Source organism: Flammeovirgaceae bacterium SG7u.111 (genome assembly GCA_034044135.1).
Lineage (GTDB): Bacteria > Bacteroidota > Bacteroidia > Cytophagales > Flammeovirgaceae.
Window position 1 is genome coordinate 2920040 of sequence record CP139021.1, and the last position, 57671, is coordinate 2977710.

Below are 57671 nucleotides of genomic sequence, written 5' to 3' on the forward strand. Positions count from 1 at the left end.
AGGTGATGGTGGGAAGCCTGTTTGCCAGCGGTGTCTTGTTCGTTGCCTTGCAGTTTGCCAATTCCTTTGCCACGGTTTGTCTAGGTATTTTTGTGGTGATGCTCGCAGCCGACGCTTTCAGACCTGCCATTTTCGTAGCACTGAATGCGTATAGCAAGCCCGGAAACAGCATTCGTTCGCTGACACTGATCAGGCTTGCCATCAACTTAGGTTTTTCGGCTGGTCCGGCTATTGGCGGACTTATAGTCACGGGTTTGAGCTATGCTGGTTTGTTTTGGGTAGATGGTGTCACCTGTATCCTCGCCGCTTTTTTGATGGTTCAGGTATTGAATCCGAAGAAGGTAAAAGTGATGGAAACTGTGGTGAACAGCAATCCGGTTTCGCCCTATAAGGACAAGGCTTACTTGATCTTTTTGGTGGCGATGACGCTGTTTGGATTTGTATTTTTGCAGTATTTTTCCACCATCACTATTTACTATAAAGACATACATGCGCTGAGTGAATTCCAGATTGGGCTTATCCTTGGCTTGAACGGGTTTCTTATTTTTGTATTCGAAATGCCGCTGATAAAATGGTTGGAAACAACAAGCTTTAGCAAGCTAGGAGTTGTTTTTTTCGGGGCAGTACTTACCGGCCTGAGCTTGTTTGTATTGAACCTAACCGGTTGGTCTGGCGTGCTGGTAATAGGTATGCTATTGATGACCTTTGGAGAGATGGTGGCTTTCCCCTATTCCAACGCCTTTGCCACAGACAGGGCTAAGAAAGGAAACCAAGGCGAGTACATGGCGCTGTACACCATTTCGTTTTCCATCGCTCATGTTTTCAGCCATAATGTTGGTTTGCAAATGACCAGCAGGCTTGGTTTTGACAATACGTGGTATATTATTACAGGCATTGCTGCAGTTTGTGCGCTGCTATTATTTAGTTTGAAAAGGAATTTGCTTAGGTTCAAACATTCATAGACTTGAAAATGGCGCAGAAATAGATGAGGTTTCTGTGCCATTTCTAGCTTTTGGATAGTTGAAGTTTTAATTACCGCTAGCAGTCCATTCAATAGCTTGTTCCAATATTTTCTTGTAGTTGGGATTATTGAATACAGAGGTGTCTTTGCCTGGTTGGAGGTATACGATTTTCGATTTCCCAAACTCGTGGGTCCAGCCTAGGTAGTGCATGCTTTCGGGGTGCATGGTGAGCAAGAGCGGGGTTACATTGGGTAAGATCTCGCAACCGCCATACATTTCGCCTTCCATTTCGAAGGCTTCCATGCCGCTGGTGATAGGGTGGCTTGGGTTTACTATCTGAACCTTATATTTCATATTGGGCTTGGTAATGGACTTTACCTCTTTGCCAAATTGGAAAAATGGCTCTTTGTGGTATTTTCCGCCTATCAAAAACTTATAATCTCCCCAGTTTTGGTAAGATTGGAGCGACTGGTGCAAAAAGACCACACCCTTACCCTTTTTGAGCATTTTGATAAAGTCTTTTTTGTACTGGTTTTCTATTTTGGGTGAAAGGTCATAGAACACTATGGCATCGTAGTCTTTTATTTTTTTTGAGCCCCAGAGACTGTTGGCCTTAGGCTGGACGACCGTTTCGTATTTGATGCTCTGAAAACCGTCAAACATGGCAAAGAAAGGTTCTTTTTCAAATTCCTGCCCACCTGTTACCACCAATATACTTATGGAACTGTTGGTGGAATAGGGTGTATGGAAAGCAAATAACAAGAGAATGAAAGAGAATATGAGTAGCTTTTTCATGCTGAGAGGTAAATCAAAGTAAAACATTGTTAGTTTTTGGCTGTCTGACCAAATGAATTTATATGCATTATATCAAAAATTAGGGGGAACTCAAAAACACATCTACCTGAACTTTCCCAACAATTTTGGGTGAGAAATGTTAACCCTACAAATTAGGAATTTAGCGATATAAACAGAAAAAACACCGCTCTTCAAATTGCATTGAAGGATGGCTGGCAAGTAGTTAAGTTAGTACATTGTAAACTGATTTTTAGTGCTTTGCTGGCTATTCGTATCTAATTTACTATGATTGGGGAGGTTAATGCGTTCTAGTTGCCGGTTACTAGCTTAAAGGGAAAAATTTTCTTTTAAATATAGAAACAAGGTACGCCGTGTTATTTTAGCAAGTTAGTTGTAAGATCAAAACTACATTAGTTAAAACCAGAAACTAGCAACCGCAGCGGCGGACCGTCAGTAACCAGGAATTGTAAGCAATTCTTGAAAAAAGGGAGAATAAGTACAATTAAAAAAACTCGGTTATTTAGAATTCTGTACTCACGTTTCTAACAGAACAAAATGAATAGTTAATTTGGTAATAATGCTATACATTGTGTACGGATTTGTACTTTGGCTTGCATATTTGATCGAAAACGGACAATTTTGCCATACTTTATTTTTGAATAAAGACTTGATCCATAATTCTTTGTGAAGGATGGCATTTTTATTGAAAACCAAGCTCTTAGAGTGTGAGAGGTGTGTAGAATGAGATCTCGATTACTAGCTATGGCACGTAGGATTTAGCAAGGATATTTTAACAGATAGGAATGATCATCCAAACATTAAATGTAGATAAGGTATATTCAAATTTCGACATAGAGACGCTGGCATTAGAAAACATCAACCTCAATATCAACGAAGGCGAATTTATCAGTATAATGGGACCCTCGGGCTGTGGTAAGTCGTCCTTGCTCAATATCTTGGGCTTGTTGGATGTGCCGAGTAGTGGTCAGATTTTTTTTATGGGTGAGGAAGTTTCTAAAGCTTCGAGCACGAAGCGGGCATATTTGCGTAGGCACAACATTGGCTTCGTGTTCCAAAATTTTAATTTGATAGAAGAATTAACTATTTACGAAAATATAGAACTTCCTCTTATTTACCTCAAAGTTCCTCAGCAGGAAAGAAGAGAGAAGGTAATGGAGCTGATGGAAAAGCTTCAAATAGCTCATAAACGCAATTATTTCCCTACTCAAATCTCTGGCGGACAGCAGCAGCGCGTAGCGGTGGCTCGGGCTGTTGTAGCCCAACCAAAGCTGATCCTTGCCGATGAGCCCACGGGTAATTTGGATTCGGCCAGGGGGCAAGAAGTGATGGAAATGTTGGTGAAATTGAATGAAATGGGGACGACAGTGATTATGGTGACCCATTCGCAAAATGCTTCGGAATATAGCCAACGGGTCGTTCATTTGTTTGATGGAAAATTGGTTTCCGAAAACCTTAATAAAATTACCAATAAACAATTTTCAGAATAGCATTTTTTAGACAACTAACAGACCCTCCATTGCTTAAGAATTACCTGAAAATAGCGTTCCGAAATATTTATAAATACAAGGTATATTCCATTGTGAATATCTTGGGGTTATCTGTGGGCATTGCTTTTTTTACCTTGTTGTTACTAATTATCAGGCACGAAATAAGTTACGATGTTATTCACTCAAAGTCGAGCAGGATTTTTAGGGCTACCAAGTACATAGAAAAAGAAGGGGTGGGGGAGCGCTCTGCCACATTGCCTTTTCCATTTGGAACTACGCTTGCCCGTGAGTATCCTTTCTATGTGGAAGAAGTCGTTCGGGTTTTTAATTTCCAGATTCCCTACCACTCGGTGCAGCATGGGAAAAAGCAATTTAACGAGGACAAGTTTTACTTTGTAGATGAATCGTTTTTCGATGTATTTGACTACCCACTGGCCGAAGGTAGCCCAGATTCGGTACTGATTCAGCCCCTAAGCGTGATTTTGAGCGATGAGGCAGCCAAGCGCTACTTTGGAGAAGAAAACCCAGTTGGGAAAAGGATTCGCTACGAAGAACGCATATACCTAACCGTAACAGGCGTGTTTGCCCCTCGAGATTATGCTTCTCATTTTGAGTTTGATTTTATTTCCCCCCTTTCTAGCCTTTCTGAGCTAGTAGACGAAGACATTGTAGAAGACAACTGGAACTGGGATCCTTGTTGGACGTACATGGTCTTGGCCGAAGACAAATCGCCAGAGGACTTAGAATATATGATGAACGAGATGGTTGATAAGTTTTTCCCTCCCTCGTTCAAGGAATACGTCGATATTTACCTCCAGCCTCTAAAGGAAATCCATTTGTATTCGGACTTGGATAATGAGCTGAACGTAAATGGAGATGTGAGTTATGTCTATATTTTTGCCATCATTGCGTTGCTTATCTTGATCATTGCGACTATTAATTTCACGAACCTTTCTTCGGCTAAATCGGCACTGAGGGCGAGAGAAATTGGGATAAGGCAAGCCATTGGCGCAACTCGATTAGAAATTTTACAGCAGTTTTTTGTTGAATTTCTGTTCATCAGTATCATTGCTGTGGTGCTGGCTTTTGTGATAGTGGAAACTTCCCTTCCGCAGCTTGGTAGGTTAACGGGCACGCCCTTAGATTTTACCCGTATTAATAAGACCTTGATGATCTCAACGGTGCTGGGTTCTGGTTTTATAATTGGGGCACTTTCTAGCCTTGTGCCAGCTTACTATCTTTCTCGCTATCATCCTGCCGAAGTGCTCATGGGTTCTATTTTGCCAGGAATCAAGAGCAAGAGGTTTAGAGGGATTTTGGTCGTTATTCAGTTTGTGATTACTGTATTTTTATTAGTAACTACTTTGGTGAGTTTCAAGCAGTTTCTATTCTTACGGAGCGCTTCGTTGGGCTTCAATAAGGAAAATATCGTTATCCTTCCAGCTAATAATAATATAAAATTTCAGTACGACAGCTTAAAAGAAATGTTGTTGGAATCTCCGCATATCATCTCGGTGACGGCAATGGAAGAGGTGCTGGGAAGTGGGCACAGAACGAATGAATACCTTCCAGAAGAATGTGATTGCGAAGATGATTGGATGTTTTTCTCTTCACTCATAGTGCGGCAAGATTTTCTCGAAACCTTTGAAATAAAGCTGCTTGCAGGTAGGTCTTTTTCTGTAGATACGAGAAATGACGATTATTATGCGGTGATAGTGAATAGGAAGTTAGTGGAGTTTATGGGCTGGGAATCTCCCGAAGATGCCATAGGGAAAGTGCTGCATTCTCGATCTGGTAATGAACGGGTTATTGGAGTAGTTGAGGATTTTAACTTTGAATCTTTGCACAATGAAGTTGCTCCCCTAGTGTTGGATTTGGCCAGTAGCAAATTCAAGATTTTCTTTACCAAATACATTGCTGTAAAAGTAGAAGAAAGCAGCCAAAAGGAGGCTCTGGCACATATCAATTACGTATGGCGGCAGCATTTGCCCAAACGCTCGTTCGAGTATTTTTTCCTAGATAATAAGCTTGGGAAAATGTACACGAAAGAGCTGACTATGGGACGGATAACGGCATATTTTGCCATCGTGGCCATCATTATCGCTTGTTTGGGGCTGTTTGGCTTGTCTTCATTTGTGGTGAATATGCGGAGGAAGGAAATTGCCATCCGCAAAGCTATTGGCACTACCAACTGGGATATCATTATACTTCTTTCCAAAGAGTTCTTCTTGTTAGTTACCTTGGCATTGTTTATTTCTTGGCCTATTTCCTATTTTGTATTGCAGAGCTGGCTCGAAAGTTTCCCTTTCCACACCTCTCTCGATTTTGAAGTCTATCTTGTAACAGGGCTTATCGCTTTTCTCACCACCGCAACTACTATTAGCTTCCATACCATAAAAGCTGCTCGCAAAGAGCCTACAAAAGCCTTACAGTTGTAAAGCGGCTTGTGCGGTTAGTTAGGAAAATCCTCAAGACCAATAGTTTTTTTTGAAAATTATGGCATATTTAGGTCGCTAAGTAGCCTTTGTTAGAACATGTTTAAACTTCAGAGTTTCTTGCTAATAAGGTTATGCTTAGATTTGGCTGAAATCCAATTTAACTGAAACGAACATTTAAAGACTTAACACATGAAAAAGCTTTTTGTAGGTGTGGCAATTGAACATGACACTGAAAATATTTTGAGCACATTTAAGCTTAGGCACAGACAGCTCAACGATGTGAGATGGGTTCCTCAAGAAAACTTTCACATGACTTTGTGCTACATTGGGCATACTACCGAAGAGGAAGAAGTGAAAGAAAAGCTGGAGAAGATAGCGAGCCAGCACAAGATGTTTACCTTAGAATATGAAGGACTAGAAGTAGTAGAAAAAGAGGGTGTTACTGAGTTGGTTTGGGCAAGATATGGTATCCTTTCCAACTTTATTGAGCTGACCAACAGCTTGCACGAAGAGTTGCTTGGCGAGCCTCCCTCTCGTGAGATTGTTCCCCACATCACCTTGGGCAGAATCAATGCAGAGCTCAATCCTTCTGATTTTAACCTAACCTACATCGCCAACCTTCCACTTTTCCCTGTAGGCAGGTTGACCCTATGGGAGTCGGAGCAGATACATGGTGGAGTGAAATACACCCCACTTGCGGAGTTTGAACTTGATAATGATTTAAGATAAAAAGCGACTAGGATATGCAATGAGCTACTTGAGTTTGTTGCTATCCAAATAGCTACACGGAATTTTAACAATGTGACATGAAAAAATTATTGCTTCTTTTGATGTTTGTAAACCTGATACCTAATGCTTCTGTGGCGCAAACTTCTGTTTGGAAGGTAGAAAAGGAGGGGAAAGTGATGTATATAGGCGGAACAGTTCACATCCTAAGGGCAGAAGATTTCCCTTTGCCTACCGAGTTCGATGTAGCGTATGCTAAAGCAGAAACGCTGATTTTTGAGACAGATATGGATAAGTTGAATGATCCGAGGGTAGGGCAAGCGATGATGGCAAAGGCGATGTATACCGATAAGCGAACACTGAAATCGGTGTTGAGCGAAAAGGTGTATAATGATTTGGAAGTTGCTTGTACCAAGTTGCAATTGCCTTTTGCCAACTTGCAAAAACTCAAGCCTTCTATGGTGGTGCTCACCATGTCGGTTATGCAAATGAAGAGCCTTGGGCTTACGAGCGAAGGTGTGGACATGCATTATTTTAAGAAAGCCAAAGAAGAAGGAAAGTCTTTGGACTACCTCGAAACGGTAGACCAACAGTTGGATATGCTGCTCAGCATGGGAGAAGGCTACGAAGACGGTTATGTTAAATACTCGCTCAAAGAGCTAGACAAGATGGAGAAAGAACTCCTAAAAATGATAGATAGCTGGAAAACTGGGAAAGAAAAATCAATGATAGCTCAGATAAACGATATGGAGAAAATGTATCCTCAACTTTATAAAACACTGTTGCTGGACAGGAACAGTGCTTGGATTCCTAAGTTGGAATCGTACTTAGAAAGCGATGAGGTTGAATATGTATTGGTAGGTACGCTGCACTTGCATGGAAAGGTAGGCATCTTGTCTATGCTAGAAGGAAAAGGATATAATGTGACTCAGCTAGGACAATAAGCCCCACTCTCTGGGTTACATTATATATTCGTTATCTATACTAGCTACTGGTTGTGGTATTTCTTTTTCCCCAATTGTTTCCAATAAGTTAATTTCAATAGTACGAGTTATCTGGTCTAGAGCTATGCCAGAAGGGGTAGGGTCAAACGGGTTTAGCAATGCTCTGCCTATAGCCGAGATAGTAACAAAGACATATCCTATAGTCTGCCCAAACAAAATGCCCCAAGGTCCTATTGTATTTGAAGTCACTATAGTTACGCTTATTATAAATAGCCAAGTAAATAGAGAACTGTAATACTGATATGTAGTGGGGAATACTGTTCCTTTGATTCGCTCGGATTTGCCCATTCCATCACAGAAGGCAATGAGTATTTTATTGAGCTCCAAAAACTGAAATCCATCTATTAGCTTTTTGCTGTAGATCTCATCTAGTTTTTCAGATTGAAGCGTAAGAATTGCATTATGTTTATTTGATTCTTTTTCAATTCTTTCAATTTCTGTCTCTTTCAAAAATTTTCGGTAATAGTTGTCTTGAGAGCTTCTCAATTTTTCCTTGAGCGCATAAAGAAATGCTAAATGCCTAAGCACAGCACCTTTTCTTAGTTCATCTAATTCATTTTTGGATACCACATCGTTTTCGGTAGTGAACTGGATAATTTGTCTGGCCCAAGTCCTCGAATCGTTAACTAGGCCTCCCCATATTTTACGTGATTCCCACCAGCGATCGTAAGCCTGATTGTTATTGAAACCTATGAAAAATGCCAGGGCAGTACCCAAAATAGTGGGGATTATTCCTGGAAAAACAATATGGAGCTTTAGTACATATTCATTGAAAAAGTAGGATAAGACACAGGTGGCGAATATGAAGAGGAAGTTTTTCCAAGTTCCAGCAATTATGCGCGTAATTCGTACTTTTTTAGTGATGATCATTTAGTATACGTGTAGGTTCGGTCAAATCATTTCTGTACTAAAAGTAGCATTTACTTTTTAATGTTTTCCACTTACTTCCTCATTTCGCTCGGAGCAATTCCTCGCTTCTTTTTGAACAAACGGGAGAAGTAGTAAACGGATTGGAAGCCAGAGCGATCAGAAATTTCCTCAATGGTCATTTTGGTGGAGTTGAGCAACCTTTCGGCAAGTCTGAGTCGCTCATCTATCAGAAATTGCTGAGGAGCTACTCCCGTTTCCTCTTTGAACATTTTCCTAAAATAACTGTAACTCACCCCAAACTTGGACGAAAGCTCCTTGAAGTCAATCTCTGCCTTCACATTAAGCCGGATGAAATTGATGGTTTCTTCTGCAATGTATTCACTTTTATTCCCAGCAACCGCATGTTCAATGGGTTCTGTGAGGTAGGCAATGAGTTGGAAAACAATTCCCGTGAGGATTTTGGCAAAGGATGACTTTTTTTTGGCAAGGGCGAGGGTTTGGTTGAGAAGGTAAATGACTTCGTCGTGGTAACCTATGTTTTTTACAATAGATTTTTTTTGCGTAAACAGCTCGGGTAAAATGAATTCGTCTACCATTCTCCCTTCAAAGCCTATCCAGTATTCTTCCCAGCCTGTTTCAGGATCGGGGTGGTAGCGGTGCCATTCTCCCGGGAATAGCATGATTACATCTCCTGGCAATATTTTCTTTTTCGAGTCTTCACTTTCAAACACCCCTTTTCCAGTGACAACATAGATAAGCTGAATACTGGTAAGTGTTCTTCCTTTTTCCCAGGTGAACATATACCTATCAGGGTGCTTTGTGGGTGGATAGGATTGGTGGGGCAATGTTTTAAAATAGCCACAGGTATTGACCTTTAATCCTCGTTTATCAAGATCGGAGAAGTATTGAAAGAAATTGTTCAATGAATTTAAATTGGATTGTCAAAATATGCAAAATATAAGCCAAAATAGTCATTTTATCTGAATTGGTAGAGTGCTATCTTACATTAATGTTTTTACCCAGTTAATAGAAAAAAGGTACTCACCCAGTAAAGTACCTGACCTAGATTTACCAAACAAAAAAATATTTTCATCTTCATTGAAAAATGACTAATCAAAGTGTAGTTACAAGGCGAGCTAATTTAGCTCACCTTGTTTTTTTATATCCTCTTGTAAAATTTATCTAAGTATATAACTAAAGTTCAAGCACCCTTGGTTTTGTGGCAGACAGGTTGAAAAAAAAACACCTTGTCCATATTTCGGAAATGTATTCTGATGCGTCCTTACTTTATCTTTCTATCCTCTATTTTACATTCACCAAAATCCTCTAGTTTTTCTGAGCCAATGGAAATTATCCGATCCATTCGGAGGGCTTTTGGTTCTTCCTTCACCAACATAAACTCGCCTTCTGAAGTAGTTTTTGTATCTAAAATTAGTGTTTCAATAGTTTCTTCAGCACCTTTTTCGCTTCGGAAGCGAATGGCCACCTTTTGCCTCAAAGTGGCATAATGTTCAATTACATCGTAAAAACTGCAACTGATCGGTTTGTATGGTTTCATAACGCGTTGTATTTTGTAATACACGTACTGTTCAATAAAAACAGAAAACATCTTTCCACCATAAAAATTCACTTTTTCTCAAGAAAGTGAGATTTGACAATCGAACTAATTTACGCTTTGATTTTTGCTCCGAAAATAGGATAACCAACTGATTCATTGCCTGTTATTTAATAGTTTGAAAATAAAAAATCCCACTATCCAAAAATAAAAGGACAGTGGGATTAGCATTTTGGTTCAATGTACGTGGTCTCGCCAGGAGTCGAACCTGGATCTTGGGTTCCGGAGACCCACATAATATCCATTATACGACGGGACCAATTGCTATTAGCATGCAAAGTTATAAAAGTTCGGGAATATTCATTCTTAAATATAAGCCGAACTTGAAACGTGTCAACTTTCAGCCTTTTCTATGTCTTGGACAATAGCCAAGTGGTGGCGGGTATGGATTCTCAAGAACTTCTTGGTTTGCCTTAGGTTGAGCAAGCCGAATATATGGTGCTTGAAATTTGCATTGGGCTGGAGAGTTTCCACTTTCTCCACTAGTTCATAGGCTTTTGCCAACCTTGTTTCAAGTTCATTTTGAGTGATTACATCTTTGGGTGTCACTTGTTTTGGAGCTCTTGCTTTTCCTCTTGGAAACTTGTTTTGGATAAAAACCAGGGTTCTGATGAAAGAAAAATTTATTCTGTAGGCCGAAAGATCTGAGTCGGTCAGGGCGGTACACACACGTACGATCACTCGCAGGTCATGATCTAGATGCCAAGCAATACTTTTTTGGGAAACGGTTTCATTCCGCAACTCCATTTTTGTAATATATTTGGCAATTTCTTCAAGTTCAGTTTGTAAAAACGTAGCCATACTGAGTTGCTATTTATGGTTAAGTGGGCAAAATAACAAAGGCTATTTGTATTTCCAGTTTTGTGGCTATAATTTGTCCAACAAGAAAGAAATCAGGAAATAACATGAAACTGAAAAGCTATTTTTTTTCAATACTCGCTATCATAATTATGCAGGTCTCCAACGCACAACTATTGAAAGTAAATGAAAGCGGTAGGTATTTGGAAGATGAAAACGGTAAAGCCTTTCTTTGGATAGGCGATACGGCTTGGGAGCTGTTCCATAAGCTCAACAGGGAGGAGGCGGTTGAATACTTGGAAAACAGGGCGGCAAAAGGAGTTTCTGTTATTCAAGCCGTGGTATTGGCTGAGAACAACGGATTGCGAAGTCCAAATGCTTACGGCGATTTATCACTTCAGAAGTTAGATCCTACAAAGCCCAATGAGAAATACTTTGAACATGTTGATTTTATCATAAACAAAGCCGAAGAATTAGGACTTGTGGTTGGGCTGTTGCCTACTTGGGGCGATAAGGTGTATTCTGAAAATCTGGGGGAAGGACCTATCATTTTTAATAAAAAGAATGCTGAAGTTTTTGGACGGTTTTTAGGAGAAAGGTATAAGCAAAAGCCGATAGTTTGGATATTGGGAGGGGATAGGAACATTGCTAACATGGAAGTACTGGAAATTTGGAGAGCGATGGCAAAGGGCTTAAAAGAAGGGGACGATGGAAAGCATTTGATCAGTTTTCATCCTAGGGGGATGTCTCATTCCGCTTATTGGCTGCACAATGAACCTTGGCTCGATTTCAATATGTACCAAAGTGGGCATGTTCAGCATTTCCACCATGTGTATACATTTGCCGAACATTTGAGCTTGCTCCAGCCGAGAAAGCCTTTTGTAGAAGGTGAGCCTGCTTATGAAGACATCGCGCTGGTATTTTGGGAATTTATGGATTTTGGAAAGCAATCTGCGGATCGTGTACCCAAAGGGGTGTTGGATGATGATGGTTTGATCGTTGATAAATCTCATTTTTCCAAAGGCTTTTTCGACGATAGCGATGTTAGGGTGCATGCCTATTGGAATTTCCTTTCGGGAGCTTGCGGCTATACTTACGGCAATAATGCCATTTGGCAGATGTATAAAAAAGGAGGGGGAATAGCCATCCCTTGCTTGTACGATTGGCGGGAATCGATGGATAGACCGGGCGCTACGCAGTTGGTTTTCCTCAGGAAAATACTAGAAGCTCGCCCTTTTGATAAAATCGTTCCAGATCAGTCGCTGATTTATGGACTCAACCCTGAAGGAAGGAGCCACATAAGGGCGGCGGGTAGTTCCGATGGAAGTTTTAATTTGGTTTATTTAGGAATGGGTCAAAAAGCAATGGTAAATTTGCATAAATTGCCGAATTCAGTGATGGGCTGGTGGTACAACCCAAAAAATGGGAAAGTCAAAAAAATAGGGAAGTTTCCAAACAAAGGAATCAAGGAGTTTGTTCCTCCATCTTCAGGTGTTGGAAATGATTGGTTGTTGGTATTGGACGATGAAAAATCAGCTTTACCTAAGTTAGATTAATTTGTTGTAAACCAGTAGATTACAATATTGAGGTTTAATTGGATTTATGGACGAATATATAAGAAGCGTAACGAGTGAATTTATAGGTTTTTTGGTTAATGTGGGGATGGATAAAGCTTTAGCAAATTGGGTAGGGGAGTTTGCCATGCTTTCTATCCTCTTGTTCATTTCTTTTTTAGCTTATGGAATAGTTTGGCGGATTATGCGCTATGTATTGTTACCAGTTATAAAGCGCTCAAATACAAAATTTGATGACCTATTGCTCAAGCATAGGTTTTTTAGAAAGGTTTCATACCTCCTTCCTATTTATCTGCTGTACTATTTTACAGACGATACCATTACCATAAAGCTACTTATCAAAGGTATTACCGCATTTTTGGAGCTCTTATTTGTGGTAATTATAGTGATGGTTGTTAATAGTGTTATTTCCACTATAAGCGATTATTATAAGCGTTACGAAATTTCCAAGGATCATCCTATGGAGGCGATTTTCCAAGTAATGAAAATCATCGTATACGCTATAGGTTTTATGGTAGCAATAGGCGTGTTGTTCGACAGGGATATCGGTTCATTGTTCCTAAGCTTGGGTGCGCTTTCTGCAGTGCTGTTATTGATTTTTAAAGATACCATTCTTGGATTGGTAGGCGGCTTGCAGTTGATCTTCAACAAGATGGTAGCCATTGGAGATTGGATTACCGTTCCCAAGTACGGTGCGGATGGCGATGTAGAAGAAATCAATTTGATTTCGGTAAAAGTAAGAAATTGGGACAAAACTATCGTGACCGTTCCTACCTATGGGTTGATTTCCGACTCGTTCCAAAACTGGCGGGGCATGCAAGATTCGGGAGGGAGAAGGATTAAAAGAGCGATCTATATCGACATGGAAAGTATCCGATTTTGTGACGATGAAATGCTAGAGAAGTTTAGTAAGATAGTGGTGCTCAGGCCTTATTTGATGGGGAAGGAGAATGAGCTGAACGAGTACAACAAGAAATTTGAAGTTGATTTGTCATCGAAAGTGAATGGTAGAAGACAAACAAATGTGGGGGTGTTCCGAGCTTACTTAAAAGCTTATTTGAACAATAGGCAAGATATCCGGAAAGACATGACCTTTTTGGTGAGGCAATTGGAGCCTAAAGAAAAAGGTCTGCCCATCGAGATTTATGTCTTTACCAACACCACTGCTTGGGCTGAATACGAAGAAATACAAGCAGATATTTTTGATCATATCTTTTCGGTTATCCCAGAATTTGGCTTGCGGGTGTACCAATCGCCAAGCAATGCAGGTTTTGATAAACTTGGAGCTGCATTTGCTAAGGGTAACGCTTAAAAAAGCTACTGTACCAAATAATTTCCAGAAAGCGTATAGATTAATTCTCCTGTCGCATTTACATCGGTGCTGATAACTCCTTCTTTTTGGAGCATGGCTAATATTTTCTTGGCTTTGTTAACCGAGCATTTCAACTCTATCATCAAGTCGGCGATGGTTACTTGCCCGTCATTTTCCTTTATAAGCTGGAGTATTTTCACCTCATCTCTTATGTTTATCAATTTCCTTACATTATAATGCATGCCTCCGCCTAGGGCATAACAGCCCATAAAAAAAGGGATTATCCCTTCAGCTCCTTCACTTGCGGAAATAGCAAATAAAAGTGTGCCGAATGAGTAGCCTAGAAAGCTTAAGAATGACCTGAATCCAATTTTTGATATTTCTATTTTCATGATTGTATGTTTTGTCTTAAAATGATGTACAAATTCCCCAATCTCCGGTACATTTCAAAGAAGAAGGTGACCAAGACTGATTTTTTGATGTTGAGTGGTGTTTTAATATCAAGTTACTACTTAATATTAAACCATCAATTTTCAGTGCAGGAAAATTCACTAAGCTTTTAGTGTTTTTTTTCTCAGGTTAAAATAGTTGAGAGAGCATGAATCAAGTCCAGAATTTATTTGGTGAAATTGATTAACTATTATAAATTAATGCACTCAACTTAATTGATGTGACCAATTTAAACAATTACATAAGGTGAATAAACTAGCAAAAAGTGATAAATGATCATTTACTCCCATACTGTCTATGAACACCTTATATGAAAACAAGTTTGTGAAGATAGGGCTATGTCCTTCTTCAAAAACTATTGAATTTGTTTTTTTGCCAGCTACAGAAATGCTATCAGACCAGCTTTTTAGGGAAACAATGAATAGGTTTGCTGAGTTGGCTAACCAGCACAGGCCAAATAAAGAGTTGGTCGATTTGAGGCACATGGTCTATACCATTCGTCCCGAGATGCAGCAATGGCTCGACGAGTATATTTTTCCTCGTTATACCGACATTATCCGGAAAATAGCCTTTGTGGTGAGCCCCGATATTTTTGTGATGGCATCGATAGAACAAACAATGGAAGAAGATCGTGCTAGTGAGTTTGTGATCAAATATTTTCGTGAGCACGAGCAGGCAAAAGATTGGCTGATGGCAAGCTGATTATTAAGAAATAGTTAGATAAGTGGCAAAAGGAGATGCTTTTAAGCATGTGTGAGCTATGATATTTTTTAACCTTAATTTTTTTGTAAGATGAAAAACATCCTGTTTTTAGTCCCCCTTTTATTATTCTTTGTTTCATGTGAAAACTCCAAAAAAGGTGGAGAAGAAAATAGTAAACATGCCGAGCCAGAAGTTCTATCAATGTCGGTAGATGAGTTTTTTGCAAAGCCAGAAGGGCTGGCAGGGAAAGAGATAGCCCTGAAAGGAACGGTTGTCCATGTTTGTAAGCATGGTGGAAAACGCCTGCACATGATTAGCAGTGAAAATGGCAAGCAATTGAAAGTAGAAGCTGGTGAAAACCGCAAATTTGAACGCGAAATGGAGGGCGATGATGTGCTGGTTACTGGCAAGGTAGTAGAAGAGCGTATAGATTTGGCATATGTAGATAAGCACGAAGCCGAGGCGATTCAAGAACATGCTGGTGATGAAGAGCAATTGGAGAAAGTGAAAAAAAGTATGGACAAGATGAGAAAGCAGATTGCAGAAAGCAAAACGGGCTATATTTCAAAGCTGTCGCTTGAGTGCACAGGTGTGGTGGTCAAAGAACTGTAGTAACATTTAGAAGCCATAGCGGCTATTTTTTTATACTAGTAAACATGAACTGGCGAAAACTAAATCGAATTCTCCACAGAGATATCGGGTACTTTTTCTTTGGGGTAACTGTTATCTATGCCCTCTCTGGAATTGCCCTCAACCACCTCAATGGCTGGGATCCTAATTATATCATCACCCACAAAGAAGTAAAGGTAAGTCCTATGGATAACAAGTTGGATAAGGAGGAAGTACTTGATCTACTTGTGAAACTAGATGTAAAGGGAGCGTATAAAAAGCATTATTACCCTAACCCTCATGTACTCAAAATCTTTTTGAAAGGTGGGACTGTGTCTATAAATAAACGATCGGGAAGTGGGGTGGTTGAGCTTGTAAAAAGGCGACCTGTTTTCTATCAGGTTAATTTTCTCCATTATAACCCAAATGGATGGTGGACGGCTTTTTCCGATATCTATGCTGGTGCGCTTATCCTCATTTCTATCACAGGCTTGTTCATAGTACGAGGTAAAAAAGGTATTACAGGAAGAGGGGCGTGGCTAGCTATCTCAGGGCTGCTAGTCCCCATTTTATTTCTTATTTGGAACTAGAATTAGGGTCGATTTAGGTTTATACCTAAATCGACCCTGAATTTTTATAATGTTATTCCTGAATCTTGATTTCTTCTATGCCAACACCAAAAACAGCCTTGGCAATCGGATCTAGCTCTACAGGGCTACCTACTATATGAATGGTCTCTTGGGTGTGTTTGAGCTTTTCCCCCACAGCAAGCTCTTTTGCTGGAGACGAGCTTTCTATTTCATAAAAAGGACCTAAAATATTCCCCTCTCCATTTGCACCATCGTTATACGAATTAACGGCATCGCCCATATAAGGCTCGTCTTGTAGCTCCCACAGCGAATTTACATAATCAGTATCTTCTCCTAAGGAAAAATGGATAATGGTGAGGACGTTATTTGCAGCGTCGTAACTACCCAAGAAAGGAGTAGCTATTTCCGGTCGGATACCAATTTTCCCCCTCATTTCCCCATCGCCTTTAAAGAAGATTGCTTTATCGGTAACGCTCAACCTATCGGAAGGGACTTTTCCAAAATAGTCATCCTTTAAGAAGTTTTGAATTGAGTCCGTCGGCTTAATAGGGATTACCACAGTCGTTTCTTCTCCTGGGTTGAACATGCCCAGCAGCCAAATGGAGAGCAAGCCTGTTTCTTTTTTCCAAGCTTCTTTCCCTGTGTTTTCTATCTCGTTTTCAGTTCTATAACCTATGCTTTCCAAACCGTTCCCAAGCGAAATGCCTATCAGTTTTTCTACTTCCTCTTCAGTTAAAACAGAGACTGCCCTTTCTGCTTTTATGTTGAAGGTATAGCCTGAGTAATTTTCGAGTTTCATTTCCTTGGAGAAAAATGCTGTACTGTCGGTTGAGCTTACTAAGTCAAATGATTCGGTGTCTAAGGCGGCAGGGGTAACCCAGTCTTTCATTTCAAAACCTTTTTTGTTTTTAAAGAAAATGGCAAATTGTCCTCCTTCAGGCCCTAGCCAAAACCTTTCTTCTCCTCCAACGGGGTTGATTTGCGGAAGTGTTTTTCCCGAGGCTATCAGTTCGTAATTGATCCAGCCAAAGCTCATGCCTTCCATTCCTTGTGCCGAACTGGTCATCACCCGCCCTTGGTAATCTGGGACTACAGCAAGCATGGCATTTCCTCTTTTGAGTAACAGTGTTTTTTTGTGGGTGGATAAGAATTCTAAATCTCTCTCAAAATTGTTTGAGGCTGAAGCAGTCTTAGGTTCTTGTTCATTCTCTTTTTCATTTTTCATGTTTTTCTGGCAACTAGTGGTGATAACTAAAGTAAAAAGTATAGCAATTAATGGTTTCATAATGACTTGCATCTATGTATAATTTTTTTTAGAATGGTTGTTGTTTTTCTTGGATAGCGGGAACGTTTTTTGTAAAATTGAAAATAGAAATTAAATCTTGTTTTTTGTACTTTCCCTCCTGGTTATTCAGTACTTAAAGTCTCCAACATTTTTTTGTTTCTACTTTCTAAATACTTTACAACTGCTACTACCACTATCACAAAATGGAACAACAACTCGACCGAAGAGAGTTTATCACAAAGGCAGGCAAATTTGGACTTGGCTTAGGTCTTATTAGCGCATTGCCTGTTTACCTAGGTGCACAAGAATTAAGCAAAGAACTATTTTTTGATATTTCCTTGGCTCAATATTCCTATCATAGAGCATTACAAGATAGAGAAATGACCAACTTGGAGTTCCCATCTAAGGCAAAAGAACTAGGTATCAACGCCGTAGAATATGTTTCCTTTTTCTTCAAAGACAATAAAGTAAACAAAACTGAAATAGCCGAGCTAAAACTCCGAACCGATGATATTGGTGTGCAAAACGTACTTATCATGTGTGCTCGCTCAGGGAACTTGGCAAGCTCGGATGAAAAGGAAAGGAAGGCTGCTGTAGCGAACCATTATCAGTGGGTAGAAACTTCTAGCGAGCTGAGAGGGCATGCTATTAGGGTTGACTTGCGAGGCAAAGGTTCGAAAGAGCAAATGGCTGGGGCAAGTGTGAAAAGTTTGGCTGAGCTTTGCGATTATGCCAAAGGTAGTGGGGTCAATATTTTGGTAGAGAACCACGGTGGTGCTAGTTCGGATGGGAAATGGCTCTCCCAAGTAATGACAGATGTGGGCCTGGAAAACTGCGGCACTCTTCCCGACTTTGGTAACTTTACTATCGACAGGAAAAAGAACATAGTTTACGATAAATACAAGGGTATAAAGGAGCTTATGCCATTTGCCAAGGCGGTCAGTGCAAAGTCGTATGATTTTGATGAGTTTGGAGAAGAAACTGTTATTGACTACCATAAAATGCTCAAGATGGTAAAACATGCGGGTTACAAGGGGTATGTAGGCATAGAATACGAAGGGAAAAGACTTGAGGAAACTGAAGGTATATTGGCTACAAAGCAATTGCTTGAGATTGTTGGACGAAAACTTTCATAAAGCAAACCAGCTCCATTCATTTAGGGTAGTGAACAAAGAAATTTTCATTATTTAGTACACAAATTCGTATTTGTAGGGTTATATTAAAAGCCGATCAAATATATTATCGTATCTTTGAGGAACAATAATGGTAAAAATACCCTTCTAGTATTATCCTGTATATAGTAAAACAGTTTGGCATTAGTCGGTTTTAGCTAGCCTAGCTTCCGCTAAATTATGTATTGCCCCCCGCTTATTGTAGGCAGAAAATTTTATTTTATAAAACCAATGTATTGAATGGCGAAATCACAAGAAACCTTTAGCAAAAAAGAAAAAGAGAAAAAAAGACAAAAGAAGAAGCAAGAGAAGCAACAGAAAAGAGACGAGAGAAGGGCGAATGCCAAAGAAGGAGGAGGACTGGATGATATGATTGCTTATGTGGATGAGTATGGTAACATAGTAGATACTCCTCCAGACCCTACAAAGAAGAAGAAAATAAAAGCCGAGAATATCGAGGTAGGCGTTCCTAAAATGGTAAAAGAAGAGGAAGAGGCGGTTAAGAAAGGAAGGGTAGAGTTTTTCAATACTGCAAAAGGTTTCGGATTTATAAAAGAACTAGATTCGAGAGAAAAGTTCTTCGTTCATGTAAATGGGCTTATTGACGAGATTAGGGAAGGTGATGTGGTTTCGTTCGAGCTTGAACAAGGCCTGAAAGGCTTAAATGCTGTGAGAGTGCAGCGAACTAAATAGTTTGTAAATTATATCCTTACATAAGTAAACTCTTTCAGGAGTTCTATCGGTCAGATGGAATCCTGAAAGAGTTTTTTTATGCCGAAAAATTACATTCTTATTGCAATGGGTAGCAGTTTTTCTGATTTTTGTGACGACCATATAATACAACAAGTCATAAACATTAAAAAATTATGCCCGGAGCACTTGACTCAGATTTTATAGTAATTGGAAATGTATCCGATACGTATTTCACCATTGACGTAGCCGATTTTTTAGGACAGCGCAGAGATATAAGCGATATAGTATCACTGAAAACTTTTGCCAACTCCGAATTTTGCCCCCGTTTCACTACTCACGACGAAGAAGATATTTCATCTATTGGGGTGACCCTTGAGGGAAAAACAGTGATTATGGTTTCGGTGCACAGAGGAAATACAGCCACACGGAATGAGCTAGCCATGAGAAATATGGTATTGGCCCGTGCAGCAAAAGACAATGGCGCCAAAGAAGTGATTTTGGTAGAACCAGACTTGTTTTATTCGGCTCAAGATCGAGGTCCTAGAAAAGACCATGGCAACACAGGTTTTGAGAGAGAAATGGGCGATATGCATAAGTTCAACGGGCAGCCGTTTACGGCTAGGCTTTATGCTACGTTACTTAAAGCTTCAGGCGTAGATGTGGTAGTGACTATTCATAACCATAGCAATTCTACTCAATATGAGTTTAAAGAGGCTTTTGGCGAGAACAACTTCGTGAACCTCTACCCAGATGAAATTTTTAATTATTACATAAAAAATTCAGGTGTAGTTGATCCTGACAAAACCATTTTGGTTGCCCCGGACAAAGGAGCTTCTAAATTCGTTACCAAACTAGCCCAATATGGCGAGTCGGATTTTCCTGTACTGATAATGGATAAGATAAGGACTGGGGAAAGAAAAGTGCATCTTACAGTCTCGCCCGAGTCTCCGGTGCCTATTCAGTTGGTGAAAGGTAAAGATTTAGTAGTGCTTGACGATATGGTGAGAACTGGCGGAACTATTGCCGCTTGTTGCAAAGCATTAAAAGAGTACGAACCTCGTAAGATTATCTTCATGACCACGCACTTCCACGGTACGGACGAGACCCGTTTCAACTTGGCAACTCCTGTTATCTCGGAAATCATTACCACCAGTACTCTTCCTTCTATTTTGAACAGGGACAGGCAAGGGCGTTTGAGAAAGAAAATGGCTGTTTTGAAAATCAGTAAGTGGATAGCCAGCTACCTCAACCAAAGGTTGAATATTGGGAGAAATATCAATGAGCCATTTTACATTGAGGATATGTCGGATAAAAACCCTCGTTCTAAGGAGTTTATTGATAGGCAATGGCATATTAATGGCAAATAGACAATATTTTTTCTAAACTTTATAATCAGCTTGGTTGTTAATGTTCTTTGATTTAAAAAGCATTATTTAACCAAGCTGATTTTAGTTATGAAAAAGCATTTGTTATTCCTTTCTGTGTTTTTTGTTACCCTTTTTGCGCAAGCCCAACCCAAGTCTGCCAAGCTGGACAAAAGCCCTTTAGATGTAGCCTACTATCCCGTGAATTTTGCTCACGACCGCAAAGCTGGAGATGAAGCCATTGTAAAAGTTTATTATAGCCGTCCTTTCAAAAAGGATAGAGAGGTTTTTGGAAATTTGATTTCTTACGGCAAAGTATGGAGAGTTGGAGCAAACGAAGCTGCAGAAATCAAGTTCTTTAAAGACGTGAAAATAGGAGGCAAAACCTTAAAAGCTGGAACGTATTCTCTTTTTGCCATTCCTGAAAAAGACAAGTGGACAATTATTTTCAGTACCGACCTAGATTATTGGGGCGCATATCGCTACAAAGAAGAAAACGATGTGCTCAGGGCTGAAGCGGAGACCATGGAAAATTCATCATCATTAGAAAACTTTACCATCGCTTTCGAGAAAGAAGGAGAGGGTGCGGTGATGTATTTTGGTTGGGATAAAACCTTGGCAAAATTACCGATCGAGTTTTAGATTGTTTTTCATTTCTACTGAAGGCTGCTTGATGTTCATCAAGCAGCCTTTTTTATTTTCTCAAGCTCACACCAGTTCCATTTTTATCTGCATAAATAATCTCTCCATTATTGAAGCGAACCCCATCGGCAATGTCTGCTTTGAGAAGGAGCGGGCCGTCGGCATCGATGAAATCGAGTAGGGGAGCTAGCTGGGCAACGGCTGAAACCCCCACGGTCGATTCGGTCATGCAGCCCGCCATTACTTTCATGCCAAGGCCGCGGGCTTCTTTTATCATGCCGAGGGCGGTGGTAAGCCCGCCGCACTTCGTAAGCTTGATATTTACCCCGTGGAAACTACCTGCGCAATTGGCTACATCTTCGGGCAAGATGCAGCTCTCGTCGGCTAGGCAGGGCAATGCGCTGTGCTTAAAAACTTCTTTCATGCCTTCCGTGTTAGCCGCTTTGAGCGGCTGCTCCAAAAATTCCACGCCCAGCTGTTTCATTTCTTCCGAAAAACGGATGGCCTGTTCAGCTTCCCAAGCGCAGTTGGCATCTATGCGGAAAATGGCATCGGTATGCTTTCGTAGGGCTTTCACTATCTCCAAATCATGTTCCGTGCCCAGTTTTATTTTGTAGAGAGGCCAGGGCATGGCTTTCATTTTTTCAATCATTCTTTCCACCTCGTCTATGCCCAGTGTATAATTGGTCATGGGCTTTTTAGTCGCATCTAATTCCCATATTTCATAAAGAGGCTTTCCGAGCTTTTTCCCATACCAGTCCCATGCGGCAATATCGAGTGCGCACTGGGCAAAAGAGTGTCCTTTCAGTACTTCGTTCATTTGCTCCCATAAGGCTTGCGGAGTTTCTGGGAATTCGGAGGGCAACTGCTTTGCAGCCTCTTCCAGAGCATTCCAGTTTTCTTGGCGGGGCACATTGTAGTACGTACTAGCCGTGGCTTCGCCATAGCCGATAACTCCGTCATGTTCAAGTTCCACCACCAACGTTTCCTGCACATCGCGGGCGCTATGTGCTATACGGAAGGTATTTTTAAGCCTAAGGTCGAATTTGTGAAGAGTGAGTTTCATTGCGTGGTTGGTTTTAAGCAGTTATTCAGAGTGCTTTGTGATCAAGGTTTTATGTTGGAGACAAGATTATCTAATTGTACCCATTTTTGATAAATACCTTATATGGATGAAATTGAAAATTATCATGAGACTGATAATAAGTTTAAACATACTTCTATGTAATCAAAATTCAAGTGTTATCTTTGTTAAATAAAACATAATTATTAATAAGTGTAAGAAATGACAAATTTGAAAACCTTAATATTTACAACAATTATAATCTTTTTTGGTTTGTGCTCTGTAACAGCTCAAGATAATCCTCCAACAGTGGGATGGAGTTTTAGAACAAACTCTGGTAATACAGATTACCATCATTTCACAAGAAATAAAGCTGGAAGTGCCGCTGTCTATATCAATCAAGTATCTACAGGTCCAATTTTAAGATTATCTAGTGGGACTGCGACTGCAAACCAAGGAGTGAAATTTACATTTGAAAGTAATGGCTATTTAGGTATTGGGGCAGATATAGTAACTGAAAAACTGGTACTATATAAAGCAGATGGAACTCCTGTGAAAACCCAATATGGAAACTTAAGTACTGGTATTAGTGCAACCGATGGGTTTGTGGTTGGAATTGAATCTCTAGGTAATGGTATTATTTGGAATCGAGAGAATACCTTTATTAAGTTTGGTACTAATTCAGCTGAAAGAATGAGAATTCACGAAGATGGGTTAATAGATATATATGGAAACATACAGTCAAATGGATATAAGACTATTGAAAATAATACGGATTATCATCATTTTACGAGAAATAACTCAGGAGGTGCTGCTGTTTATATCAATCAAGTATCATCGGGTCCTATTTTAAGGTTATCTAGTGGAACTGAAACAGCTAATCAGGGAGTAAGGTTTACTGTTGCCAATAATGGAGCTGTTGGTATTGGAACTTTAACACTTGAGGATTATATGCTTTCAGTAAATGGGAAGATAAGGGCGAAACAGATAAAGGTTGAAACAGGTTGGTCTGATTTTGTATTTGAAGAAGATTATAATTTGAGAAGTATAAAAGATGTAGAGTCGTTTATAAAGAAAAACCAGCATTTACCCGATATTCCTTCAGCAAAAGAGGTCGAAGAAAACGGTGTTAACCTTGGAGAGATGGATTCTAAGCTTTTGCAAAAAATTGAAGAATTAACACTATATATTATTGAGCAAAACAAGAGAATTGAAAAACTGGAGAGGAAATTAGAAGGAAACGATATAAAGTAGTTAAGTCCTATTTGTGGTGATACCATTATTTAGATTTTAATCAAAAATAAGAACCTCAAATAAAATATTTTACTTGAGGTTCTTAAAAAAACTCCATATTATTTATTTCTCTTCCGCTTTTCTCTTTGTTTTATCCGCCATGGTGCGTTTTTATGCCAGTCGCCAGCCATAATCGATCCGTAAGGCAACACTTCGTCCACCACTTTTCCCAAGCCAAATTCTTCCATTTGCTTTCTTACGCTTTCGGCGCTTTTGTAAGCCGAGGGAAGTTCGCTGATGTCCACCTCGTTGGAGAAAAATCGGATATCCAACCCCTTGGTTTCCTCGGCGAAAATCTCGGAAATAGGTCGGCCGCCTTTCGTCTTTTTGTGAGAAGTTCGGCTCATGTTCCTTCCAGCTCCGTGGGGAGCAAAGCCCAAGTTGCTTTCCGTCGTTTCCCCTTCCACTATCAGCACGGGTTCAGCCATGTTGAGGGGAATTAGCCTTGGTCCAGTGATATCGGGCATAAACTTCTTATCCAAAGGGGTAGCGCCTTTTGCGTGGTAAAACAAATCCCCATCCTTAAAAACGAAATTATGTTCGTTCCAGAAGCGGTTTTCCACCGTTGCCCCAACCTTTTCTGCCGTAGCGTTATGGATGCAAATATGGTTTTGTTTCGTCCATTCTCTTATTACTTGCAAGGCATCCCAATAAGCTTGTCCTTCCTCTGTTTCGAAAGGAATCCAAGCGTTTTGCTTCAACGTATCTTTGGAAATTTCTCCCCTAAACTTATTTGCCATTTTCATTCCTATATCGAAAAGCTTTGCACCAACTCCTCTAGAGCCGTGGTGTGTTACCATCATGGTGTTCCCCGTTTTCTTCGAAGTGCCAACAAACAAGAAATGGTTACCGTCGCCTTGCGTCCCCAAGTATTTTCTTGCTACCTGAATCAGCTTTCTATCGTTTAAGATTTTGTTCTTTTCAAAAGCGTCCAACAGCTCTTTTGGGAAACGGTATTGCTCGTTTCTATCTCGTCCGCCGCCTCCAAAGTGCGTAGAAGCATGTGCTGCATCCATTACTTTTTTGGGGTCAACCTTCCCAAGGTCTGTAAGCATCACCGAGCAGCAAATATCTGCGCTGTGCATCCCAGGGTGAATGGCATTTTTGGCAACTACCACCCCTCCAACTGGGATTGTCCCTACTGAGCCAGAAGGACAGGCATCGGGCATGATTGAGCCACCTACCACTGTGGGCGTTTTCATCACCTTATTCATTGTCTGCATTACCGCACGGAGGTTTTCCTCTTCCAGCTCGTTTTCTGCCTTTATATTTATGGCAAAAGGAACGGTTTCTTTGTGAAGTTCAAGCATGGGCGCAGTTTTGAATTGTTCGAGGTAGTCCGTCAGTGCTTTTTCCTCCAACTGCTTTTCATTGATGTGATCAATGGCTTCTCCAAACCATTTGGCAGGGGCGTAGCCCAGTTCAATAAGTGTGTTTCCGTTAATGATTTTTCTTTCTTTCATCGTCCTTGTTTTTTCTGACAATACAAAGGTTTGAGTTTACTGCGCAATCTTTTTGCGTAGTAAAAAATACTTTTTAACTTTCTTGCATGGCTCAAAACAAAAACGCACTCATTCGCTATAAAACAATTGACAAATGCTTGCAAAACCGCTACCGTGAATGGACACTGGACGACCTGATAGAAGCTTGTTCCGAAGCGTTGTATGAATACGAAGGCAGAGAAGTGAATGTGAGCAGGCGAAGCATACAGCTAGATATTCAACTGATGCGAAGCGATAAGCTGGGATACAATGCACCTATTGTGGTGTACAATAAAAAGTATTATCGTTACGAGGACGAAAACTACTCCATCACCAATATTCCCCTTACCGAAAATGACATGAACGTCCTTTCCGAAACGGTGGAGATGCTTAAGCAATTCAAGGATTTTTCCCTGTTTTCGGAGCTGGGTGGTATTATCCAACGGCTAGAGGACAAAGTGCATACGGAAAAAACAAAGCAGTCTTCCATTATCCACTTAGATAAAAACGAGAACCTCAAAGGGTTGGAATACCTCGATGTGTTGTACCAAGCCATTTTGAAAGAACTGTGCCTAACGATTACCTACCAATCGTTCAAAGCTCGAAATCCTTCTGATCTCACCTTTCATCCTTATATTCTAAAAGAATTCAATAACCGTTGGTTTGTGGTGGGAAGGAAAGAGACAGAGTCGCCCATATTAACCTTGGCGCTCGACCGAATTTCTAAGATCGCTTACAACCTGAATGTTCCCTACCTAAAAGAAGATTTTCATGGGGACGAGTATTATAAAAATACGGTAGGGGTCACCGTGCTGAACGATGAACAGTTGAAAGAAGTCGAGCTCAAACTAGATAAACAAAATGCGCCCTATGTACTCACCAAGCCCTTGCACCATTCTCAGGAAACGGTGGAAGAACTACCTGATGGGAGTGTGGTCATAAAAGTAAAAGTACACTTGAACTTTGAGTTTGAAAGACTTGTGCTTGGATTTGGGCAGTCCATAGAAGTGTTGAAGCCAAATCAACTAAGGAGGAAAATGAAGTATATTCTTTCTCGAGCTTTGGAAAAGTATGTAAACAATAAAAAAGAACACCCTTCCTCAAATAGGCAGGGAAGGGTGGGGAATTGACACTAAAAAAAATACATGGGATTCCTACCTCAAATCCACCGAAACCGAAACAAAGAAACTTCTCCCCGGGGCATAAATCGCATTTGGCGTTCCTCTCACCGAGCGGTTAAGGTGTTCGTAATATGTCTTGTCGAAGAGGTTTTGGACACCCGCCGTGGCTTGGATTGATTTGCTGAACTGGTAGTTGATCTTTGCGTCCAGCAAATTGAAAGCAGGGGTGACGGTTTCCCCGTACTCTTCCGAGATGCGGTTTTGCGCCATCACGTAGCGGTACGAAAGTTCTGGAACAAGTTTGCCTTCCAAGAAATTGGCAAAAAGTACATACCTGATGTCCATCGGGGCGATTTCTGGCAAAGGTTCGTCTCTTGACAAATCTTGGGCATAAGTATAAGCAAAACTCAGCTGCTGCTGAAAAGCTCCAATAAGATGTTGCGACCAAGAAATTTCAAAGCCAGTTTTAAATGCTTCCGAAAGGTTGATAAACCTTCTCACGCCTGGGCTAGTAGGGAGCAGGGGGCTGAGTGTAGTATCAATACTGGAGGAAATGAAATCTTGTAGGTACGAGGCAAACAGGTCTAGTTTGATTTGGGTATCGGTATTTTTATACCCAAAACTGATATCCAATTGGTTATTTACCTCTGGCAGAATATCGGGGTTGCCGAGCATCTCATATGGGTCATTGCCAACAGGGAAGAAATTGATATATCGCTCAGCAATGCTGCCGCTCCTTTGTGCGCGAGCCAACCAAGTGCCTACAGAAAACCCTTTGCCAAGATCGTAGATTGCTCCAAGGCTCAGACTAGGGTTGACTTGGTTAGTGGCATTTATCTCATTTGCCCCTTCAAATTTGGACTGGATATCAGTAGCTTTCGCATTGTTGTATTCGAGCCTTCCTGAGAACACAAATTGGGTGTTGCCTTTTCCAAAGTGATATTCGGCAAACCCACTCATTCTTTTGATCTGGCTATTTTGCCAGGCGTTATCTTGTACGGTTTTCCCTTTGTTTGGTCCCATCAAAAAGCTTCTTTCTCTTTTACCATCCGCACTTTCTATTCTTGCATCGGCTCCAGCATAGAGCGAGCCGTTATCAAAATGCCATGTCCCTTCGGTTCTTCCACCATAGTTTTTCGTTTTGGCAGAGGTGGATGCATCTACCATTCTAGGATCTAGGTTTTTGTCAAAGTTGTCCATCAAATGATCTACAATTGTTTCATATACCGAAGTTTTCCATGTGCTTAATTTCCTATCGGAAAAATTGATTTGATGGGAAGTATTGAACAGCCAAGTATCGTCACTGCGAAGGTCCATGGGGAGGGCAGGGAATTCAACATCTTTAGCCTTGTTTTTTGTTGCAGAGAAAGTCAGCGTTTGGTTGGGGGTGAGCTTGACGCCTAGGTTTGCCCCAAAACTATTCCGCATGAAGTTAGCAGGAACAGCTTCCCCGTTTCCATCTTGGTAATCGTTTCCCTTGGCAAATGCACCAAATAGGCTCAGGTCAATTACCTTGTTTCTTGCGCCAGCCATTGCTTCTGTTCGGAAAATATCCCCATTGCTTTCATAGCTTCCGCTTACCCTGCCATAGCCTCTGGGTTGGGTACTGAAGCTTGGTAAATTTGTCTTGAAATTGATAGTGCCGCCAAGTGCATTTCCAAACCGAAGGGAATGTGGCCCTTTATAAATATCGATGCCCTCCATCATGTTGGGGGAAACTTGGCTTATGGGCGGATCCATGCGGTTGGGGCAAGCAGCCGAAGCTGTTTGGCATCCGTCAATTACAATGTTCAATTGATCGTATTTGAATCCCCTAAACACAGGGTCAAAACCATAGTTTCCACTTTTGCGGATACTGTTGAACGCAGGGAGTTGGTTCAAGAGAGCCGCTGCATCGTGGGCGGCTTTATCTTGGTAGTCGATGGCGAGCGATTGTTTTTGATCTGCACTAGCGTGGAGGGCTATCACCGTGACGGGCAAAGTCTGGAATATGCGTGGTTCTTTTTTGTAAACCCCAGTGTTAATTGCCTCTTTAATTGTTACAGCCTCCAATGTCCATTTGCCATAGGAAATATGTGAAAGACTCATGCTTGTTTCTTCTTGGTAGTGAAAGGAAATGATTCCGTCTTCACTAGAAATCCCCTTTTGCGTACCATAGCTAAATGTTGCCCCATTGATCGGTTTTCCCGATTGGGCATCCAATAACTTGATGTTTGTGTTTTCTCCTTGAAAGGCAAATGAATAGAACGGCAGCGCCAGTGCCATTAAAAATGTGGCTAAATATATTTTCATGGTTCTTAAAAATCTTGTTGAAAAAAAGTAGCCACAGCCAATGCTTTCAACTGAAAACTTGGTAGTAGCTTAGATAAAAATAATATGTCTGTTAACAGAATTGAGGAGGATGGAAAATTGAATAAAGGTGAGATGAAAGCCCATTTTCCGCGAAAGAAAAATACCTTAGACTGCTTTCTTTACAAGAAGTTTTTTCTAGCTCGATAAAATGCACAAAACCGATGGGGTATTTTTCAAAATCGACAAAAAAGCTCAGCTTTCCCGGTTTGGAAGCTTCTTCCTTGATTTCTTTTTTGAGCTGGCAAGTACCTTGGCATGTGTTGATTACCCTGTCCCGTTGTTGGCAAAGTACTTTCATGTAGTAGCTTTTCATCAGTTGGTACTTCACCAAAGGCGCAACGGGACGAAGCATGCCAAGGAAGTAGCATATAAGCAGAAAAACTACCGAAAAAAGTTTGAGTTGATACCACATTTTGTTGTGCAAATCCCTTTAGCGCAAAGCTATTGAGCTTAGGGTGCACAACAAAAAGATAAATCTAGTTTGAATAGGACGTTTTACTTGTTCTTTGTGGTAAAACAGTGTTTCTAATACCCAATCAACACCGTTTCATCCAGCCCATGGATTTCAGGTTCTTGCTCCCTGCTGTTCAGTCGCCGTGCCATGTAGGTTACGTTTTCGTTCAAGTAGTTTTTCATTTCCCCCAAGCTGATTTCCTTGTTTTTGTTTGCATCCGCAGCTCCTTGCAAGCCTTTGAGGTAAAAGTAGGTGAGGAGGGAGTGCCCTTGCTCTGGGTACCACGAAGCCACTTGATCACCAGCCGCCGCTGTGATAATGGTTGCCCTTTCGTCGGCAAAGATCTTGTCTTTCGGTTTGATGAAGACAGGTGAGATATTATTGAGCAGCATCCCTTTTTCCGAAGCTCCGCTGAAGCAGGCGTCAATTACTACAGTGAGGTTTCGGTAAGGAACTTTGCCCAAGTTGGCATAAAAAGTATTCATGGAATAGCCGTTGAGGGAAACCAAAGAAGGTTCGCAATCCACGGGGATAAAATAAGGTTCTTTCGTTTCAGGGTCGGGTCCGCCATGACCGCTGTAGAACACAAATACATCCGATTTTCCTTCTTTCACATAGTTGAAGAGCATGCCCTTGTGGTTGCTCACATTGCCAAAAACACTATTGAAGTTCGCTTGTGTGGCATTCTCTACATAGATGATGTTCCCTTCCCTAAAGCCTAAGGCATCTACCAAATAGGTTTTTACCGATTCGGCATCTCGGAGGGCAAAGTCCACGGAGGGGACATCTTCGTCCGTATAATCCTTGTTGCCAATCACCACGGCAATGGCATCTGTGTTTACCGATTCCGCCTTGGGAATGTTGCTGTCAATATCTGAACTGATGGCAACAGGTGAAGGAAGTATGTCTTCTTTTTTGATCTCTGGTTTTGCAGGTGTCTCGGGTGAAATAGCCTGACCTGTAATAGTAACAGGTTCAGCTGGGGCATCGGCTATTAGCTTTTCCTCTTCTTGAGATAAGTTCCTATCTATGATTATCGACTTATTGTTAGTAATTTGAAACCTGTGTTTTTTGGCAAACCGTTTGGCTTGGTCGTACGTTACTTTTTTTACAATCAATCTTTGCCCAACTCGCAGTTTTTGAAAGCGAAGTTTGTTCAACTTCAATAGTTCAGCTCTAGAAGTATTGTATCGTTTGGAAATGCTATAAATAGTTTCCCCACGCTTCACAGTATGTACCACATTGATCATCCGCTGCTGGGCTGTAGCGGTTATGAAACTTAGCAAAAAGATTGTTACAATTAAATAGCTTTTCATCTAATGGGTGTAGTTGTTTGTCTTTGAGGTTTAGACGAAAATTTTCAGGAAAGGTTTAAGAAAGGGTGTAGGTTGTATGTTTCAGGTTGCAAGTTATCCTAAATTTATCTCTACACTACAAAAATGCCCTTTCCTGTGATTCACAGGTAACAATGCAGGGTGTTTTGATGTTTACATTTGGTCTGTGTGTCACCCAGAGTATATGCAAAAAGCAGGATTTTAGCAAATTGTAGGTTTCTGCAACCCCTGACGGGGTTGGTTTTGGTGGCATGCTATTTTACTACAATAGTGAAACCCCTACGGGGTTTTGTTCTAAATATATCTAAAAGAAGATGTGTGTATACTTTATGTGTGTCACAGACCGAGGCTACATAGAGTACCTGAATTTTTGGTGAGTGCGTACCACCCTGTTTCTTAGGAAAAAACAAAGCCAACCCGAAGTGTTGGCTTAATCAATTCAAAGTTTCTTTATTGGTCTACTGACCTTCTCCAGAGCTTCCACTGCTATTACCATTAGTTTCAGATTGCCCTTCTCTACTTTGTCCTGTATCAGAGCTATCCGTTTTGTCACTACCATCTCCATCTGCTTTAACTACAGAAATGTCATCTGGAGTGAATGAGGGCTCAATAACTTCTTCTGCACAAGAAGTCATGGATAGTAAAACAGCTACAGTTAATGTAGAAATGAATAATTTAATGTTGGTTTTAATATCAACTTAGAAATCCACGCTCTATGAGCGTGGTTAATAACCGCTCTGCGTGGCTAAGCCAGAAAACGGCCCAATGATTATATTCAAGAGTTGTCCCCACAACCGAAGAATATATTATGAGCCGTTTTCACAAATTGTCACATTCGATCTGGTATTGCAAGTACCATATAGTTTGGACACCTAAATATAGGTATAGAATCCTCGAAGGAGCAATAAAAAGGGCAGCAATAGAGCATATAATGCAGTACGCCTCCCAAAAGAAATGTATTATCGATACGCTGAACGTCCAAAAGGGCCATGTTCACTTGATTATCGATATCCCTCCCAAATATTCGGTTTCCGATGTGGTGGGGATCTTGAAGGGCCGGACAGCCATACGGTTGTTTTCAAAGTTCAAGAAGCTGAAGCAACGCCCCTATTGGGGCAACCGTTTTTGGGCAACAGGCTATTGTGTTGATACGGTAGGGCTTGACCCAGAAAAGATAAGGCTTTACGTGGAGTATCAAGAAGAACAGGAAAAAAAGAACGAGAGCTAAGAATAACAAAGTAATAAAATAGATTTATAACCGGGGACAATGAATTCCTTTGCCTCCTTTGGGGGCAAGGGCAGTTTACCCCCTTACAGGGGTTATCACAATTCCCCGCCCTTTGGGTGGGGATCTTTTAATCATTGTTTTTGGGTTTAGATTTTTATTGATTTGAAAATATACTTATTTCAATTAGAATTCATCTACTATTAGCTAGTGAATTTGCTCACTCGTAACAAATTATAGTAGAAGGGCAAAACAAACAAAGCCAACCCGAAGGCTGGCTTTGTTTAATCCTATAAGAAAATAAGTATTCAAAACTTTTACGCGTCTCCACCTTTTCCTGCAGCCAATTTGGCTTTTAGCGCAGCGAGTGCATCGGAGCTTCCAGGAGCAGCCGATGAACCACCATCTCCTAGCAATGCTTGATCTATTTCTTCGTCGATGCTCTTGGTCGTATCCGCCATTTCACCGTACGATTCCGCCAAGGCTTCTTGCTGATCTACTTTTTCCTTCATCCTTTCTAGCATACCAAGGGTGCTAGAAGAATCGATGTTGGCCAGTTGCTTGTTGAGCTTGGTAGTAGCCTCACTCACTTTGTGCCTAGCTTTCAGGGTTTTCAACTCATTTTCCCAGTTGCCTATTTGGGTTTTCAAACGCTGAACGTTTTGCTCCATTTTCGACACATTGGCTTCTTGGGTCTGAACCAATTTTTGAGTGGTGGTTGCTTGGGTCATTGCTTGTTCCTTGCGGCTTAGTGCTTGTGTGGCCAATCTGTCGGCTTCATCTGGAGTGATAGCGCCACTTTCTGCTTTTTGTAGCAAGAGCATGGCCTTTCCTTCATAATCTTTTGCCTGCAACTTTGCGTTTTCCAATTCTTTTCTTGAACGGATGGCCTCTGCTTTTACCACAGCTAGGCTTTTTAAGCTTTCGTTTAGGTCTTTTTTCAAATCCCTGATGCCTTGCTCGGTCATCTTTATAGGATCTTCTATTTTATCGATAGCTGAATTAACTTCTGCGGAGGCAACGCCAAATAATCTTTTAAACATGGACATATGATTTAGTTTTTTTAAGTCTAGTGGATAATAGTTTTATAATTATGGGGTAGGGAGCGTTATTTTGAGAAAGAAATAAGCTCGTTGAAATACTCGCTCAAGAGTAGGCTCAGTGAATTAAGAGAACCTTCCAGTTCGTTGAGGTCGAGGTTTTCGACTTGGAGTGTATCCCTGAACAACAGTTTCTTTCCTGTTTCGTCTAGGGTGAATGCTCCGTGGACTATCTCCCTATTTTTCTTCAACAATGTTTTGTAGAGCTCTAAAGATTCTGTTTTTATCTCGAAAAGCAATTGCTCAATGATGAGGATAGGCTCTTCGCAATCGATGACCAAATTCTTGATACCCGCATCTTCGTTGTCTACTACTACTACTTCTTCTTCAGGATCTTCGCTTACTATTTCGTATTCTAATTCCAATAGATAGCCTTTGATCTTTTCAAAATTGCTCATGTGTTCGGTTTTAAAATTTATTAAAAAAGTTAGGTAAAATATAATGAGTTACGTGATAAAATAGAAGTTAGAAATTGGAGGCAAGAAGTTAGAGAAATGTTTTTTTTGTCCCACGAAATTCTAGTTTAAGACCCCTTTACTGTCCTTCTTAATTTATCTATTACTTGCACTACCAAGCAGATTTATAAAGAGTGAATTGTGTTTTCTACATGAAACGGCTTACAATATAAAAGTTACTAATGAAATGTTCAACTAAGCACCTGTGCTTTTTAATAAAAAAACTTAGCGTCCTATGGGCAAATAAGTTGTCCATATTATTAGGAGAACGCTTGGTATTGACATTCATATGTTTTTTAAGCTCTTTGTGGGTTACATTAGCCATAGAAATGTACGGAACGATATTTCTATTGTTTCACATTGCATGGCTATTTTAGTAGAAAAGTTTATGAACGGTAAAAAATCGGTATGTTTTTTACTATAACTTACAAATAACCATATTTTCTAAAACATATAGCTATGAAGTCCTTCCGTCTTGTCCTGCTTTTTATATTGGTTTTGCATCCATACTCATCCTCGGTGGGTCAAGTTCTCCGCTTTGCTCCAGACTCTCTTTTTTCTGTGGAGAGTACCTTGGTGGAAGATGAAGTGGCATCAACGTATGCAACAGAGGTTGGATTGAAAAATGCAAAAGGGAAAAAGTTGCTTAAACTAAAGTTTGCGAAGGGAAGACTGATCGACGAATCAACTAGGTCGGTTTTGGGGGGAGTAGGGGAGAAACAGGAAGACTTGGATGCTTTTTGTGATTATGCCCATTGCAAAACGGTGTTGCTTCTGCCTGTGATAAAAGTAGTGCTAAAGCTCGATGAAAATCTCTATGCCTTGGCGGGTTACAACCGTATAAAATCACCTGTGACTATTAGCAAGCAGATTTTGATTTACGATTCCAAGAAAAGAAAAATCATCAAACGGGTTTCCTATTTGGGCAACCGAGCTAGCTTGGCTTTTTCCTACCATAAAGAAGCCCGGTTGTTGAACATCTTCGGTGGCTATGATCGCAGTAGGATTGTAACGAATGGGATATTTATAGTGGAAGATGATCAACTCAGCAGATTGGGAATAGAAAAGAAAAAAGTCAGTCCGCAAGAGCTATTTAATGAAAATAAACCTGATAGTTTTTACCAAGTAGATATTCCTTCGGGCAGGGTGGATAGCCGAATTCGCCCAAACCACACAGATCCCTATTGCTATCAGGTAAGCTTGGAATATTAATAGCTTTTTTTTATTCCGTAACGAGTTATATTTTATACTTTTCCGCCCATTTCGGATAGTCTTTTTCCACTAGTTTTTCAGGCCACCTACCATAATAGCTGTATCCTCCTCGGCGCTCTTGTTCAATCTCCTTTAGGGCATAATGGGTCACTTTATCACGCCCAACAAAAATGGGTCGGTTACTTTCGATCTCATAAAAGCGTGCTAAAAGTGGGGCTGCATTTGGATCTTCTTCTATCCAGCCGTCTTTCTCGCCATTTGAATCCAATCCTCTTTCGTATTTCAGCCCGGTAATTTTCGATTTCTCAAACCATTGAACAGCCGCATCTATTGCAGCAATCATTTTTGGACTTGGGTTATCTATTGTCAAAAGAAACTTCACGATTGTTACACTTTCTGCTCCAGAAATTGACGGGGGCTCGAAGTTTCTGGCCCATACAGGCTCAAACGTATTTTCATCATGTTGGGCACACCAAGCGGTGAGCGTTCCATCAACTTTTATTTGTGTTTGAAGGATGCAATCAATCCCTTTTTTTACCGCAGCTATTGCAGCATTTTTCTTTTCAATAGCCACAAAACCGTAGGGCGCTTTACCTTCTGCAATGTCTTGTAGCAAGAACATTACATTCATCATGGCATTGTCGTTATAGGTGATTTCCGAATAGTAGCCTTTCTTACGAAGGGGGTAAAACTGAGGCCAACCGCCGTTGGGGTATTGTGCCGCCAGTAGGTAATCGAGCCCATGAGTAAATGCAGCCTTGTATTTTTCTTCTTCAGTAGCCTGCGCCATTTTAGCAAGGAAAATCATCGGTGTAGAGGTTGCCCCGTTGTCTATCGTGTTTGCGCTTTTTCCTGTTTTGATTTTTTCTAACTCTTCACCCGATGGGAGTTTGTCGGCGAAGTCGGTGTTCTTTGGCCATGCTCCCAAGCTGCTTTGGTAAAGCAGGAGCTTGTCGGCAAGTTCCCGAGCTTCTTCAGTACCATACCATTCAGGATTTTTCCTTAAATAAGATTTGCCCCACTTTTCTTTTGTTTCGGCTTTTGCAGCAGCTGCTTCAGGCGCGTCTTCCTTTTTTTGGCAAGAAGAGCTTAGTAGCGTAAAAGCAATTACAAAAAGTGAAATAGAAGTCTTGATAATTTGGTGAGATGTCATTTTCATATTTCTGTTGAGTTTGGTTAGCTATACCGCTAGAAAATTCAATTTCGTGGTGGCATATACAGAACAAAAACAAAGTTTTTTGTTCTGGGATAAATGTAGTAAATAAATGTATAAAATACGTCTATTTGTTCTTTACACTTGTTTAAGAAAGATTTTTTGGATAAGTACAAACCAATATATCGGATATCAACTGAGGAATCTCTCTTAAGGCTCAAACCCAATGATGTTGTCTGCCATCGTAAACCAGTCATTTTTATCATGAAAGGTAATGGTTAGTTCAGTCTTCTTAAAGATTACTTCATAAATGCTTTTGTTTTCAAAGCCTTCGGCTAATAACCCGATTAATTTTGTAGGGAATGGGTGGCTTCTGTTGTTGCCAATAAACCTATAGACCTTTGTTTTATTATCAAGCTTTTTGTGAGAAGAAAATAAATCAAAGAGCTTTGGTTTTCGGATATGAAAATCCTCACATGCAATATTATTAATTCTAGTTTCGAACTTCAGGAATTCTACGACTATAGATTTGCCATGCCCAGTATTTGTTTGAGTTGATTTCCTGACTTCGATATTCCATGAATAATGACTCTTGACCTCAGTCTTAAGACCAAAACTCCAAGCATTGTATTTTCCTCTGATAGTTCCGCCTTTTTCCAGTACAAATCTCTCCCAATCTGTACAAATTTTTTGATTCGCCAAGTAAAAAGGAGAGTCCAGTTCGGCATTAGTTGCATGGGATTCTATGGGCATAAGATAAGGCTTTAAAAGCAAAATTTGTATAAAACTAAATAGTTGGATTACTCCAAAAAGCCCATCACCGTAAGTTCGATCCTACGGTTTTGCTCGTGCATGCTTGCCCCGCACTTCACGCCGTTTGCACAGCCATTGAGCAGCTTGGTTTCTCCATATCCTTTTGGAATTAGCTGGGCAGGGTTTATCCCTTTCGACACTAGATATAGCACGGCGGCTTCTGCCCGCTTTTGGCTTAAAATCATGTTGTACTCGTCTTCGCCCCGTGAGTCGAGGTGGCAGGAAAGCTCAAACTGGACGCCGGGGTTTTGCAGTATCAGCTCGAAGAGTTCCTCTAGGTTTTTGGCGCCTTCTTCGGTAATCCGTGCTTCGTTCACTTCAAAATGTCCTTTTACCTGAGTAGTCTGTCCTTTTTTCACCTCTTCCATCAATATTTCCCTCATCACAGTTGGGTCTTCCGTTTGTTGGGTAGAAAAAGTATCGACCTTACTAAAAAAATATTTTTTCTTATACCCCACAAGGGTGTAATTGCTATTGGGCGATACTGAGAAAAAGCATTCACCTTTTGCATTGGTAATGCCCTTGAGCATGGCATGGGTTTCAAGGTCGGTGAGAATTGTGTTTACATTGGACAGCCTCGTTTTCCCAAACTTGTCTCTAAAAGTGCCTATCAAAAGTATGTTGTCGTCTTTTTCTGCTTCAAGGCTAATGGCTATTGCCTGCCCTGTAGCCACATTTTTTTTCTGCATGGGGTAGGGCGTAGCTTTGTACCCTTCTGCTATCAACCTAATTTGATATTCGCTATCTCCATAAAGCAAAAAGGAAAAATCGCCAGTGGAGTTGAGTTCTTTTTGGTATTCGGGGGCATCCAGCTCCAAAGCCATCACATTTCCCGCACCATCTCTTTCTACTTTATAAGCAAGGACTACGGCTCGGACTTTCTTCAGGTTTTTAATACCTGAAACTTTGCCATTTACAGTGTAGGGGTTGCGGTCTTGTTCGGTTGGATGTAGAGCTATATTTTCCACTTTTTCTGCCCTAGCTAAAAAAGTGGGGTACATAAGCCATAAAAAAATACAAATCTTGCCTAAAGCTTTCATTGTTGTTGCAAACTGATTCTTGGAATGTTTAGATAGTTTAATTGGAATAGTTACAAAAATATAACCCATTTTGGTCATAAGGCAAAGGAAGTCATTATTTTAGCGCAAGTGATGCAAAACTAAGGAAGAATTGGGCTGTAAGTCAAGGCTTTTGGCTAGAGTGTTAAAATTTGTAAAATTTTATGCTCTCCACAGGGTAAAGCGTAAATTTCGGCTCGATTTGAAAGAAACCAAATTGCATTTGGTGAATTGAGGTATTAGTTCATCTCGATTTTTAGATAATACATAGAAACCATATAACTAGTTAGGAAATGAGCGAAAACGCTGGGCTTAACAATATTGAAGAATTACAAGAGAAAATTAACGAGGTTCGTGCCGAGGTAGGAAAGATAGTAGTGGGACAGGGGTACATGGTAGACCGACTGCTAATAGGCTTGTTCACCAATGGCCATATCCTCTTGGAAGGTGTGCCGGGTCTTGCCAAAACCTTGACTGTAAATACTCTTTCGGATGTGTTGCAGACGGATTTCCAACGTATCCAATTTACTCCCGACCTGTTGCCTGCCGACCTCATAGGTACGATGATCTACAACCAGCGTGAGGGGAAATTTGAAGTGAAGAAAGGTCCTATATTTTCTAACCTTATCCTTGCCGATGAGGTGAACCGTTCTCCTGCCAAAGTGCAATCCGCTTTGCTTGAGGCTATGCAGGAAAAGCAAGTGACCATTGGAGAAACTACCTATAAGCTGGACAAACCTTTCTTGGTGTTGGCTACACAAAACCCTGTAGAGCAGGAAGGTACGTATCCATTGCCTGAAGCACAGGTTGACCGTTTTATGCTTAAAATCTTTGTTGATTACCCTTCTAAAGAAGATGAGCTAGAAGTGATGAAAAGGATGTCAAATATGTCCTTCGATTCTAAAGTGAACGTGTTGCTTTCCAAAGAAGATATTTTCACTATCCGCGATGCCGTGAATGCGATCACTATTTCGGATGAACTAGAGAAGTATATCATCGACTTGGTGTTTGCCACTCGTTTTCCTAAGGAAAATGGGTTGGAGGAAATTGCCGATTACATCCAGTTTGGTGCATCTCCTAGGGCGAGTATCAACTTGCACCGAGCAGCAAAAGCCATTGCTTTCTTAGATGGAAGGGAATATGTGCTCCCTGAAGATATAAAGGAAATAGCCTACGATGTGCTCAACCATAGGATCATCCTCAACTACGAGGCTGAAGCCGATGGCATCACTGAAAGGTTCGTGATCGATACTATTCTTAAGAAGTTAAATATCAATAGATAAGAGTTTAGATTATACTTTTTGAGCCCTTGAACTCACCAGTTCAAGGGCTTTTTTTATTGTTTTGCGTAATACCATTAAATCTTATTAAGAAGTCTGGCGCTGATTACACAATATGGAGAACAATTTTTGCATCTTTTCTCTTTATACTTGTAAAAGAATTAACACCTTAGGCTGAAATCTCTATTTTGGTCATTACTCCAATCTTTTTGCTTACTTTAAGCAAAATCCTAGCATAGACAGCTACTGTCTATTTATTTAGAAGTCAGGAAATAGCCACCTATTCCACTACCAATTTAACTATGCTATGAATAAAATTTCCCTATTGTCAATATTGCTTTTTTTGCTGTTCGTTTCTTTTGCGAGTGGTCAAGAGCGTTACAAAAAAATTCCATGGTATTATTGGAAAGAACCTGTAAAACTACCAAAGGTAACAAGGTATGGCAAGCCATATAAGTCTGTGAAAGTTGCATCTTTTAGAAATTTGGGCAGCTCAAATGGCATTTCATTAATGGCTAATTATGAGAGTTTGGGAGGCAGCCTTGGTGTGATTTGGCATGCCGGTATCGGATTGAATGGTAGTTATATTATAAAAAGAGACAGGAACATTTATTCTGCATCAGTTGGCTGGAATAAGTTTAAACCTATCGATGAGTCTTATGCTAACTTGGTAGCATATACAGGAGATGCCAAGTTTTACGGAGAGTATAATGTGATACCCGTTTTGGTAGGGTACGCTTTTGAACTCCCTCTTAGAGAAAGCGGTTTTTCATTATTGCCTGGGATAGATGCAGGGTTGCGTTTTTCTAACTATAGCTATTCAACAGGAACAGAGTTGGGTGATGAGACGGGGAATGTGAGTGAAAGTCAGTTTACCCTAGCTCCAAAGCTTGAACTAGAGTATCATATCACTGGAAATTTGAGTATTACGGCTAGGTCGAGATATAATGTCTTTTTTAGTCGTGATAAAAATACGGAATTTTTGACCGGTACTAGGAATACACGTAAAACCCTTACTAACGGTTTAGGATTGGTTTTTTACTTCTAATAGAAATACGAAAGAACGAGGAGCCCTTGGAGTGTATGCTTCAAGGGCTTTTTTTATTGCTTTATACAAAGGCTATTATGCTTTATTAAGAAATGATCTGCTTATTTGTAATGTGGAAAATAAGATTTGCACTTTTTTTATCTATACTTGTAAAACAATCAACTCAACAACAAAAGGTCTTTACTTGATCTTTTTCTCCAATCTTTTTACTTCTTCCAAAAGTAAAAACCTAGCACAGATACTAGCCAGGCTATACTTCGCTTAGTGAGGTATCGGTCTTTTTTTTCAACTACAATCTAACTGTGCTATGAACAAAATTTATCTATTATCATTTTCGGTTTTTTTGCTATTTACCTCACTTGCCAATGGTCAGGAACGCTACCAAAAAGCACCGATATATTATCGGCAAGACAGACCCAAAATGTATAAGCAAACTAGGTATGGAAAGCCTTACAAATCTGTTAAAAGTAGTGCTTTTAAAAATTTGGGGAACACGAATGGGTTTTCCCTTATGGCTAACTATGAGGGTTTTACAGGCGGGTTAGGTCTGATTTGGGGCGCAAATGTCGGGTTGAATGGTGCTTATATTTTGAAGAGAGACAGAAATGTGTTTTCTGTTTCTGTAGGTTGGTATAAATTCAAGCCCTTAAGCGAATATTTTGCTAGTGTTGGTGGGTTCGATGAATATGATTTCGACTTTGATTTTAATGGAACGGGAAGTGGTGGATCAAAGTCATATGGCAAGTACAATTTGATTCCTGTTCTTGTAGGATACGCATATGAAATACCTCTTGGGAAAAGTGGTTTGTCTTTATTGCCTGGGCTTGATGGCGGTATCCGTTTCGCAAGCTACAGTTATACAAAAGGAGAAGGGGATGAGGAAGAAGTTTTTCGAGTAAGCCAAAGCCAATTTACTTTAGCCCCAAAGTTTGAAATGGAATACCATATAACTGGTAATTTTAGTATTACCGCAAGGTCGAGGTATAACATTTTTTTTAGTGATGATGAAAATACAGAATCTTTGGTCAATTCCAGTAATACACGTTTGTCTGTTACGAATGGGATAGGAGTGGTTTTTTATTTTTAAAAAATAATAATATGGCTTGCTGAACCCTTGAAGCTATGGCTTCAAGGGCTTTTTATTTGTAGTTTTGCGCCCTCAGAAAAAAATGAAACCCATGGAACCTACCAACTTATATATCGTACCTACGCCTATTGGCAACCTCGAAGACATCACGCTGCGAGCACTGAGAATACTGAAGGAAGTAGACTTGATTTTGGCAGAGGATACTCGTAAGTCGGGTATTTTGCTAAAGCATTTTGAGATAAGCTGCCCCATGTTGAGTCACCATGCGCACAACGAGCACCACACTGCCGAAAGGCTGATAGAAAGGATGGAAAAGGGAGAGGTGATGGCTTTGGTTTCGGATGCGGGCACGCCTGTGGTTTCTGATCCGGGGTTTACTTTGGTGAGGAGTTGTGTGGAGGCAGGGCTAAAAGTCGAGTGCCTTCCTGGCGCAACGGCTTTTGTGCCTGCATTGGTCAATTCGGGCCTGCCTGCCGATAAATTTACTTTTGAAGGATTTTTGCCCCACAAAAAAGGAAGACAAACGAGGTTGAAGCTTTTGGCAGAAGAGCCGCGCACCATGATTTTTTATGAATCACCCCATCGCTTGGTTAAGACCCTCCTTCAGTTTGCCGAGTTTATAGACCCAGCACGGAAGGCTTCAGTTTCGAGAGAGTTGAGCAAATTGCATGAGGAAAATGCGAGGGGAACGGTCACTGAATTGGCGCAGCATTTTTCTGAGAAGACAGTGAAAGGAGAAATCGTGATCGTATTGGAAGGAAAGAGGTAGCGTTCAAATTTACAACTTTAGAGCGTTTATGCCTTTGAGATAAAAAAAGACCGCTGAAAGCGGCCTTTTATACTAAAAAACAGTTCAGTTTACATGTGGAAAGTAAGAATTGGTTCCTCTAGGTGATTCACCACTTCTTCGGCAATGCTAGCGTGGAGCCATCTTTTCAACCCTGTACGCTGGTGGGTACCCATCGCCAATAGGTCGATTTTTTCTTCGTGTACAAAATTAGTAAGCCCATCAGTGATGTTGTAATCTTCTATTACATGAAACTTTGGGCTTTCAAAACCGTGGATGGCGGCAAAGGCATCCATCATGTTCAAGATTTTTCCTCGTTTTTCATTTTTTTCTGGGTGGCAAATTTCCACGAAATGAACTTGGGCATGAAGGAGTTTTTTTAGCTCAAGTACTGCTTTCACGTTTACATCAAATTCATGTTCAAAATCTCCTGCAAGGGCAATGTTTTTGATGCTTTCTAATTCGGCTATCTCCTTTTTGATTACCAAAGTTGGCACAGGTGAGTGGCGTACGATTTGTTCTGCATGTGAGCCAAAAAGCGTTTCGTTTATTCCTTCGGCACCATGGGATGCCATCACTACAAAATCTATGTTGTTTTTCTTTATATACTCTTTCACATCTTTCCGCAGCCTGCCAAGGGTTACGAACGAGTGGATTGGGCGTTTGTCGAATTGAAGCACAAAATTCATCATCATATCGTATGCTTCTTTGAGTGCCAGCTCGGTGAGCTCGAAGCCGCCTTCGTCAAATTGTACAGGGGAATTGACCACATTTAGCAAATGGACTTCTCCATTCTCCATGTCAGCCAGCTTTTGGGCAAACCTCACGCCTATGGCGGATAGTTCGGTAAAGTCGGTAGGGACTAATATGCGTTTCATTTTCTTATTTTTTAGTGTTGTGTATGGTCTTTTATGAAGGCTGCTTTTGGCCGGGAGATGACAAAGTCCTTCATTTAGTTTAACGAGAATAAGAGGTGGTAAGGTTCTGAAAATGGGTGATTTGTTTGAAGTGAAGTGCCCTGTTTTTCAGAAAGAATTGACAGTAATATGTGATGAAAAACACCTTTGTTTTTTAAGTGTGTTTTTTGTGTATTACAAGCTTCTTTTTTTTGAAAAGGTATGCATGTATGCCTATTAATAAAAAATCTCAAAGAAATGCAGGTTTTTATATTTAAAATACAATTTTCTTCAAGCATTAGCTTTTTTTATTTCTTCTGTGTAACTTGTTAAGCAAAGCAAATGATTACGTAGATTTTATGCTGTAAATGATTTAAAACCAGATTAATAGCACTTCCTTATAAATATCTTGTACTACACCACACTTGCAAATTAACCAGAGTTAGGGTGTTTGTTTAGTGAGAAACTATACGATATCCTCCAAGTTCCAGCTGTTTATTTTATCATTCAAATTGCAGGTTTGAAGACTAAACTATTTTATTTTCAAATTAGAGTTGAGGTCAGCTTACTTTTTGTAAAGTGACTTATTACTTATTTAGATTTTCGCCTTTGGTTGGATGTTATATTGCTTGGGGCAAAGGGGTAGTAACTTGGTTTTATTCGGAATAGAGTAATAAATTTAATTAGTGGGCTAATTATGGAAAATGAGTTTTTTGGGAATGATATAATCAATGTAGCCCAGAAAGGTATGTCTCATGGTTTACCAATTGTTCATTTTCATACCAAGGAAATGGATTATTCGGTACGAGTTAAATATTTGGGTAACCGGACATTTTTTGTTACTCAAAAGGGAAAGTTTCGGATTTCGTTGTTATTACAGCATATTCAAAAGCTGAAGGAAACATTTCATAACCTTGGTAAAGATCGCGGATCGAAACGGTTGTTTTTATGTGTAGATTTCGCAAGATGCACCGGTTCTGATAAAGAATCGAGAAAGTTTTTGAAGGAATATTTTGAGGGATGGTTTGAAGGAGGTCTGGTTGTTGCAATAGCATTAGTGGGCCCACCGCCCATGGTGAAGACCATTGCAGGTCTTTCCAACCTAAAAAACTCGAAAATTCGATACACATTCCACGAAAATATGGACGAGGCGATTAATTATATTAATTCATTGAGGACAGGTATGGCCGGCAAATCGATAGAAAATACTGCATATAGCGAAGACTGGGGGCTGAGGACTCATATCTACAGTAATGGTAAGAAACTGAATATTCAGCACAGCCCTGGATGGAGCCTTTCTCACGATATGAGTGCTTTTACCGCTTTTGCTTACCTCATTCGTGGTGATGTGTTGCTCATGAAGCTTCATGGTGATATGAAGCCTGAGCACGTGCAAGATGTGTACAGGCTCAGTAGGTCTATTTTGAATTTTTCTAGAAAATCAAAAATCTATATGGTTTTGGATATCTCTGAGGTGCCTAATTTCACCTTTGGAGTACGTAAGGAGTTCGAGAAGTTTGAAGAGGTTTATAGTAAATATTGGTTGAAGACTATCATGGTTCTTTCACCAATTGGAAATACACTCATGTCGCTTTATCAACTATTCCGCCCTACATGGGCAGATAGGATAGTGGCAGTAAAATCGTTGCACCAAGGACTGGAAGCATGTTCTCAAGAACCAAGGGAAGAGGAGGTTACCCTTCCGCCAGAAAAGAATGATTTGCTAGAGAAGGCTCACAATGCTTCTCGTGAAGAGCTGTTGGATATGTATGAGAATTTGCTCAGTGAAAAGCAGGAGGAAGAAGCATTTCATCGCCACCGAATGTCAGAACTTTTCGAGGTGATAGGGCAAACTACTTGGATGCCTGATTTCAGGCCTGTTTCTAAAAATATTTCTGAAGACGACCCTTATTATGAGTTGTTTAGTGCGGCATATTTGTTACAGCACGATCTGTACGAAATATTGAGCGAGCGGGAAAAAGAAAACAAAGTACTTGAGAGAAATATAGAGGCGCACCATGCGGAGCTAGTTAATAATGAAAATGCTCTTAGAAGCATTTTGGAAAATAACGATGATGCTATTTGGCTTATTGACGGGAATTATAAGTTGGTAGATTTCAATCATAATTTCACAAAGCTTTTTTTAGATCTTTTTGGTATAGCGCCCAAAGTTGGTGGGGATGTGCTGATGTTCACTACTGAAAAAGAGAAGAGACAAAAGTTTTGGAAAGAGAAATATGAAAAAGCCTTAAAAGGAGAGCCTGAATTGTTTCAGGTAAGAGGGGGGCATGGCAAGCCTCCAGTTCTTGATATTCGAATTTTCCCAGTAGAAGAAAATGGGGAGTTTACACGTTTGGCTTGTTTTTCAAAGGATATTACTGCACAAGTTCATGCCGAGGAACAATTGAAGAAAAGCCGTAGACAGCTCCAGCTATTGTTAGAACAAATCCCTGCCATTCTTTTCACCTTTGATAGCGAGCTTAACGTAGCTTCTATGATGGGTAAAGGCTTGGAGAACTTGAGCTTGAAGCCAAACCAGATGGCAGGACAACACCTTGAGGAATTCAATCAACAATTTGGACCAGATGATACTATTTTGGAGGCTCATCAGAATGGTTTAAGAGGTATTTCGGGTAAGTACGAGCTTTCTTTTGCCAATAGAAATTACCTTTCGTATGTAGAACCACTTTACGAAGGCAGGGCTCAAAAAGTGACGGGTGTTCTGAATTTAAGTATAGATATTACCGATATCAAGAAATCGGAAGAGCGTTTGAAGCTCCAGAATGATGAACTGAAAAAAGTAAATAGGGAGCTAGACCAGTTTGTCTATAGTGTGTCGCATGATTTACGTGCACCTTTGGCTTCAGTTTCGGGTCTTATTTCTCTTGCCCTAGATTCTGAAAAACTTGACGAAATTCAGGAATACCTTCAACTTCAGGAAAAAAGTGTTTCTAGGTTGGATGCTTTTATAAAGGAAATCATAAACCTTTCGAGAAACTCGCGAATGGAGATTGAGAGTGAGGAAGTTGATTTTCAAAAAATGATTGATGAAATCTATGAAAATCAGGCCTTTAGTGAAGATGCTAAAAATGTAAATAAGCTGGTGAACATTTCACAAAAGGCACCATTTTATTCTGATAGTAGGCGTATAAAGGTAGCAGTTGGCAATCTGATTTCCAATGCGATACGCTATTCTATGCCCGAAAGAGGAGATGCTGAGGTGAAGGTGAGCATAATGGTAGATGACAAAAAAGCAGCGATTAGGGTAAAGGATAATGGAATTGGAATAGAGTCTCAATATATGGGTAAGATTTTTAACATGTTTTATAGGGCTACGCAGCGTAAAAGCGGCTCAGGTTTAGGTCTTTATATTGTACAAGAGACCATGAGCAAGCTTGATGGATCAATAGACGTGACTTCAGAGCTAGGTAAAGGTTCTGAATTTGTCTTGATCATTCCTAATAGAAAGGCTAAGTAGAAATGAGAAAAATGACTTTTGAAAAGGCTGTTTTAATCTAATTAAAGCAGCCTTTTTTAGTTAGATGTAATCCCACCTTCTTTGAAGTAACTCAAACAAGTTTCCATTACTTTTATTCTTTTGTTTTGCATCAGCCATATCTTTTTTTGAAATTTGATTGATTACCCTCATTTTTAGGTTTAAGCTTTATTGAACCAATAGTGTATGTGGAAATTTGTATTTTTTGTAAGCTGTTTCCTTCTCTTTTCGTGCGATAAAAAATCTGACAACGGAAAACGACAAGTAAAGGAAGAGAAGGTAGGGGTATCTATTGGTACTTCCAATCAAAAACCTGCCTATTGGGAGGTAAATGGGAAAGCAACTTTACTGGTTGGAGGTGGGTTTGTGAAGAAATTTTCTAGTCCAGTGGTACTTGAGTCCGATTTAGATTCTCTGGTAAATATGGGTTGTAACTTTGTGACTCTCTCTCTAGGCGAAAAGGATTTTGGCGGTGAAAAACCATTTCAGGTCTCAGATACGGGGAAATATAATCTTGACGCTTGGAACGAACGCTACTGGCACTGGTTTGAGTATTTTTTGTTTCAATGCAGTGAAAGGGGAATCGTGGTTCAGCTTGAAATATGGCCTGAGGATTTTACAGAATGGGGAAAAAGCCCTTTTAACCCTCGCAATACAATCAATTTTACAGAAGAAGAAAGTAATCTGATTTCAGGGTTTCATCTACAAGGAGAGTCGCCTGAATCTCAGAAGGTAAAAGCGTATTTGGAGCAATATGTGTTAAAGCTGCTGAATATCACTCTTAAAAGTCAGAATGTGATTTTTACAGTGGGAAACGGCAATTCCTCCATTGAAATTTGGGAAAGCCATTGGGAGTCGTTTATCCGTCATAACTCCCAAGACAATTTTCATGAAGCATTTGTAGATGGAACCGATTTTATAGATGTTTCGCAGCTGGGCAAAGAAAATGGCGAGCAGCATTACTTGGCTATTTTAGAGGTAAAAGAGAAGTTGGAGAATGTCAAGCCGATTAATGCAAGTGCAATATATGGAGGGATCGACCTCAACGAGTGGGGAGGTATAGAAGATGGACCAGAGCGATTTTGGAAAAATATTTTTGCGGGGACAGCTGCAGTTCATTTTCACAAAGAGCCATTAGGCGCAGGGGTCAATGATTTGGCTCGGTTTAACATCGCTAGTTTACGAAGTCTAGAAGATAAGTTTCCTATTATCTCATCGCAACCGAAAAACGAATTGCTTTTAGAACGAAGTCCAAATGAAGCCTTTTGTTTGTCGGCAAATGAACACTTATATGCGTTGTATTATCCTGGCTGTGGACAGGTAAAGCTTGATTTGCAAGGCTATGAAGGGAAGGTTGCCGTCAGTTGGTTGAACCTGTTGGATAATGTATGGGATGCTGAATTTATAATGCAAACCGAAGAAGGTAAAATTGAATTGCGCTCTCCTTGTGAAAGTAAATGGGTGGTGGTAGTACAGCCAACTGTTGAACAATAAACTGGATTTACGTGAATATTTATTTACATATACTTCTTCTTGGATTTGGATTTGGGCTTTTGATAAAAGGAGCTTCCATTTTGATAGATGGGGCAATAATACTTTCACGAAAGCGGGGATACTCTGAGTTTTTCATTGGACTTACGGTGGTCTCTTTTGGGACGTCCCTGCCTGAGCTCATTGTAAACACCATCGCTTCTTATAGCGCTTACGACGAGATGGTTTATTCCAACCTGATAGGAAGCAATATTTTCAATATGTTTATGGTGTTGGGGTTGGTGGGGCTTGTTTACCCTATCGTTATTCGTAAGCAAACCATTTGGCGGGAAGTGCCTTTTTTGGCTTTCGCCACAGTGCTGATTTTTATATTGTCTAATGATGTTCTGCTCAGAGATGAAGAAAAGGACGTGCTTTCTCGTCTCGATGCCATCATTCTACTGATTGCCTTTGTGCTTTTTTTAGCCATAGCTTATCTCAATTTAGGGGCAGTACGGAAAGAGATGATTTCAGACAGATATTTTCTTCCTGGGTGGAAAATATTTTTATACATAGCTGGAGGTTCGGTTGCTGCTGCTATTGGCGGTGAGCTGATTGTAAGTGAGGCAAGTCACATAGCTAAATACTATGAAATAAGTACGAGGCTGTTTTCAATTACAGTGATAGCTACCATCACCACCTTGCCCGAGTTGGCGACTTCGGTAGTGGCGGTAACCAGAAAAAGATCAGGTATTGCCTTGGGCAACGTGATTGGCTCCAATACCTTTAACTTCCTGTTTGTATTGCCAGTGAGTAGTTTGGTGCACGAGACTTCGTATAAAAGAGCTCTGAACTTCGACCTGAACTTCTTCCTTTTTGGAACTATCCTCTTGTTCCTAAGTATGTTTGCGGGAAAGAGGAGGAAGCTCGACCGTTGGGGCGCATTTATCTTCCTCGTCTTTTTTTGTGCCTATGTATATTTTGTGTTTATAAGAATGTGATGCGGTTTATACTTTAGGATATTCCCAAGGGATTCGGTATTCTCTGCTAAGTAATTTGTTTGCTTCTTCATCACCAATGATCAAATCCTTTTCCCCATCCCAAGTCACGCTTCTGCCTAGTTTGAACGAGAGCATTCCCAGCAGGCTCATATTAGTAGCATAATGTCCCACTTGAATGTCGGCAACGGGCCGGGTTCTGCTTTTGATAGCATGCATAAAATCAGCCCAAAGTTCAGGAATATTGTGCTGGTCTTTTGTATGGAGTACTGGTTCCATATGAATGGTTTCTTCCTTAGGATTCGTTGGGTAAAAAGTCCAACCATCTCGCCAGCCCATGTGGAAAACCCCTTTTGTACCGTAAAAATAAACCCCTATAGCATGCTTTTCGTTTTGATTTCCACCAAATTGCCTATGTTCCCAAGTGGCGGTAAAGCTTTCAAACTCAAAATTTATTATTTGATGGTCGGGGGCGTCAGCTATTCCTTTCATGATCTTTCTTCCCCCCGTAGAATGGACAGCTTTGGGATATTTTTCTTCTGTCCATCCTAGAATTTGGTCGAACCAATGCACGCCCCAATCGCCCGCTTGTCCATTAGCATAATCCAAAAATTGGCGAAACCCTTTTGGGTGGATTTTCTTGTTATAGTTTCGGTAAGGAGCTGGGCCACACCACATATCCCAATTCAATCCATTGGGAGGCTTACTATCCTCTACAAGTTTACTTTCCCTAAAAGGATAATGAACAAACGAACGAACCATGCCTATTTTACCTGCTTTTCCTGATCTTAAAAAATTAATCCCTGCTTTATTGTGAGGGGAGACTTTTCTGTGAAGCCCAACTTGTACTACTCGGTCATTTTCCCTAGCAGCATTTACCATCGCTTTCCCTTCGTTTATGGTATGCCCTATGGGTTTTTCTACATACACATGTGCACCGCTTTCCATAGATGCTATTGCCGGAAGGGCATGCCAATGATCGGGCGTGCCAACTATAACTATCTCAGGCTTTTCTTTTTTGAGTAATTCCCGGTAATCTTCATAGTATGTTGGTCGGTCAGAGGTGAGTGGGTTGAGTATTTCCTTTGCAATGTCAAGTTGGTTTTGGTCTACATCGCAAAGAGCTACCACTTCGCATTCGCCTGAAGCTACCGCAAATGTCAAAATGTTCATTCCCCACCAGCCAGAACCTATGAGGGCAGTTTTGTAGCGCTTAGCTTTACTTTGAAAACCCATAAGGGGTAAGGAGGAGTAAACAATGCTGGCGGCTGTCGTATTGCGGACAAAATCTCTTCTTTTCATATTTTTTGTAGTGATTTTTGGGTTTTGGAATTTTGTTTTCTTGAAGATACTAATAGATTACAAAATCAATTGAGGCAATTCTCTAAACTTAAAAAAATGACTGAAACAGAATTAGAAAGTTATCGTTACCCTATTGGTAGGTTCAAAGCTCCTTTTCCTATTAATGAAGCAATGTTAAAAGGGTACATTGAAACTATTGAAACACTTCCGCAAAAGCTGGAAGAAGCTGTAGAAGATTGGTCTGATGAACAATTGGCAACGCCTTACCGAGAGGGAGGCTGGACCGTGAGGCAAACGATCCATCACATAGCCGATAGCCACTTCAACTCTCAGCAGCGGTTTCGTTTAGCACTTACCGAAGATCGCCCAGCAATAGTCCCTTACATAGAATCGGCTTGGGCTGAGCTACCTGACGCAAAATCAGCGGACATAGCACTTTCACTAACTATTTTAAAGGGGCTGCATGCTCGCTGGACTATTTTACTAAAATCTTTTGGTGAGAAAGAATGGGCTAGGGAATTTATCCACCCTGAGTTCCCACAACCGCTGCGATTAGACACTACTGCTGCTTTATACGATTGGCATTCCCGCCATCATTTGACGCATATCACAAACCTGAAAGATCGCAAAGGTTGGTGACTCAATTATGTTGTTAACTATTCCACTCCGTACTCTGAATTTGTACGGAGCTTTTTTATGCTTAGAAGCTGTTTGGGAATTATATTTAAAAATTGTTATCGCTTATTTTGTATGCATAATTTCGTCAAAAGAAACACATAAGGATTTTGAAGATACATTTCAAAACAGCTTCTAAGTATTAGTTTGGGTGATAGGGTTAGGCTCCACACTTCTGTTAAAAACTTTATAGGTTTCCTCTTTTGGGTTATTTGGTTTTTAGATACAAATATCACATCTGGTTCATCTCTTAATTTCTGGGAAAAGTATAATAGCAAGCGCATATTCGTGTTGTATAGGGGAGATGAATTAACGATTCTTTACTAGACAAAATGTGCATTATCTATATGCGTCCTAATACTATTATGAACCCAATTAATATCAAACTTATAATAAAGCATAGCTTTCTAATTCTGTTGCTTTTCCTACTTGTTACTCAAACTAGGAAAGTTTTTTCCCAAGATCTAGCGTCGGTTAATGGACTAATAGAAAAGGCCAAGAGCCTAAAAGGTAATGGTAAAAGCGATGAGCTGAACCAAGTTCTCATTAAGCTTACGCAGGCATTGTACAACGACGGAAAGTACAATGATGCAATTCTCTACTACGGAGAAATGATCGAGCTTAACAAAGAGATAGGCAATGACAACGCAATTGCCTTTGGGTATTCCCAAATTGCCAATATTCATGCTGAACAAGGTGACTTACCTCAATCCATCGCATCTTACGAAACTGCTATTGCTATCCGAAGGAAAATGCGTGATAATCAGGGCCTTTCAAGCCTACTGCTTACCTTGGGCATTGCTCAAAAAGAAAGTGGTCAAATGGAAGCTGCCATCAAAAATTTGGAAGAAGCACTTGAATTATCACGTTCGCTCAGCAATAAATATGCAGTTACCGATTGTCAAAGGAGCTTGGCGGAAGTGTATGAAAAATTAGGGGATGGTGAAAAAGCTCTTTTCTACCAAAAACAATACACCGATAGTTATAAAATTGAAGAAATAACAGCCCGTCAGGAACTAGAAGAGGAGTTTAATGCGGAAAAGCAACAGAAAGATGCAAAGATTTCCAAGATAAATTCCCAACTAGAAAATACAGCAAACGTAAAAGACCAAGCATTAGAAATAGCCCTTGCTAAGGCAAAAGAAGTTGAATTGCTTGAGGAAAAAAGGAAACTGCAAGAGATGGCCATGAGGGAGCAAGACGCACGCATAGAAAGTAATAACATGATGATCAATGCTTTTATCGGTGGAGGTTCGCTTGTATTAATTCTGTCGGTTATGTTAGGGGTCGGTTATGTACAAATCCTTAAAGCAAAGAAAAATCTTTCATTCAAAAATGAGGAGATTTTAACACAGAGCATCAAGTTGAAATCAGCGTTTGGCGATATAAAATCTTCAATAAACTATGCCAAGAAAATACAAATGGCAATGATGCCTAGTGATAAGGCTATGAATAGTGGCTTTATAGAGTCCTTTGTTTTTTTGAAGCCTAGGGATGTTGTTAGTGGTGACTTCTATTGGCATAGCGAACGAAATGGGAAGGTGATAGTTGCGGCTGTTGATTGTACAGGCCATGGTGTTCCAGGAGCATTTATGTCGATGATAGGAAGTAATATTCTCAATCAGATTGTCAATGAAAGAGGGGTCACTGAACCGGATAAAGTCTTGAACATGCTCAATGAAAGGGTGAAGAAAGCCTTGAATCAAGATGAAACTCGTAATAAAGATGGGATGGATATCGCTCTATGCGTACTCGATCCTAAAGAGAAAACCGTGTCCTATGCTGGTGCAAAAAACCCGTTGGTGTTGGTAACTGGTGATGAGGTAAAGATCATTAAAGGTGATAATATGAGCATAGGGGGGACATGCTTGAAAGGCGATTGTAAGTTTACGGAACACGTGGTGAATATTGATGAAACCACTATGTGCTATATTTATTCAGATGGTTTTCAAGATCAGTTTGGTGGGGCGAAAAAGAAAAAATATATGAGTGTCAATTTTAGAAACTTGCTTAAAAAAGTTTCTATAGAGCCTCTTGAAAAGCAAAATGAACTTCTAAAGAAAGAGTTGATTGATTGGATGCAAGAGGGCAAGGAAGATCAGATTGATGACGTACTGGTCATCGGGTTCAAACTAGAGTTTTAGTGTTTAATAACTTCATAAGATAAGACCTGCTCCTTTTAGAGCAGGTCTTTTTATATAAAAAGGTTATCCTACCATGATGTGGGTCTCTGGATATTGATAAGCATTTGTTGTTACTTTTTTGCTGAGAGCAAGCGCTAAAGTCAACGTGCCTATTCTTCCTATAAACATTGAACATATAATTACTATTTTGCCAGCCGAAGAGAGATTTCCTGTAAGCCCCATACTCAACCCAACGGTAGAGAATGCTGATATTTGTTCAAATACCAAAGAAAGAATAGTAGGGGAGTCTGGAGATCCAGACTCGGTGATTGATAATATAAAAACAGCCAATAAATTGTAAGTTGTGGCAAATACAAAGATGGAAAAAGCCTTTCGGATAATCCCTTCGGGAATTGTTCTTTTGGCAAATTCAATCCTGTCTTTACCTTGGATACTTGAGACTGCTGAAAGGGTCATGAGGAAGAAAGTAGAACTTTTGATCCCCCCCCCTGTAGAGCCTGGTGAAGCCCCTATGAACATCAAGAAGATACACATGATAATAGTTGGGTTTGCTAGCGGAATCCCATCGGACATGCCACCAAAGTTCATGGTGTTGAAACCAGCAGTTCGAGTGGTAACAGATTGGAAAAAGGAAGTATTCAGGGCTTCTATAATGGTTCTGTCGGTCAGTTGATGAAACTCCAAAACCATGAAACCCATAGTTCCTAGAACTAATAAGAAGCCAGTAGAATAAATAGCTATTCGAGTACTTGTTCTCCATTCTCTTTCTGGGTTTTTGAAGATTTTAAAACCTCTTTCGAAAGTAAAAACATCTTCAAATGTCGTGAAGCCCAAGCTGCCTAGCACAATCATGAGTGCGATAATGAAATGGAGCTGATACATATGGCGGATGTCAATATCCACCCCGGTTTTTAGTAGTGAGCCATCAGAAATTGTATTGGTAAAAAGTCCTTCGTTGAATAGGCTGAATCCGGCATTGCAAAAAGCTGAAATGGAATGGAATATGGAGAAGAATACCTTCTGCCCAAAGTCGTCGAATGTAATGGTTTGGTCCCAAGAAAAATAGATGGCAACTGCGCCAAGAAACTCGATGGCTAGGGTGATTATCACAACCCGTTTTAAGAGGGTAGTGGCTGAAACCAAAGATTCGCTGCTGAGCATATCTTGCATCATTGATTGTTGCCGGATTCCCACTCCTTTTATAATGAAGGTGGCAAAAAAGGTGGCAAATGATACTATACCGATTCCCCCCATTTGGAAGAGTAGAAGAATAACCAATTGCCCTTTTAAAGTAAAAAATGTTCCAGTGTCTACTACGGTGAGTCCTGTAACGCAAGATGCGCTTACCGAAGTGAACAGTGCATCGAGAAAAGGCATGCTGCCGCTTTGTTTGGTCATTGCCGGCAAGGTAAGCATACCTGTACCTGTGAGAACTAGCAGAATGAAGCTATATATGAAAGTTGCCGCTGCTTTTAGTTTTAAATCGGAGATCTTTGCGCTTACCTTGGTCAACTCTAGCACAATGAGCGTAATGAGGTAGAAGCTTAAGAAATGTCCAAACAAAAGAGTTGATGATTGAATTCCTAAAAGGCTTTCCAACAGAAAAGGAATAGGTTGGAAGCCTATGAGGTAATTAAGCAAGCCGTTTACCAAGATAAAACCCATTAACCCAGTTTCCAGTCTGTTTTTATTAAAAAAAGCCTTGGTTTTAAGCGAAAAAGCCAAACGGGCGAGGTAGACTCCCAAGTAAATGAAAAAGGGATAGTTGTAGTCTTTGATGATGGCAGCTTTTTCTAGTTCCGTAGAAAGAAAACCATATCGGTAAAAAAGCAAAAGCAGCGAAGCGGTGATATTTAGTGCAGAGATAATCCGCAACACTATCATTGCCTTTGGTCGGTAGTTATAAATGTAATTTTTGAAAAAATCTCCGGGGTTTTCCATCTAGTTCTGTCAGGCTGGATTCAATTGCTGTAGTTATGTTTCTTATATACGAATATGTTTTTTAGATATTGACTTTATGGTCAGGTGAATGTATAAAAAAAGTATTTCTGAATGTTGCAGGGCTGTGTTTTGAAGTTTTTCTGTACTCCTGTAACTTTTGTAATGAAGTGGTCAGGTCATTAATTACTTGATACAAAAGGAATGTTTTTGTAGAGTTCGGAAAGAACCGATGTAGTCAAAAAATCTTCTATTTGCATAAAACGAATTGCAGTTTTTGGAGATATTTCCTTGCTAATTCTCTTATAGTACGTCTTGTCTATTTTTAATCGAAGTTTATCAAGCTCAAAACCTTCTTCTACTATCGCATCTATTGCTTCGGGTGTAAGGCTTTCATGCATCGAGTTATATCGTTTGATGTTGCTCACCCTTCTGTCTATCAGTATTTTGCTATCAGCTTCGTAGTCTTTGTATATTACCCAAAATTTCTTTGATTCTGCTTCTGGGAGGTCAATATATTCCTTTACAATGCTTCTTTTTTCCTTTTGGAATACATCTTTGATTATATCGAGGTCTTGGGAGGTTACTTGGGCAAAAGCCGAAGAGATGGTAATTAAGAGCGTACCAATAAAAATTAGTAGACAGTTCATGATTGAATTGTTTTAGTGTTAGAATGAACATGTAAAATATAAAACTAGAACCAAAAAGAAAACAGAAGGTTGGGTAGGGGGAAAGAAGTGAAGGTAAGTTGTTGATATGTAATGTTATATCCTCAAAAAAATAATTTAATGAAGTGAAATGGTATTTTACCAAACAAAAAAGGGCGCTATCCAGTACATATTCATAGGGAGGAGCTTGAGTTTTGACCTATGTATTTTTTAGATTTAACTTCTTAGCACCAAAACGAAATTGACATGGAAAAGAAAGATAAGTTTTTCAACTTGGATAAGTTTAAAGAGGAAATGGAAAAGTTGGAGGAGAAATTTAAAGAAGGTAAAGCAGAGGTTCACAAAGAGTTCAAGAAGCAAAGAGATAACATAGCAGAATTTGTAAAAGAGGCCGAAGAAGACGCTAAAAAAGTTGGGAAGGATGGAAGCGAGCGTTTGGAGCAACTCAAGAAAGAGGTGATGGAGTTGCTAGAACTATTGGAGACAGATTTTGATATAGCTTATGATAAATTTGGGGACAATCCTAAAAAAGTAACTTCATCGCTCAAATCATTTGAAAAAACCTTGAAGAAAATATTTGAGGAAGTGGAAGAAGAAACGGAGAAAGCTCGTGATAAGTTCAAAGAAGATTACCAACGAACCTTGCACAGGTTTGAAATAGAAATGATGATCCAGCAGATCTATTTTGAATTCAATAAGAGAAGAACCAAGGAAGAATACGATGAATGGAAAAATGAGATGCAATCGAACCTTAAGGATATTCGGGGAAAACTAGAAAACAGGGCAAAGGAAACTGAAGAAAAGTTTGACCGATTTAACGATGAAATGGCTGAGGCGTATGTTCATATCAAAAAAGCATTCCGTAATTTGTTTTCATAAGTGAAACATTACTTTCTTTAGAGCCCCTTACATCAATTAGATTTAAGTGGTTTATTTTATTTAAACCACTTTTTAGCGAATAGTTATGAAACCAGTAAGAAAACCTAGGGTGAAAATTTGCTGCATTAGCAGTGTAGAAGAAGCTCAGTTGGCAATTGATGCAGGAGCTTCTGCTTTGGGGCTGGTAGCCCATATGCCGAGTGGCCCTGGAGTTATCGAAGATGAGCTTATTCGGGAAATCGCCCTCTTTGCCCCGCCACCCATTGCTACTTTTTTACTAACAAGCAGAACTGATGCGAAAGGTATTATAGACCACCAGCGGGTTACGGGTGCTACAACTATCCAGTTGGTTGATGAACTAAAAACGGGTAGTTATGCCCAGATCAAGAAAGCATTACCAGGAATCAATATTGTCCAAGTGATTCATGTGATGGGAGAGGAGTCGATAGAAGAAGCGTTAAAAATCAGCAAAAGTGTTGATGCTGTGTTGTTGGATTCGGGAAACCCTAACTTGGCAGTGAAAGAGTTAGGAGGAACTGGAAGGGTACATAATTGGGAGGTGAGTAAGAAAATTCGAGAGCAGTTGGAGATACCGATGTTTTTGGCAGGAGGACTAAAACCTGAGAATGTAGAAAGTGCTATTGAAGCCGTGAGTCCTTTTGGGTTGGATCTGTGCAGTGGAGTTCGCACAAGTGGTAAATTGGATGCTTCAAAACTCAATGCTTTTTTTGAAGCAGTGCAGCGCTAGTTTTTTGGTGTCATTCTATAAAAGCAATAACCTTTATTTCTGTTCGCCTATTGATAGAATGTTCTGAAGAGGAGCATCTTACTCCGTTGGTGCAAGAGTTTATGGGTTGGGTCTCTCCATACCCACGGGCTTGCAATCTTAATTTGCTAATGCCTTTGTTTATAAGGTAGTTTACCGATGCCTGCGCTCGCTGTTGGCTGAGTTCAAGGTTATACGCATCGTCTCCTCTGGAATCCGTATGGCAACCGATTTCCATCACGACATCTCGGTTTTTCGCCATTACCCTAAATATTCGGTCCAGCTCTAGCTTCGATTCATCCGAAAAGTTGATTTCATTAGGTGCAAAGCTTATTTTGAGAGGGTAGCTATTTCCTAGAGCCATTGGTAAAAGGGCAATATTGATCTCCACTTTTTCGTCATTCTCTCTTCCAATAGTTGATAGGGTAAAAATCTCGGAGTGGAAATGTCTTTGTTTGAAACCAATCACGCTAAACACCGATTCTGCTATAATCTTGGTAGAAAAATAGCCCGATTCATCAGTTGTGATTTCTTTGGAAAAATCATTTCTGATGTTGGTGACCAAAATACTGGCATCTTCTATAGGCAACCCTGAAATGATATCTACCACCTTTCCCCTAAGCTCAAAAGCCTTTGGTGCTTTAGGTTTTTCACTGGCATGCGCAGTATAAGCTCCCAAAATGGAGAGTAGTAAAAGCAGGTGTCGAGTCGATAATTTACCAATCATGGTCAATTAGGTTTTAGATTGAATAGTATGCATTTGCTAGTGAGTTTACAAAATACTATCAAACATATGGTTTATGACAAATGTCAATAGCTATTTGAAGAAGTTTTTGTAAGTTGAAGTCAATCGTTAGTGAGCAGGGATATTAAGGATTTGCCTTGTTTTGAGAGGCAAATATACATAAGTGCTAATAGATGGACACAGGAAATAAAGGTTAAGTAGGATAAGGTATTCAAAAAAACATTACTAAATACGTAAGATTTTATTGAAGTATTTGCATCATTTAAGTT

General features: G+C 40.1%; 52 protein-coding genes and 1 tRNA gene (1 of these 53 cut by a window edge). 29 read left to right on the plus strand and 24 right to left on the minus strand.

Annotated features, from left to right (window positions below; genetic code table 11):
• A protein-coding gene (locus tag R9C00_11260) for an MFS transporter (GenBank protein WPO38030.1) crosses the window boundary here: on the plus strand, positions 1-962 show its 3' portion. It extends 247 nt beyond the left edge of the window; 962 of the gene's 1209 nt are visible here — the last part of the coding sequence; the start codon falls outside the window, past its left edge; its stop codon occupies positions 960-962.
• A 66-nt stretch (positions 963-1028) separates the two neighbouring features.
• Here R9C00_11260 and R9C00_11265 read toward each other — a convergent pair whose 3' ends face one another.
• Positions 1029-1757, minus strand: coding sequence for a ThuA domain-containing protein (locus R9C00_11265; GenBank protein WPO38031.1), 729 nt, complete (start codon positions 1755-1757; stop codon positions 1029-1031).
• Between the two features lie 803 nt (positions 1758-2560).
• Between R9C00_11265 and R9C00_11270 the strand changes: the two genes are divergently transcribed.
• From R9C00_11270 to R9C00_11285, 4 genes are all read left to right on the plus strand, one after another.
• On the plus strand, positions 2561-3265 hold the full coding sequence (locus R9C00_11270) for an ABC transporter ATP-binding protein (protein ID WPO38032.1): 705 nt from the start codon (positions 2561-2563) through the stop codon (positions 3263-3265).
• A gap of 29 nt (positions 3266-3294) precedes the next feature.
• Complete coding sequence (locus tag R9C00_11275; GenBank protein WPO38033.1) at positions 3295-5703, plus strand: FtsX-like permease family protein; 2409 nt, start codon at positions 3295-3297, stop codon at positions 5701-5703.
• Between the two features lie 189 nt (positions 5704-5892).
• Positions 5893-6432 (plus strand): RNA 2',3'-cyclic phosphodiesterase, encoded by a 540-nt coding sequence (thpR, locus tag R9C00_11280; protein WPO38034.1) that lies wholly within the window; start codon positions 5893-5895, stop codon positions 6430-6432.
• A gap of 77 nt (positions 6433-6509) precedes the next feature.
• On the plus strand, positions 6510-7373 hold the full coding sequence (locus tag R9C00_11285) for a TraB/GumN family protein (GenBank protein ID WPO38035.1): 864 nt from the start codon (positions 6510-6512) through the stop codon (positions 7371-7373).
• 15 nt (positions 7374-7388) lie between these two features.
• Here R9C00_11285 and R9C00_11290 read toward each other — a convergent pair whose 3' ends face one another.
• The 5 genes from R9C00_11290 to R9C00_11310 all read right to left on the minus strand — a co-directional run bounded on the left by R9C00_11290 (position 7389) and on the right by R9C00_11310 (position 10719).
• A complete protein-coding gene (locus tag R9C00_11290) occupies positions 7389-8303 on the minus strand; it encodes a bestrophin family ion channel (GenBank protein ID WPO38036.1) in 915 nt (304 codons plus the stop codon).
• A 71-nt stretch (positions 8304-8374) separates the two neighbouring features.
• Entirely contained in the window at positions 8375-9103 is a 729-nt protein-coding gene (locus R9C00_11295) for an AraC family transcriptional regulator (GenBank protein ID WPO38037.1), read from the minus strand.
• A gap of 482 nt (positions 9104-9585) precedes the next feature.
• Positions 9586-9861 (minus strand): hypothetical protein, encoded by a 276-nt coding sequence (locus R9C00_11300; GenBank protein WPO38038.1) that lies wholly within the window; start codon positions 9859-9861, stop codon positions 9586-9588.
• 244 nt (positions 9862-10105) lie between these two features.
• Positions 10106-10177, minus strand: a tRNA-Arg gene (locus tag R9C00_11305).
• A gap of 74 nt (positions 10178-10251) precedes the next feature.
• The gene (locus tag R9C00_11310; protein WPO38039.1) at positions 10252-10719 is read right to left on the minus strand and encodes a hypothetical protein; all 468 of its coding nucleotides are present in this window, start codon (positions 10717-10719) and stop codon (positions 10252-10254) included.
• A gap of 104 nt (positions 10720-10823) precedes the next feature.
• Here R9C00_11310 and R9C00_11315 point away from each other — a divergent pair, with 104 nt between their 5' ends.
• Complete coding sequence (locus tag R9C00_11315) at positions 10824-12272, plus strand: glycoside hydrolase family 140 protein (protein WPO38040.1); 1449 nt, start codon at positions 10824-10826, stop codon at positions 12270-12272.
• A 46-nt stretch (positions 12273-12318) separates the two neighbouring features.
• Entirely contained in the window at positions 12319-13602 is a 1284-nt protein-coding gene (locus tag R9C00_11320; GenBank protein ID WPO38041.1) for a mechanosensitive ion channel, read from the plus strand.
• Positions 13603-13607: 5 nt separating this feature from the next.
• Here R9C00_11320 and R9C00_11325 read toward each other — a convergent pair whose 3' ends face one another.
• Positions 13608-13994: a hypothetical protein gene (locus R9C00_11325; GenBank protein ID WPO38042.1), complete on the minus strand. Its 387-nt coding sequence runs from the start codon at positions 13992-13994 to the stop codon at positions 13608-13610.
• Between the two features lie 355 nt (positions 13995-14349).
• On the opposite strand from R9C00_11325, the gene R9C00_11330 reads away from it, so the two are divergent.
• The 3 genes from R9C00_11330 to R9C00_11340 all read left to right on the plus strand — a co-directional run bounded on the left by R9C00_11330 (position 14350) and on the right by R9C00_11340 (position 15953).
• Positions 14350-14754 (plus strand): STAS/SEC14 domain-containing protein, encoded by a 405-nt coding sequence (locus R9C00_11330; GenBank protein WPO38043.1) that lies wholly within the window; start codon positions 14350-14352, stop codon positions 14752-14754.
• Positions 14755-14844: 90 nt separating this feature from the next.
• Complete coding sequence (locus R9C00_11335) at positions 14845-15366, plus strand: hypothetical protein (GenBank protein ID WPO38044.1); 522 nt, start codon at positions 14845-14847, stop codon at positions 15364-15366.
• 44 nt (positions 15367-15410) lie between these two features.
• The gene (locus R9C00_11340) at positions 15411-15953 is read left to right on the plus strand and encodes a peptidase (GenBank protein ID WPO38045.1); all 543 of its coding nucleotides are present in this window, start codon (positions 15411-15413) and stop codon (positions 15951-15953) included.
• A 52-nt stretch (positions 15954-16005) separates the two neighbouring features.
• Here R9C00_11340 and R9C00_11345 read toward each other — a convergent pair whose 3' ends face one another.
• Positions 16006-17178, minus strand: coding sequence for a DUF6786 family protein (locus R9C00_11345; protein ID WPO38046.1), 1173 nt, complete (start codon positions 17176-17178; stop codon positions 16006-16008).
• A 263-nt stretch (positions 17179-17441) separates the two neighbouring features.
• Between R9C00_11345 and R9C00_11350 the strand changes: the two genes are divergently transcribed.
• The 4 genes from R9C00_11350 (at position 17442) to R9C00_11365 (ending at position 21109) form a co-directional block, all read left to right on the plus strand.
• Complete coding sequence (locus tag R9C00_11350; GenBank protein ID WPO38047.1) at positions 17442-18374, plus strand: sugar phosphate isomerase/epimerase family protein; 933 nt, start codon at positions 17442-17444, stop codon at positions 18372-18374.
• Between the two features lie 276 nt (positions 18375-18650).
• Entirely contained in the window at positions 18651-19103 is a 453-nt protein-coding gene (locus tag R9C00_11355) for a cold shock domain-containing protein (protein ID WPO38048.1), read from the plus strand.
• A 173-nt stretch (positions 19104-19276) separates the two neighbouring features.
• Entirely contained in the window at positions 19277-20470 is a 1194-nt protein-coding gene (locus tag R9C00_11360) for a phosphoribosyltransferase family protein (protein ID WPO38049.1), read from the plus strand.
• Between the two features lie 87 nt (positions 20471-20557).
• The gene (locus tag R9C00_11365) at positions 20558-21109 is read left to right on the plus strand and encodes a DUF2911 domain-containing protein (protein ID WPO38050.1); all 552 of its coding nucleotides are present in this window, start codon (positions 20558-20560) and stop codon (positions 21107-21109) included.
• A 52-nt stretch (positions 21110-21161) separates the two neighbouring features.
• On the opposite strand, the gene R9C00_11370 is transcribed toward R9C00_11365, so the two are convergent.
• Positions 21162-22175, minus strand: coding sequence for a dipeptide epimerase (locus tag R9C00_11370; GenBank protein WPO38051.1), 1014 nt, complete (start codon positions 22173-22175; stop codon positions 21162-21164).
• Positions 22176-22394: 219 nt separating this feature from the next.
• Between R9C00_11370 and R9C00_11375 the strand changes: the two genes are divergently transcribed.
• The gene (locus R9C00_11375) at positions 22395-23426 is read left to right on the plus strand and encodes a hypothetical protein (protein WPO38052.1); all 1032 of its coding nucleotides are present in this window, start codon (positions 22395-22397) and stop codon (positions 23424-23426) included.
• Between the two features lie 98 nt (positions 23427-23524).
• Here R9C00_11375 and R9C00_11380 read toward each other — a convergent pair whose 3' ends face one another.
• A complete protein-coding gene (locus tag R9C00_11380) occupies positions 23525-24928 on the minus strand; it encodes an RtcB family protein (GenBank protein ID WPO38053.1) in 1404 nt (467 codons plus the stop codon).
• 86 nt (positions 24929-25014) lie between these two features.
• Between R9C00_11380 and R9C00_11385 the strand changes: the two genes are divergently transcribed.
• Entirely contained in the window at positions 25015-26076 is a 1062-nt protein-coding gene (locus R9C00_11385) for a WYL domain-containing protein (protein ID WPO38054.1), read from the plus strand.
• Between the two features lie 24 nt (positions 26077-26100).
• On the opposite strand, the gene R9C00_11390 is transcribed toward R9C00_11385, so the two are convergent.
• From R9C00_11390 to R9C00_11405, 4 genes are all read right to left on the minus strand, one after another.
• Entirely contained in the window at positions 26101-28359 is a 2259-nt protein-coding gene (locus R9C00_11390) for a TonB-dependent receptor (GenBank protein ID WPO38055.1), read from the minus strand.
• Between the two features lie 91 nt (positions 28360-28450).
• Complete coding sequence (locus R9C00_11395) at positions 28451-28831, minus strand: hypothetical protein (GenBank protein ID WPO38056.1); 381 nt, start codon at positions 28829-28831, stop codon at positions 28451-28453.
• 113 nt (positions 28832-28944) lie between these two features.
• Positions 28945-30189 (minus strand): caspase family protein, encoded by a 1245-nt coding sequence (locus R9C00_11400; GenBank protein WPO38057.1) that lies wholly within the window; start codon positions 30187-30189, stop codon positions 28945-28947.
• A gap of 476 nt (positions 30190-30665) precedes the next feature.
• Positions 30666-30842, minus strand: a complete 177-nt coding sequence (locus R9C00_11405; GenBank protein ID WPO38058.1) for a hypothetical protein — start codon at positions 30840-30842, stop codon at positions 30666-30668.
• Between the two features lie 173 nt (positions 30843-31015).
• On the opposite strand from R9C00_11405, the gene tnpA reads away from it, so the two are divergent.
• Positions 31016-31435, plus strand: coding sequence for an IS200/IS605 family transposase (gene tnpA, locus R9C00_11410; protein ID WPO38059.1), 420 nt, complete (start codon positions 31016-31018; stop codon positions 31433-31435).
• A gap of 314 nt (positions 31436-31749) precedes the next feature.
• On the opposite strand, the gene R9C00_11415 is transcribed toward tnpA, so the two are convergent.
• Together R9C00_11415 and R9C00_11420 are read right to left on the minus strand one after the other, a co-directional pair.
• The gene (locus R9C00_11415; protein WPO38060.1) at positions 31750-32475 is read right to left on the minus strand and encodes a PspA/IM30 family protein; all 726 of its coding nucleotides are present in this window, start codon (positions 32473-32475) and stop codon (positions 31750-31752) included.
• A 65-nt stretch (positions 32476-32540) separates the two neighbouring features.
• A complete protein-coding gene (locus R9C00_11420; GenBank protein ID WPO38061.1) occupies positions 32541-32930 on the minus strand; it encodes a YbjN domain-containing protein in 390 nt (129 codons plus the stop codon).
• Positions 32931-33446: 516 nt separating this feature from the next.
• On the opposite strand from R9C00_11420, the gene R9C00_11425 reads away from it, so the two are divergent.
• Positions 33447-34199, plus strand: a complete 753-nt coding sequence (locus tag R9C00_11425) for a hypothetical protein (protein ID WPO38062.1) — start codon at positions 33447-33449, stop codon at positions 34197-34199.
• Positions 34200-34224: 25 nt separating this feature from the next.
• On the opposite strand, the gene pelA is transcribed toward R9C00_11425, so the two are convergent.
• The 3 genes from pelA to R9C00_11440 all read right to left on the minus strand — a co-directional run bounded on the left by pelA (position 34225) and on the right by R9C00_11440 (position 37205).
• Complete coding sequence (gene pelA, locus R9C00_11430; protein WPO38063.1) at positions 34225-35358, minus strand: pectate lyase; 1134 nt, start codon at positions 35356-35358, stop codon at positions 34225-34227.
• 204 nt (positions 35359-35562) lie between these two features.
• Complete coding sequence (locus R9C00_11435; GenBank protein ID WPO38064.1) at positions 35563-36105, minus strand: hypothetical protein; 543 nt, start codon at positions 36103-36105, stop codon at positions 35563-35565.
• A 47-nt stretch (positions 36106-36152) separates the two neighbouring features.
• Positions 36153-37205 carry an OmpA family protein gene (locus R9C00_11440; protein WPO38065.1) on the minus strand — a complete coding sequence of 351 codons (1053 nt, stop codon included), beginning with the start codon at positions 37203-37205 and terminating at the stop codon, positions 36153-36155.
• 311 nt (positions 37206-37516) lie between these two features.
• Between R9C00_11440 and R9C00_11445 the strand changes: the two genes are divergently transcribed.
• The 4 genes from R9C00_11445 (at position 37517) to rsmI (ending at position 41407) form a co-directional block, all read left to right on the plus strand.
• On the plus strand, positions 37517-38506 hold the full coding sequence (locus R9C00_11445; protein ID WPO38066.1) for a MoxR family ATPase: 990 nt from the start codon (positions 37517-37519) through the stop codon (positions 38504-38506).
• 304 nt (positions 38507-38810) lie between these two features.
• On the plus strand, positions 38811-39551 hold the full coding sequence (locus R9C00_11450; GenBank protein WPO38067.1) for a hypothetical protein: 741 nt from the start codon (positions 38811-38813) through the stop codon (positions 39549-39551).
• A 307-nt stretch (positions 39552-39858) separates the two neighbouring features.
• Positions 39859-40638, plus strand: coding sequence for a hypothetical protein (locus R9C00_11455; GenBank protein WPO38068.1), 780 nt, complete (start codon positions 39859-39861; stop codon positions 40636-40638).
• Between the two features lie 82 nt (positions 40639-40720).
• A complete protein-coding gene (rsmI, locus tag R9C00_11460) occupies positions 40721-41407 on the plus strand; it encodes a 16S rRNA (cytidine(1402)-2'-O)-methyltransferase (protein WPO38069.1) in 687 nt (228 codons plus the stop codon).
• 89 nt (positions 41408-41496) lie between these two features.
• Here the strand turns inward: rsmI and R9C00_11465 are convergent, their stop codons facing one another.
• Entirely contained in the window at positions 41497-42303 is an 807-nt protein-coding gene (locus tag R9C00_11465; protein WPO38070.1) for a universal stress protein, read from the minus strand.
• Between the two features lie 715 nt (positions 42304-43018).
• On the opposite strand from R9C00_11465, the gene R9C00_11470 reads away from it, so the two are divergent.
• From R9C00_11470 to R9C00_11480, 3 genes are all read left to right on the plus strand, one after another.
• Positions 43019-45799: an ATP-binding protein gene (locus tag R9C00_11470; protein ID WPO38071.1), complete on the plus strand. Its 2781-nt coding sequence runs from the start codon at positions 43019-43021 to the stop codon at positions 45797-45799.
• A gap of 204 nt (positions 45800-46003) precedes the next feature.
• Complete coding sequence (locus R9C00_11475; GenBank protein ID WPO38072.1) at positions 46004-47311, plus strand: hypothetical protein; 1308 nt, start codon at positions 46004-46006, stop codon at positions 47309-47311.
• 11 nt (positions 47312-47322) lie between these two features.
• Positions 47323-48288 carry a calcium/sodium antiporter gene (locus R9C00_11480; GenBank protein ID WPO38073.1) on the plus strand — a complete coding sequence of 322 codons (966 nt, stop codon included), beginning with the start codon at positions 47323-47325 and terminating at the stop codon, positions 48286-48288.
• 6 nt (positions 48289-48294) lie between these two features.
• Here the strand turns inward: R9C00_11480 and R9C00_11485 are convergent, their stop codons facing one another.
• Entirely contained in the window at positions 48295-49587 is a 1293-nt protein-coding gene (locus R9C00_11485; protein WPO38074.1) for a Gfo/Idh/MocA family oxidoreductase, read from the minus strand.
• Between the two features lie 96 nt (positions 49588-49683).
• Here R9C00_11485 and bstA point away from each other — a divergent pair, with 96 nt between their 5' ends.
• Both bstA and R9C00_11495 read left to right on the plus strand, forming a co-directional pair.
• Positions 49684-50226, plus strand: a complete 543-nt coding sequence (gene bstA, locus R9C00_11490; GenBank protein ID WPO38075.1) for a bacillithiol transferase BstA — start codon at positions 49684-49686, stop codon at positions 50224-50226.
• Between the two features lie 368 nt (positions 50227-50594).
• Positions 50595-52406, plus strand: coding sequence for a SpoIIE family protein phosphatase (locus tag R9C00_11495; protein WPO38076.1), 1812 nt, complete (start codon positions 50595-50597; stop codon positions 52404-52406).
• A 63-nt stretch (positions 52407-52469) separates the two neighbouring features.
• Here R9C00_11495 and R9C00_11500 read toward each other — a convergent pair whose 3' ends face one another.
• Together R9C00_11500 and R9C00_11505 are read right to left on the minus strand one after the other, a co-directional pair.
• Positions 52470-54347, minus strand: a complete 1878-nt coding sequence (locus R9C00_11500) for a potassium transporter TrkG (GenBank protein ID WPO38077.1) — start codon at positions 54345-54347, stop codon at positions 52470-52472.
• 179 nt (positions 54348-54526) lie between these two features.
• Positions 54527-54994, minus strand: a complete 468-nt coding sequence (locus R9C00_11505) for a hypothetical protein (protein WPO38078.1) — start codon at positions 54992-54994, stop codon at positions 54527-54529.
• A 264-nt stretch (positions 54995-55258) separates the two neighbouring features.
• Here R9C00_11505 and R9C00_11510 point away from each other — a divergent pair, with 264 nt between their 5' ends.
• Entirely contained in the window at positions 55259-55891 is a 633-nt protein-coding gene (locus tag R9C00_11510; GenBank protein ID WPO38079.1) for a hypothetical protein, read from the plus strand.
• Between the two features lie 85 nt (positions 55892-55976).
• Positions 55977-56639 (plus strand): phosphoribosylanthranilate isomerase, encoded by a 663-nt coding sequence (locus tag R9C00_11515; protein ID WPO38080.1) that lies wholly within the window; start codon positions 55977-55979, stop codon positions 56637-56639.
• Between the two features lie 10 nt (positions 56640-56649).
• On the opposite strand, the gene R9C00_11520 is transcribed toward R9C00_11515, so the two are convergent.
• A complete protein-coding gene (locus R9C00_11520; GenBank protein ID WPO38081.1) occupies positions 56650-57384 on the minus strand; it encodes an OmpA family protein in 735 nt (244 codons plus the stop codon).
• Positions 57385-57671 lie beyond the last annotated feature (287 nt).

Coding starts and splice junctions, on each gene's coding strand:
- R9C00_11365 (WPO38050.1), top strand. CDS start 20,558: ATGAAAAAGCATTTGTTATTCCTTTCTGTGTTTTTTGTTACCCTTTTT.
- R9C00_11440 (WPO38065.1), bottom strand. CDS start 37,205: ATGAAAGCTTTAGGCAAGATTTGTATTTTTTTATGGCTTATGTACCCC.
- R9C00_11325 (WPO38042.1), bottom strand. CDS start 13,994: ATGAAAATAGAAATATCAAAAATTGGATTCAGGTCATTCTTAAGCTTT.
- R9C00_11455 (WPO38068.1), top strand. CDS start 39,859: ATGAACAAAATTTATCTATTATCATTTTCGGTTTTTTTGCTATTTACC.
- R9C00_11295 (WPO38037.1), bottom strand. CDS start 9,103: ATGTTCACCTGGGAAAAAGGAAGAACACTTACCAGTATTCAGCTTATC.
- R9C00_11425 (WPO38062.1), top strand. CDS start 33,447: ATGAAGTCCTTCCGTCTTGTCCTGCTTTTTATATTGGTTTTGCATCCA.
- R9C00_11520 (WPO38081.1), bottom strand. CDS start 57,384: ATGATTGGTAAATTATCGACTCGACACCTGCTTTTACTACTCTCCATT.
- R9C00_11390 (WPO38055.1), bottom strand. CDS start 28,359: ATGAAAATATATTTAGCCACATTTTTAATGGCACTGGCGCTGCCGTTC.
- R9C00_11510 (WPO38079.1), top strand. CDS start 55,259: ATGGAAAAGAAAGATAAGTTTTTCAACTTGGATAAGTTTAAAGAGGAA.
- R9C00_11405 (WPO38058.1), bottom strand. CDS start 30,842: ATGACTTCTTGTGCAGAAGAAGTTATTGAGCCCTCATTCACTCCAGAT.
- R9C00_11415 (WPO38060.1), bottom strand. CDS start 32,475: ATGTTTAAAAGATTATTTGGCGTTGCCTCCGCAGAAGTTAATTCAGCT.
- rsmI (WPO38069.1), top strand. CDS start 40,721: ATGAAACCCATGGAACCTACCAACTTATATATCGTACCTACGCCTATT.
- R9C00_11370 (WPO38051.1), bottom strand. CDS start 22,175: ATGAAACTCACTCTTCACAAATTCGACCTTAGGCTTAAAAATACCTTC.
- R9C00_11285 (WPO38035.1), top strand. CDS start 6,510: ATGAAAAAATTATTGCTTCTTTTGATGTTTGTAAACCTGATACCTAAT.
- tnpA (WPO38059.1), top strand. CDS start 31,016: ATGAGCCGTTTTCACAAATTGTCACATTCGATCTGGTATTGCAAGTAC.
- pelA (WPO38063.1), bottom strand. CDS start 35,358: ATGAAAATGACATCTCACCAAATTATCAAGACTTCTATTTCACTTTTT.
- R9C00_11505 (WPO38078.1), bottom strand. CDS start 54,994: ATGAACTGTCTACTAATTTTTATTGGTACGCTCTTAATTACCATCTCT.
- R9C00_11465 (WPO38070.1), bottom strand. CDS start 42,303: ATGAAACGCATATTAGTCCCTACCGACTTTACCGAACTATCCGCCATA.
- R9C00_11485 (WPO38074.1), bottom strand. CDS start 49,587: ATGAAAAGAAGAGATTTTGTCCGCAATACGACAGCCGCCAGCATTGTT.
- R9C00_11340 (WPO38045.1), top strand. CDS start 15,411: ATGAACTGGCGAAAACTAAATCGAATTCTCCACAGAGATATCGGGTAC.
- R9C00_11400 (WPO38057.1), bottom strand. CDS start 30,189: ATGAAAAGCTATTTAATTGTAACAATCTTTTTGCTAAGTTTCATAACC.
- R9C00_11290 (WPO38036.1), bottom strand. CDS start 8,303: ATGATCATCACTAAAAAAGTACGAATTACGCGCATAATTGCTGGAACT.
- R9C00_11450 (WPO38067.1), top strand. CDS start 38,811: ATGAATAAAATTTCCCTATTGTCAATATTGCTTTTTTTGCTGTTCGTT.
- R9C00_11380 (WPO38053.1), bottom strand. CDS start 24,928: ATGAAAGAAAGAAAAATCATTAACGGAAACACACTTATTGAACTGGGC.
- R9C00_11395 (WPO38056.1), bottom strand. CDS start 28,831: ATGTGGTATCAACTCAAACTTTTTTCGGTAGTTTTTCTGCTTATATGC.
- R9C00_11335 (WPO38044.1), top strand. CDS start 14,845: ATGAAAAACATCCTGTTTTTAGTCCCCCTTTTATTATTCTTTGTTTCA.
- R9C00_11385 (WPO38054.1), top strand. CDS start 25,015: ATGGCTCAAAACAAAAACGCACTCATTCGCTATAAAACAATTGACAAA.
- R9C00_11470 (WPO38071.1), top strand. CDS start 43,019: ATGGAAAATGAGTTTTTTGGGAATGATATAATCAATGTAGCCCAGAAA.
- R9C00_11445 (WPO38066.1), top strand. CDS start 37,517: ATGAGCGAAAACGCTGGGCTTAACAATATTGAAGAATTACAAGAGAAA.
- bstA (WPO38075.1), top strand. CDS start 49,684: ATGACTGAAACAGAATTAGAAAGTTATCGTTACCCTATTGGTAGGTTC.
- R9C00_11500 (WPO38077.1), bottom strand. CDS start 54,347: ATGGAAAACCCCGGAGATTTTTTCAAAAATTACATTTATAACTACCGA.
- R9C00_11320 (WPO38041.1), top strand. CDS start 12,319: ATGGACGAATATATAAGAAGCGTAACGAGTGAATTTATAGGTTTTTTG.
- R9C00_11265 (WPO38031.1), bottom strand. CDS start 1,757: ATGAAAAAGCTACTCATATTCTCTTTCATTCTCTTGTTATTTGCTTTC.
- R9C00_11495 (WPO38076.1), top strand. CDS start 50,595: ATGTGCATTATCTATATGCGTCCTAATACTATTATGAACCCAATTAAT.
- R9C00_11420 (WPO38061.1), bottom strand. CDS start 32,930: ATGAGCAATTTTGAAAAGATCAAAGGCTATCTATTGGAATTAGAATAC.
- R9C00_11375 (WPO38052.1), top strand. CDS start 22,395: ATGACAAATTTGAAAACCTTAATATTTACAACAATTATAATCTTTTTT.
- R9C00_11345 (WPO38046.1), bottom strand. CDS start 17,178: ATGAAAAATGAAAAAGAGAATGAACAAGAACCTAAGACTGCTTCAGCC.
- R9C00_11310 (WPO38039.1), bottom strand. CDS start 10,719: ATGGCTACGTTTTTACAAACTGAACTTGAAGAAATTGCCAAATATATT.
- thpR (WPO38034.1), top strand. CDS start 5,893: ATGAAAAAGCTTTTTGTAGGTGTGGCAATTGAACATGACACTGAAAAT.
- R9C00_11315 (WPO38040.1), top strand. CDS start 10,824: ATGAAACTGAAAAGCTATTTTTTTTCAATACTCGCTATCATAATTATG.
- R9C00_11300 (WPO38038.1), bottom strand. CDS start 9,861: ATGAAACCATACAAACCGATCAGTTGCAGTTTTTACGATGTAATTGAA.
- R9C00_11350 (WPO38047.1), top strand. CDS start 17,442: ATGGAACAACAACTCGACCGAAGAGAGTTTATCACAAAGGCAGGCAAA.
- R9C00_11355 (WPO38048.1), top strand. CDS start 18,651: ATGGCGAAATCACAAGAAACCTTTAGCAAAAAAGAAAAAGAGAAAAAA.
- R9C00_11435 (WPO38064.1), bottom strand. CDS start 36,105: ATGCCCATAGAATCCCATGCAACTAATGCCGAACTGGACTCTCCTTTT.
- R9C00_11515 (WPO38080.1), top strand. CDS start 55,977: ATGAAACCAGTAAGAAAACCTAGGGTGAAAATTTGCTGCATTAGCAGT.
- R9C00_11360 (WPO38049.1), top strand. CDS start 19,277: ATGCCCGGAGCACTTGACTCAGATTTTATAGTAATTGGAAATGTATCC.
- R9C00_11270 (WPO38032.1), top strand. CDS start 2,561: ATGATCATCCAAACATTAAATGTAGATAAGGTATATTCAAATTTCGAC.
- R9C00_11475 (WPO38072.1), top strand. CDS start 46,004: ATGTGGAAATTTGTATTTTTTGTAAGCTGTTTCCTTCTCTTTTCGTGC.
- R9C00_11330 (WPO38043.1), top strand. CDS start 14,350: ATGAACACCTTATATGAAAACAAGTTTGTGAAGATAGGGCTATGTCCT.